Raw genomic sequence first — 57,671 nt, forward strand, 5'->3', positions numbered from 1 at the left:
AACACAGCACGCATGGAAGATCTAGCCTACGTGATCTACACGTCGGGAACGACGGGACGCCCCAAGGGCGTCATGATCGAGCACCGCAGCCTCGTCAACACGGCAGCGGCTTATCGCCGCGAGTACCGCCTGGACCGGTTCCCGGTCCGGCTGCTGCAGCTGGCGAGCTTCTCCTTCGACGTCTTCGTCGGGGACATCGCGCGCACGCTGTATAACGGCGGAACGATGGTGATCTGTCCGAAGGACGACCGTATCGACCCGGCCCGTCTGCACGGCTGGATTCGCGACTGCGGGATTACCGTGTTCGAATCGACCCCGGCGCTCATTGTGCCGTTCATGGACTATGTCGCCGAACACGGACTGGATATGAGCTCCATGGAGCTGCTGATCACGAGCTCCGACAGCTGCAGCGTGGGAGATTACCGGCTGCTGCAGGAGCGTTACGGCTCGCAGTTTAGAATCATCAACAGCTACGGCGTAACCGAAGCGGCGATTGATTCGAGCTACTACGATGAGCCGCTTGCACTCCTGCCGGAGAAAGGCAGCGTGCCGGTCGGCAAAGCGCGGCTGAACGCCCGCTTCTACATCGTGGATACGCATTTGAACCCGGTACCGGTCGGTGTGCTCGGTGAGCTGTGCATCGGCGGACCGGGCGTGGCCCGGGGGTACTTGAACCGTCCCGAGCTGAATGCGGAGAAGTTCGCAGACAGCCCGTTCGTCGCCGGAGAACGGCTGTATCGCACAGGCGATTTGGCGCGCTGGATGCCAGACGGCAACGTCGATTTCATCGGCCGGATCGACCACCAGGCCAAAATCCGGGGGTATAGGATCGAGATCGGCGAAGTGGAGTCGCAGATTCTGAAGATAGAAGCGGTTCGCGAAGCCGTTGTGACCATCCGGGAAGATGAGAGCGGTCAGAAAGCGCTGTGCGCTTATTTCACCGCTGCCAGAGGTGGGGAGCTTCCCGCGAGCGAACTGAGAAGCCTACTTGCCCGGGAACTGCCGGGTTACATGATTCCGTCGTACTTCGTGCAGCTGGAGCAGCTGCCGCTGACGCCCAACGGGAAGATTGACCGTAAGGCGCTGCCTGCGCCGGAAGGAAGTGCGAGCGGCGGATCGGACTACCTCGCCCCGCGGACACCGCTGGAAGCGAAGCTTACCGAAATCTGGCAGGCCGTGCTTGGACCTGTCACCATCGGCGTGAAGGATAATTTCTTCGATCTGGGCGGTCATTCCCTGCGCGCTACGATGCTGGTGAGCAAGATTCACAAAGAGCTGAACGTCGACTTCCCGCTGCGGGACGTGTTCCGCTGCTCGACCGTGGAAGAGATGGCGCAAGCGATTGCCCGGATGGAGAAAGGTTCCTACGCGGCCATTCCGGTTGCGGAGACCAGAGAGTACTATCCGCTTTCTTCGGCGCAGAAGCGTCTGTTCATTCAGCATCAGCTGGAAGGGGCGCAGCAGCTCTACAACATGCCGGAAATAATGAGGCTTGAAGGCCCGGTGGAACCGGATCGACTGGAAGCGGCCTTACAGCAATTGATAGCACGGCATGAAGCACTGCGCACGAGCTTTGAAATGGTCCACGGAGAGGTGGTCCAGCGGGTCCATCCGCAAGTAAAGTTTGAGATGGAATACTGTTCGGCGGTCGAAGAAGAAACCGCAGAACTCGTTCAAGGTTTTGTCCGTCCGTTCGATCTGGAGACAGCGCCGCTCCTGCGTACAGGTCTAGCCCGGCTGCAACCGGATGTTCACATCCTGCTGTTTGACATGCATCACATCATCTCTGACGGAGTATCCATGTCGATTCTGGTGGATGAGTTTGCCCGGTTGTATGCCGGTGAAGAGCTGGCGCCTCTGCGTATCCAGTACAAAGACTATGCAGCATGGCAGCAGTCCGATGTATACAAGGAGCGGAAGAGAGAGCAAGAAGCGTACTGGCTCCAATCTCTGTCTGGAGATCTTCCTGTGGTCGATTTACCTACGGATTTCGAGCGGCCTGCGACCAGAAGTTTTGACGGGGCGCATCATGAATTTGAGATTGATGCCGTTCTCGCGAAGCGGCTGCATGAACTGGCCGCTGCGAGTCATAGCACGCTATATATGGTGCTGATGTCTGCGTATAACGTGCTGCTATCCAAATATAGCGGCCAGGAAGATATCATTGTCGGCACACCGGTTGCGGGAAGAACACACGCGGATTTAGAGCCGGTTCTCGGCATGTTCGTCAATACACTGGCCATTCGCAGTTATCCGGCGGGAAGCAAAACCTTCTGGTCTTATTTGGAGGAAGTGAAAGAAACGACACTCGCAGCATTCGAGCATCAGGATTATCCTTTCGAAGAGCTGGTAGAACGATTGAAGATCAAGCGGGATGTAAGCCGCAATCCGGTCTTCGATACGATTTTTGACATGCAGAATATTGAGGAGAAAGAAGCACGTTTCGATCGTTTGAGTATGACTCCTTATATGCTTGACGACTTGGAAGAAGCGAAATTCGATCTGACCTTGTTCATGTCCGAAGTTGAAGGCGGCCTCACGGGCGGTTTCCATTACAGCTCCAAATTGTTCAAACCCGCGATGATTCAAACCATGGCTCAAGATTTAATGAGGGTTCTGTCTCAGATTAGTGAAGATCCGCAGATCCAGTTGAGCCGAATTGAGTGCACCAGGCAATCAGCGGCAAGTCAAAAAAATTCGATAGACAGCATTGAATTTGCATTCTAAAAGCCCGGGGTTGCTTAGAAGCGAGCCTGCGGTCTTATGCAGGACGGCAGGCTCACTTCTCTTCCGGATTTCAAGTCCCGTAGAAGCATAAAGAGTTTTTACAGCATGTATAGGAGCGAAATGTTGACCCGCTTGGTAAGGAAGCAGCTTGGCCGCATCTGAAAGTGTGGCGGACATTGAATTTTAACTTTTGAGGGGAGGGGTACGAATGAAATCATGGTTTGAAAAGGAAGAAATGTATTGGAACGCTAAGTTTAGTGCCGATGACAGTATGAGCTTCCTGCCCTACAGTAAATCCTCGACGAGAATGAAAAGCACGGATGAGGCGCCCCCGGGTGTTCTTGAACGTACCCTGCCAAAGGAGCTTTCTGACAGCATTATTCGTCTTGCCAACGGGTCGGACATGGCCGTATTTATGATCCTGCTGGCAGGGGTGAACGGCCTGCTCTACACGTACACGAAGCGGGAGAATGTCCTGGTCGGAATTCCTGTCTCCGCTATGGGCAACGAAGGGGCACCGGCTCATGATTTTCTGATTATCAAAAACACACTTTCCCGCGAAAGTACGCTTAGAACGCTATTGGGTGGAATCAAAACGTCGCTCAGTGAAGCTTTGGAACATCAGCAGCTTCCGTTCAGGAAAATGATCCATTCACTGGATTTTCACTATGACTCCGATGGCTTGCCGGTCGTTAACACCATGGTTGCTTATACAAAAATTCATCCTGTGGATTGCGGGGCTAAGATATCCTCAGACACCGTCTTTCAGTTTGACTTCGCAGATGATTCTATCCGGCTGTGTGTAAGGTATAACAATAATCGATATGAATCGGGTTTTATGGCCGGGGTAACCGATCACCTCTTACGTTTGTTGTCGGCCCAGTTAGTAAAGCCGGAACTTAAGCTCGGTGATGCGGATTTGTTATCGGAGGATGAAAAGCATCAGCAGCTCAAACTGTTCAATAATACCGCAGTGGAATATGCACACGAACTCACGATTCATCAGCTGATCGAAGAGCAGGCCCGAAGGGTTCCAGATGCGGTAGCGGTAGTTTATGAGCAGCAGCAGCTGACGTACCGGGAGCTTAATGAACAGGCGAACCGGCTGGCAAGGACGCTGAGGGATGCAGGAGTTAAGCCGGATCAACTGGTTGGACTGATGCTCAGCCGCTCCCTGGAGATGGCAGTCGGCATCCTCGGCATCCTCAAAGCAGGGGGCGCTTACGTGCCCATTGATCCGGAATACCCGGAGGAGCGAATCCGCTATTTGCTGGAAGATTCGGGGGCGAGCCTGCTGCTGACTCAGGAACATTTGCGGGAGCGTGTGTCTTTTGAGGGGACCATGATCGCCTTGGACCGGGAAGATTCTTACAGCGAGAATCGTTCGGATCTGGAGCCGGCCAGCGGACCGGATCATCTGGCCTATGTCATTTATACGTCAGGAACAACCGGCAAGCCCAAAGGTGTACTGGTGGAACATCGCGGGCTGAGCAGCCTGAAGACGATGTTCGGAAGAACCTTGCAGATCAGCGGACGGGACAGAGTCGTCCAGTTTGCCAGCTTGTCTTTCGACGCATCCTGCTGGGAAATCTTCAAAGCGTTATTTTTCGGGGCTGCCTTATATATTCCATCGAAGGAGACCATTCTCGATTACCGGTTGTTCGAAACCTACATGAACGAGAACGGGATTACAGCTGCAATACTGCCGCCGACCTATGCAACCTATTTGAACCCGGAGAATATGCCGGCCCTCCAAAAGCTGATCACCGGAGGCTCTGCGGTATCTGCTGAATTCGTGCAGCAGTGGAAAGACAACGTCCAGTTTTTTAACGCATACGGCCCGACCGAAGCTTCGATTGTAACAGCGGTTTGGTCAGCATCAGCGGAAGACAAGGATTGGAAGTCGGTGCCCATCGGGCGTCCTATTCAGAATCACCGGATCTACATTGTTGATTCTTCGGATCAATTACTGCCGTTAGGGGTAGCCGGTGAGTTATGCATTGCAGGGGTCGGACTCGCCAGAGGATATTTGAACCGTCCTGACCTGACCGCGGAGAAGTTCGTGGACAACCCGTTCGAGCCGGGTGAGCGGATGTACCGGACGGGCGATCTCGCCAGATGGCTGCCGGACGGCAATATCGAATACATGGGCAGAATTGACCATCAAGTGAAGATCCGGGGCTACCGGATCGAGGTGGGCGAGATCGAAGAGCAGCTACTGAAGACCGGACGCGTCCAGGAAACGATCGTAGTCGCGCGTGAAACGGCGGACAGCCAAAGTCAGCTGTGCGCTTATTTCGTAGCGGAAGTGAAGCTTAGAGGCAGCGAACTGAAAGAAGCCTTGGCCAGGGAGCTGCCCGGGTATATGATTCCATCGCACTTCGTACAGCTGCCGCGGATGCCGCTGACGCCTAACGGCAAGATCGACCGCAAAGCGCTGCCGGCTCCGGAAGCGGGCGCAAGCAGCGGCACGGAATACGTCGCGCCGCGATCGCTGCTCGAAATAAAGCTGGTGGGAATCTGGCAGGAAATACTCGGTCTGGAGCATATCGGCGTGAAGGACAACTTCTTCGAACTCGGCGGAAGCTCTTTGAGCCTGATGCGGCTGATTCAAACGATTTATGACGAGACAGGCGTTGAAATTCCTCTGCAACAAGGCTTTCAGCAGTTAACCGTCGAGGCGATCGCCTTAGAGAATTGGGAGTCCGGATTTGAACGGGACGATCACCATTTTACAAGGCTGAACAAGCAAGGCGCAATGAATGTGTTCTGTTTCCCGCCAGGCGGCGGATTCGGGATCAGCTACCGGCTGTTAGCGGACAAGCTGGAGAACCGGTTTGCGCTGTATGGGATTGATTTTATTGAGAATACCCCGAGCTACGAGGACATGCTGAATCGTTATGTGGATGCCGTTATCCGGATACAGGAGCGGGGGCCTTATGTCTTTATCGGATACTGTTTCGGCGGGAATTTAATGTTTGAAGTGGCCCAGACGATGGAGAAGAGAGGGTATGCCGTCTCGGATCTTATTATGATCGATTCCTGGATTAAGCAGAGCGTTACCCCTCTGGAAACCACGCAGAACGAACTGGAAGAAATACTCGGAGATTTGTCAGTTACGGAAAAAGAAATGATGGAGCACCCTCTGATCCGCAGACGCGTCGAGCAAAAGGTACAGGCTACCTTGACCTATGAAGCTCAACTAATCAACAAGGGCTCCGTGACGGCGAACATTCATGAGTTAATAGCCGCGGACAGCGATGCTTTCCGGCTTGAGAATCAACTTCCTTCCTGGAGGGAAGCCGCCTTGCAAGCGTATGCGGAATACAAGCTTGCGGGAATTCATGAGAAGCTGCTGGAAACCGAAAGCATTGATGAAACGGCGCCAGTCGTTGAGAGCATACTTAACCAGATCGCGGAGCGCTGCGACCGTTCGCAGAAGGTGCTGCATGGAAACTGACGGACACCCGCATGTCTTGAAAGGGGATCACAAAGCTTTGCAAAAACGTGAACGGGTACTCGCTCTATGGAAAGCCGTCCGCTGGCTATTATCCTTCGTGAAATTCCATAAAGGCTGGATGATTGTCGGGATTGCCTCTGCTGTTGCGGCAGCGGTGATCGAAGTGTGGACAGGCAGTCTGATCGAGCGGTTAACCACCCAGGCAGAGAACGGGGCGGGCCCTGTCGTCACCCAACTCGTTTATACGGTTTTTGTCGTTATTCTGATTGGGGTGCCGGCCAAATATTTCATGGCTTACGGGGTGGAGAAAAGCAGTGCGCGGGCTGTGAGGGATATTCGCAACCATGTGATGAACCATGTCGGCAAACTGCCGGTACACTCACTTGAAAAACAGCACACCGGTGACGTTTTATCCCGGATGAACAACGACTTGCAGCTCATTCATCAATTTATGATCCGCGATCTCGCCCAGTGGTTCTATCACCCGCTGCTGTTCGCAGGCTGCTTTATTTATCTGATTTGGATTCAATGGGAGCTGATGGTGTACAGTCTGCTGCTGTTTCCGGTTTCCTTGTTTGTATCGCAGTGGATCGGGAAGCAGCTTCAGCAGCTGACGGAAGAAGCTCAAGCCAACATGGGACGGATGAATGCCAATTTACAAGATACCCTGGGTGGTATGCCGGTTGTAAAAAGTTATTTGTTGTCGGGGATGATGTTCCGTTCGTATCAGTCCCTGCTTCAACTGACGGCACAGAAGAAACTGGCAGTGAAGAAAAGAGAGGCTTGGGTAAATCCGCTCCTGTCCACGCTGATGCTCAGCCCGATTATTTTTGCGGTGAGCTACGGCAGCTATCTGATTTCTCAAGGGCTGCTGGGTACGGGAGAATTAATCGCTTTTCTCTATTTGTTGAATCTAGCTTTGGAACCGCTGGAGCACATCCCGGAGCTTATCACGCATACGTTTGAAATGAGCGGAGCTTTAAAAAGAATCTCGGCAATCGTGGAAGAGCCTGCCGAGAATCAAGAAGGACATGCGATTGAGCGGAGGAGCGCTCCGCCCGTTTCATTCCAGGCTGTTTCTTTTGCTTACGAGGGCAACTCCCTCATCTTGAAGAATCTGAGTTTTACCGTGCCGGAAGGGGCAACCATAGCATTAGTGGGGGCCAGCGGCGGAGGGAAGAGCACCGTAATTAAACTGTTATGCGGATTTCATCCTTTAGCAGCCGGACAGGGGACGATTCAAGTGTTCGGCCAGCCGATTAACGGCTGTAATCTGGACGCGCTTCGGTCCCATTTCTCCGTCGTGACTCAAGATTCGTTCCTGTTCAGCGGCACGGTAGCGGAGAACATCGGGTATGGCAGGGAGGGGGCTTCGATGGACGAGGTGATTGGAGCCGCCAAATCGGCTCATGCGCATTCGTTTATTATGGAGCTGCCCGAGGGCTATCAGACGCATGTGGGGGAACGCGGTGGATTTCTGTCAGGCGGGCAGCGCCAGCGAATTGCCATTGCGCGCGCTTTTCTCAAGGATGCTCCCATCCTGCTGCTGGACGAGCCCACCTCCGCGCTGGATCCGCAGTCTGAAATCTCGATCCAGGAAGCGCTGAATGTCCTCATGAAAGAAAGGACGACCATCGTTATCGCCCACCGGCTCTCGACCGTCCAGAACGCGGATGCCATCTGGGTAATGGAGAACGGGGAGATTGCGGAAGCGGGCACTCACGCCGAATTGCTGGATAAGAAGGGGCTGTACGCCAAGTCTTACTATCAAGAATTTGCCGGAACTGAGAAGCGTAAGGAGGTGATGTATACGTGAAGACGGATGGATGGATCTCTTATGTCAAAGAGCTGGGGTCCTTGATGCGCTATATGAACCCGCGTCGCAATAAGCAGTATTTTCTCGGGATGGGTGTTGCTGCGGTTAATCAAACCTTGTTTCTGATTTCTTTCAGCTTGGTCGTCCAAAGTCTGGTCAATTATGCGGAGTCTCGGGATACATCGCTGATATACCAAGCCTTTTACATCCTGGCAGGAGCCCTGCTGCTTGAGAATATCATTTCCCCGGCATTCAGTTATCTCTATCAGCGCAGCGTCGAATATACGATCTTAGACATCCGGGAACGTCTTTACTACAAAATTTGCCGTCTCCGCGCCAAATATCTGGAGCAGACGCATCATGGCGACTTGCTCTCGCGTGTGAACAATGACGTCAACGCGCTTGAACTCACATACTCCAGTATTTATTTTATGATGCTGCTGCAAATCGTGTTCAGTATAGGCTCGATCGTGGCGATGTTCATCCTTCACTGGCAGTTTGCCGCCGTATCGCTGGCTACTTTGCTCATTTCCTTAGCGGTCAGCGTCCGGTTCGCCCGGCAAATTCGGGTTTTGTACGGGCATTCGCTTCAATTGCTCGGCAAAATGACCGAGAAATTCATGGATTTTATCGGCGGCATTCAACTGGTCAAATTGTTTCATATTCGCCCGATTTATGCCCAGTATCAAAGCCTGAACGAGCAGGCGACCAAGATTGCGGAGCAAACGGCCCATAAGAACGGGATGCAGACCGCCATTAACCATTTTGTCAGCTATGTGACATTCTGCGGAATTATCGTCATCGGTAGTTTGCTGTATGCGTATGGCCTCATAGGAATGGGCACCGTGGCTGCATTCGCCGTCCTGCAAATCAATCTGACCCATGCGATCATGACCTTTGGAACCGTACTTTCTCTTGCGCAGAATTCGTTAGCCGGCGCACAGCGTATTCAAGAAATTTTGAACGAGGAAGAAGAACCAGTAAGAATCGGTGCTTGGGACAGCAAACAGGTGTCGGAGGCCATGGTGGAATTCCGCAACGTCGAATTTTCCTATCAGTCGGATAAAAAAGTGCTGTGCGAGTTGTCCATGAAGGTGCTGCCCGGCCAGGTTGCCGCCATTGTAGGAGCCAGCGGAAGCGGCAAAAGCACGCTGATCAAGCTGCTGCTTGGTTTCTATCCCGTAGACCGCGGGGAAATCCTGCTGCAAGGCAAGTCGTTCGGACACTACACGCTCGAAGAAATTCGCGGGCAAATCGCTTATGTGCCGCAAGATGCTTTCTTGTTCAGCGGAACCATCGAAGACAACATCCGCTACGGCAATCCGGAAGCGTCGGCAGAGGAAGTACGGGAGGCGGCCGGGGCTGCATACGCCGATGCTTTTATCCAGGAGCTGCCCGAGAAGTACCAGACCCAAGTGGGGGAGCGCGGCGCCTCTCTGTCCGGCGGTCAAAGGCAGCGTATCGCGATCGCCAGGGCCATCTTGAAGAATGCTCCTATTCTGCTGCTCGATGAGGCGACCTCCGCCCTCGATAACGAGTCGGAATACTGGGTGCAGAAGGCCTTGAACGAGTTGATGAAAGGACGCACGACCATTCTGATCGCCCATCGCCTCAGCACCGTGGAGAAAGCCGATTCCATCACCGTCATGAACCAGGGAAGCATAGTGGAGCAGGGGACGCATCAGGATTTGCTGGCACGGGGCGGGTATTATGCGCAGTTGTATGGGTAGATCGATTAGGGAATTATATGATGAGCATAGGAATGAAACAGACCGAAAACAGGGAGTCCTGGGGACTTTCTGTTTTTCTGTTTGGGAACTTTATCTTGGTAAAAAGATTCGAAGAATTTCTGGTCGAGATATAACCCGATGGAAGTGAAGTAAGATAGCAGAGTTGATTAAAGCTCGAGAATATGGGAAAATCAGGGATGATCCTTGAGAAGCTTTCTTTTAGTTCGAGAACATGGGCTAGCTTCATATTATAGTAGTGCGAATGCCAAGCGAACATGATTTCCCTAGGGGATTCGCACCGAATCTTTTACTTTTTGAGATTTATTTTACAAATATAGTAATTTTATATTTTGTTTATTTCGGATAATTTAAACATATTTTTAGTAAAAGGTTCGATTTTTAAGTTTCTTTGCTTGAAAATCGGCGTCGCACCTTACATGGGTGCGTGGATTGAAATTCTTTTAAAGGCACAATCTCCTCAAAGCCGAGGTAGTCGCACCTTACATGGGTGCGTGGATTGAAATAGCACTCGGAGCTTCCCAACTCCTCAGTGTCCTTAGTCGCACCTTACATGGGTGCGTGGATTGAAATTTCCAGCTCAAAGCCTTCAAATGGACGTAATTCATGTCGCACCTTACATGGGTGCGTGGATTGAAATAAAAAATGAAGAACGGTGAGAAAATCACCTTCAATGTCGCACCTTACATGGGTGCGTGGATTGAAATATTTCACTTGCTGCGATTGGTACGGTTTGTCCGCGTCGCACCTTACATGGGTGCGTGGATTGAAATGTGGTGGCCGGAAAGCGATGTGACTATGCAGGGAGTCGCACCTTACATGGGTGCGTGGATTGAAATTGCTCCTCACTAAGCCCCCTTGCTGCCTGCTTAAGTCGCACCTTACATGGGTGCGTGGATTGAAATCGCCAACTCATGCTTGATTACATTAAAAAAGGTACAGTCGCACCTTACATGGGTGCTTGGATTGAAATACTTGCTCTGAGCTTATCTGTGTATGATTTTTGGTCGCACCTTACATGGGTGCGTGGATTGAAATACAAAAAAAGCCTTGGAAACCGAATTCGGTTCCCAGGGTCGCACCTTACATAGGTGCGTGGATTGAAATCTACCAGAAGGATACAGTGTCAAAGAGCAGTACGTCGCACCTTATGTAGGTGCGTGGATTGAAATTTGATATACTCTCTCAATGGACATTAACAGTCCTTCGTAGCATCTTACATAATAGGTACGTGGATTGAAATGTTTTGGTATGGAGCAGAAAGTTATTGAGGGTAAAGTCGCACCTTGCATAGATGCGTGATTGGAATGGGCGCCGTGGATGCATTCGCCGTTCTGCAAATCAATTTGACCCATGCGATCATGACCTTCGGAACCGTACTATCCCTTGCGCAGAATTTGTTAGCCGGCGCACAGCGGATTCAAGAAATTTTGGACGAAGAAGAGCCGGTAAGGATCGGTACTTGGGAAAGCCAACAGGTGTCGGAAGCCATGGTGGAATTCCGCAACGTCGAATTTTCCTACCAGTCGGAAGAGATTTCGCGTATGGAGGATTTTGTCCAGCGCAACATCGTGCGGGCTACCACGACCAAGCGTGCGCAGAGCCGCCGCAAAGCGTTAGGCCAGGTTACCGCCATTGTAGGAGCCAGCGGAAGCGGCAAGAGCACGCTGATCAAACTGCTCCTTGGTTTCTATCCCCTAGACCGCGGGGAAATTCTGCTGCAAGGCAAGTTGTTCGGGAAGAAATTCGCGGAAAAATTGCTTATGTGCCGCAAGATGCCTTCTTGTTCAGCGGAACCATCGAAGACAACATCTGCTACGGCAATCCGGAAGCGTCGGCAGAGGAAGTAAGGGTGACTTTCTGTTTTTTCTGTTTGGGGACTTCTTCTTGGGAAATTAGATTGGAAGAATTTCTTGTCGGGATACAACCCGATGGATGAGAAGTAGGATAGCAGAGTTGATTAAACCGTTAGAATATGGGAAAATCAGGAATGATTCTGCGTAACTTTCTTTACAAATTCGAGATCATGGACAGCTTCTTATTATTGTAGTGCGAATGCCAAGCGAACATGATTTTCCTGGGGGATTCGCACCAATTCTTTTTCTTTTTGAGGATAATTTCACAAATATAGTAATTCTTTATTTTGTTTATTTGAGTGAGTTTGTAGTTGTTTTTAGTAGAAGGTTCGATTTTTAAGTTTTTTTGCTTGAAAATCGGTGTCGCACCTTACGTAGGTGCGTGGATTGAAATTACAATCGAATCTGTTTCTATGCCTACCGGAAGAGTCGCACCTTACGTAGGTGCGTGGATTGAAATCCTGGGAGCAGATCGCGGCGGCCTATCTCGCCAAGTCGCACCTTACGTAGGTGCGTGGATTGAAATATTGCAACTGTCTTACTAAAAAAATGTTATTTTTGCGTCGCACCTTACGTAGGTGCGTGGATTGAAATGTTGCTACACTGAGCTCTGAGAAGTGTATCTCCGGTCGCACCTTACGTAGGTGCGTGGATTGAAATAGCCATTCGGACAGCCGAGCAATTAGGCTTTACGTCGCACCTTACGTAGGTGCGTGGATTGAAATATCCGATTGCTGATTGCAATCGCCCATGGCCCGTCGCACCTTACGTAGGTGCGTGGATTGAAATTGTGTTAGGCGGTCCCATTGGAGCCAAGGTGCTTGGGTCGCACCTTACGTAGGTGCGTGGATTGAAATTTAAGCACGAATCCAAGTATCCAACAGACCGCCAAGTCGCACCTTACGTAGGTGCGTGGATTGAAATCGCGAATGTTCGCAATCCTTGCGTGATTAAAATCGGTCGCACCTTACGTAGGTGCGTGGATTGAAATATCAATGTAAATAAACGATCCTACTGATGGTTTGGTCGCACCTTACGTAGGTGCGTGGATTGAAATTGGACATTATCGAGGGTCCGCTTTACCTTATTCAGTCGCACCTTACGTAGGTGCGTGGATTGAAATAAAAGGCTCCTTATCGACCGGTCGAATTGTTTCGAGTCGCACCTTACGTAGGTGCGTGGATTGAAATGGCAAGATTTAAATCTTGTTGCTCCAAGTCTAAGTCGCACCTTACGTAGGTGCGTGGATTGAAATACGTAACTTCGCGGCTTCTTTCATTGATTTAAAGGTCGCACCTTACGTAGGTGCGTGGATTGAAATACTATCGCACCTCTCTTTCAATAGGCTGCATGTCGTCGCACCTTACGTAGGCGCGTGGATTGAAATAGCTATCTTCTTGGAAATGACTAGGGGGTTGAGTCGCACCTTACGTAGGTACGTGGATTGAAATAATCAAAGGTATGTGGGATAAAGTGACTGGGTTCGTCACACCTTACATAAGTGCGTGGCTTGAGAAATGCCATTTAATAAGCACGTCTCAAGACCGATCTATTTCCACAACAAAATCTTCTTCGCAACTTCGCGAAGAGGTTTTTTTGCGTTAAAAACAGCTGCAAGCTGATAATAAAACATTCTCAATTCACATAACCCAAAAAAATATCGAAATATGTATATTTTAGGAAGGAACTATAATGAGTCTGTAGAATTACTTTATGGAAGGTTTAGTAAATTATATAGGTATATGGAACTACTTCTTAGGTTACATTGATTTTTTTGATGAGGAGGTGACAACTTGAATTATATTGCCCATATTCGTGAAAGCGATGAGGAGCAACAGAGCGTAGAAGAGCATCTACTCGGCGTACAATCTCTTGCTGAAGGTTACGGTGCTGGTATAGGTCTCAAACACATTTGTGGATTGGCTGGTTTGCTGCATGATATGGGGAAATACACGAATGCTTTTCGTAATTACATTCTGGAAGCGGTATACAATCCGGAAGCCCCGCCAAAGCGGGGGAGTGTGGATCACTCAACCGCCGGAGGCAAACTGTTATATGAATCCTTTCATACCGGAAAAATCAATCGGATTAAAGGAATTCTGGCAGAGATCATAGGGAACGCTATTATTTCTCATCATTCCTATCTGCAGGATTTTCTGAATCCTGAGTTAGAATCGAATTATTTACAGCGTGTGCGTGATAAAGAATTGACGGAATTTGACCGGAGTGTGGCGCTTTTTTTCCAAATGGTGATGAGCAAGGAAGATTTTCATCTCTATGTGGACCGTGCTTCAGAAGAATTAGAGAGCTATCTGGCTAAAACCTCTCCTATGGGCATGGAAGCGAGGTGTATGTTCTTAACCAAGTTTGTATTCAGTACACTGATTGATGCGGATCGGACCAATACGAGAAGGTTTGAAGAGAACGCAGCAGAAGAACCTGTACAGCCGGTCGAAGAGCTCTTTGATACTTATTACAAAAGACTTCTTGATAAAATCGGGCGATTTGGCGATCCGAATAAGACGCTGTCCTCAATCAACCGGCTAAGAAGCGAGATGTCTGAGCAGTGTGACCGTTTTGCAGAGAAGCCCTCAGGAATTTATACATTATCGATTCCGACGGGGGGCGGCAAGACATTGGCGAGTCTGCGATATGCCCTTAAGCACGCCAGAGAATATGGCAAGCGGCATATTATTTATGTTCTGCCTTATACGACCATTATCGAGCAGAACGCAGCAGAAGTGCGCCGGATACTTCAGGATGAAGCGAACATTCTGGAGCATCATTCTAATGTGATCGACGATATAGATGGTGATGATGAGCATATGGACGGCATGATCAATGTTCGGCAAAAGCTGAAATTAGCCCGGGATAACTGGGATGTTCCCATTATTTTTACTACGATGGTGCAATTCCTGAACGTGTTCTATGCCAAGGGAAGCCGGAATATCCGCAGGCTGCATAATCTGAGCAGCTCGGTCCTAGTGTTTGATGAAGTGCAGAAGGTTCCCGTCTCCTGTGTGTCCTTATTTAATGAAGCTTTAAATTTCCTGAGAATATATGGAAACGCCAGTCTTGTCTTGTGTACGGCTACACAGCCTGCACTGGATTTTGTTGAGCATAAGCTGAATCTCAGCCCGGATGCTGAAATGATCGATAACCTGCAAGACGTGATTACGGAGTTTACACGGGTAGAGATTTTGGATAGAGCGACCACTGAAATTTTCAATAATGACAAGCTTACGGAGTTTATTACGCAGATTATTGAAGAGAAACGAAGTGTTCTGGCCATTTTAAATACGAAGTCTGTAGTGAAAAAGCTGTACCAGCAGCTGCTCACGACGGTCAGTGATGTCCCGGTCTATCATCTGAGTACATCTATGTGCGCGGTACACCGCAAAGAGATTCTGGATGAAGTGCGGAAGCTTTTGGATAAAGGAGACAAAGTTATCTGCGTCAGCACGCCGTTAATCGAAGCGGGAGTCGATGTGAGTTTCGGATGTGTCATCCGTTCACTGGCAGGGCTTGATTCCATCGCACAAGCTGCAGGCAGATGCAATCGGCATGGAGAACATGAATTGCAGCAAGTATATGTGATTGACCATGAGGAAGAGAATCTGGATCGTTTGAAAGAAGTGAAAACAGGCAAGCAAATTTCCAAACAGATTTTGATCGACTTGGAAAGAAACTCATCCGAGCACGGCGGTCATATACTTTCCGTTCAAGCGATGGAGAGGTATTTTCAACAATTTTATAAAAAATACGAATTAGAGTTGAATTACCAGATCCCCAAATTAGGGCAAGGAATGACCCGATTGTTGTTCGGCAGTAAAGAAGAGAATACTTATTGTCACGACTATTACAGCAATACGAAAGAGAGAATTCCTTTATTCCTGGCCAATAGCTATCTGACAGCGGCGGAGCATTTTCACGTCATTGATTCGGCAACCAAAGCAGTGATCGTTCCTTATCAAGAGGAAGGCAAAGCAATTATTGCGGAGTTGAACGGTGCCAGGCGGATTGAAGAACTCTCCAGATTATTACGGAAAGCACAGCAGTATACGATAAATCTGTTTGATTATGAGTTGCAGCAACTGGACAAGAACGGTGGCTTGGAACGCTGTCTGGATGGTCAGATACTGGTATTAAAAGAAGGAGCTTACAGCGAGGAATTTGGTGTGGATACTACAAATGATAGCAGTCTGGGTATGAATTTATATTAACATACACGACATAGAGCCTCTCGGGTAGAAGATGGGCTCTTACATTAAACAAGATGAGGAAGGAGGTCAACTAATGAGAAATTCAATCGAATTTGTCGTCTACGGCGACTATGCTTTATTCACAGATCCTTTAACGAAGCTGGGTGGGGAGAAGCTCTCGTATCAAGTGCCGACATATCAAGCTTTGAAGGGAATTGTCGAGAGTGTTTACTGGAAACCTACTATCTATTTCATTATAGATGAAGTGCGCATCATGAATCCCATCCGGATGGAGTCAAAAGGTATACGTCCGATGGATTACAGCGGAGGCAATACTCTTGCAAATTACACGTATTTGAAGGAACCGCGCTATCAAGTGCGCTGCCACTTTGAATTCAATATGAATCGCGCGGATCTGGAACACGACCGTAACGAGCATAAGCATCATAATGTTCTCAAACGGTGTCTTCAGGCCGGTGGGCGCCGGGATATTTTCCTCGGTACCAGGGAATGTCAAGGATACGTGGAGCCTTGCTCTTTTGGCGAAGGTGAAAGTTTTTATGATGATTACGGTGATATTCATCTGGGAAATATGGTGCACGGTATTAACTATCCGGATGAAACCGGCCGGAATCAAATGGAAGTACGTTTATGGAGCCCCGTAATGAAGAACGGCATTATTTCATTCCCCAGACCGGATCAGTGTACGCAGGTTCGTAAAGTTTCGGACATGAAAGCCAAGCATTTTGATGCGAGCAATATGGAATTGGTAGACGAGCTGTCAGCAAGGTGGGGAGAGGAGGGAAGTCTATGAGCTGGCTGCTCAATTTGTATGAAACCTATGAATCGAATTTAGACCGTGTAGGTGAGATTGAGAAGACGTACAATGATCGTGAATTTACGCTGCTGCCCGTCTCTCACACCACTCAGAATGCACACATTCAAGTGGAAATTACGGAAGATGGAGAATTTCATTCGGCTTTCGTGATTGACAAAAGCGATGCAAGCACGTTAATTCCGTGCACGGAGAAGTCGGCCAGCCGCGCCGGGGCGGTCATTTCGCCATATCCGCTTCACGACAAATTAAGCTATGTGGCCGGAGATTTCAAAGCTTACGGCGGTAAAGTGAAGGATGAGGAGCCATTTGCAGTCTACATTCAGGAGTTGAAGAATTGGGCGGAATCGCCCTCGGCAGATTCCAAGGTGCAGAGCATCTATCGTTACTTAAGCAAGGGACAGCTCATACAAGATCTGGTCGGGCATAAAATTTTGTGTGTCGATGAGAATAACATGCTCCTGACTAAATGGGATAAGAAATACGAATCGCTCTATCCACAGAAGCCGGAGATATTTGGAGTGTTAGCCGGCGAGCAGGACAGCGCTTTTGTCCGTTTCAATGTGTATTCGCCCCGGAGCATCTTAACGGATGTTTGGAAGGACCCCGCGATGTACGAATCTTTTATCCGCTATTACAGGGGACGCCTGGGTGATGAAGATATTTGCTATGTGACGGGGAAGATGCTGCCCAGTACGGACAAGCACGCGAATAAGATCCGGAATGCAGCGGATAAAGCCAAGTTAATCTCCGCCAATGATACGTCGGGTTTTACATTCCGCGGACGATTCAATCAGAGCAGGGATGCCGCAAGTATCAGCTACGAAGTATCGCAAAAAGCTCATAACGCACTGAAGTGGCTGGTTAACCGTCAAGGAAAATTCGTGGAACAGCGCGTATTTCTGGTATGGGGGAACGATGCCTTGGATATTCCCGATCCAGCGGAGGATACTTTCTCCATCGATCCGGATCGGATTGTGGCAGCCACTATAAAGTCCAATACGAATCAGGCGTTTGCCGGTGAAGTGGCTAAAGCGCTGGATGGCTATAAGAATCAAATTACCTCTGATCCAGGCAAATTTTCCAAATCCGATGTCAATATTATGATTCTCGATTCGGCGACGACAGGACGGATGGCCGTCTTGTACTACCGGAATATGAACAAAGAGCTTTATCTGGACAGGCTGGTTAAGTGGCATTCCACTTGTGTATGGCTTCATCTTTACCGCAAAAATGAGCACGGTGAATTCGTGAGATTCTACGGGGCTCCTGCAACGAAAGATATAGCCTTTGCCGCCTATGGGCCAAGAGCAAGCGACAAGATCGTCAAAGGGCTCATGGAGCGGATGCTGCCCTGTATTATAGACGGCAGCCCGATTCCCCGGGACATTGTAAACAGTGCATTCCATCGCGCCTCGAATCCGGTATCCATGGAGAAATGGGAATGGGAGAAGACGCTCAGCATTGCGTGTGCTTTGATTAACAAAAAGGAGGAATTGCAATTGGCATTAGATACGGAAACCAATAACCGTGATTATTTGTTCGGACGCTTGCTGGCGGTGGCGGATGTTCTGGAAAGACAGGCCCTGGGAAAGGAAGAAACGCGCTCGAGCAATGCCATCCGGTATATGAATTCATTCTCGAAGCATCCCGCCAGGACATGGATGACGATACAATCCAGTTTACAGCCTTACCAGACTAAGATGGGAACGAAAGCCACTTATTTGTCCAAGATTATTGACGAGGTCGCTTCCAGGTTTCAGATGGAAGATTTTAATAATAAGCCATTAAGCGGCAAATATTTATTAGGCTTTTATAGCCAGCGTCATGAGCTCTATCAAAAGAAAAATAAAAATGAGGATACACAAGATGTAACTCATGATGAGGAGAGATAAACGATGAGCAGCTTGGATCATAAGGTAGATTTTGCAGTGGTCGTATCGGTGACAGGGGCCAATCCGAACGGAGATCCTTTGAATGGCAATCGTCCAAGACAAAACTATGACGGGCACGGAGAAATATCGGATGTAGCCATTAAACGCAAGATTAGAAACCGGCTGCAAGACATGGGAGAGTCTATTTTTGTACAATCCAATGACCGGAAAGTGGATGCTTACGGCAGTTTAAGAGAGCGGGCAGACGGCAATGCGGAGCTGAATAAAATTCTGAAATCCAAAACCGGGTCGAGTGAAGAATTCGCCAGTGTGGCTTGCCAGAGCTGGATAGATGTCCGCAGCTTTGGTCAAGTGTTTGCTTTCAAAGGATCGGATAAAGGAGGAAGCGTCTCCGTTGGCGTACGAGGCCCGGTTTCGATCCACACGGCAAAGAGTGTGAATCCGATCGATATTACCAGTATGCAAATTACCAAAAGCGTCAACTCCGAACCGGGTAAGGATAGAGGATCGGATACGATGGGGATGAAACACCGCGTGGATTTTGGCCTGTATGTCTTCTATGGAAGTATCAATACACAGCTTGCTGATAAAACCGGGTTTACGAATGAGGATGCAGAGAAAATAAAAGAAGCGCTCGTTACTTTATTCGAGAATGATTTGTCCGCAGCCAGACCGGATGGAAGTATGGAGGTTCATAAAGTGTACTGGTGGGAGCATAATTCCAAACTAGGTCAATATTCATCTGCCAAAGTGCACCGCTCTTTGTCTGTTCGATCAAGGAATGAAGAGCCGAGAAACTTCGAAGATTATGACATTGAGTTAAGCGAATTAGAAGGTCTAAAGGCAGAAGTTGTGGATGGCCGCTAACGAAGATGAACCTTATTTAATGCTCTCGGGTATTCAGCATTTCGAATTTTGCAGACGGCAGTGGGCTCTTATCCATATTGAACAGCAGTGGGAAGAAAATGTGAAAACCGTGGAGGGTGAATATCTTCACCGCAAAGCAGATCAGCCATTCGTCAGAGAGAAGCGGGGCGACAAGCTTACGGTGCGCGCCATGCCTGTGAAATCGGAAGAGCTCCGAATTACAGGGATTTGCGATGTGGTGGAGTTTATTCAGGACGATGAAGGCGTTCAGATCCATGGTGCCGAAGGCCGCTATGCGGCTTTTCCTGTCGAATACAAGCGCGGCAAGCCTAAAACTAGCGATGCCGATGTCCTGCAGCTGGCTGCGCAAGCGTTATGCCTTGAAGAAATGCTGCTGTGCCGCATAGACAGGGGTTATCTGTTTTATAATGAAATTAAGCGCAGGGTCGAAGTGCCCCTAACCGTGGAAATCAAAAATAAAGTGAAATTAATTGTCTCTGAAATGAATGAGTATTACACACGGAGATATACACCGAAAGTAAAAACAGGTTCTTTTTGCCAAAGCTGTTCCCTGCAATCGATCTGTTTACCGGAGGTCATGAATAAGCGGACGGTCCGCAGTTATGTCGAGGGGAAAATCCAGGAATGAAGAAACTCATGAACACGCTTTTTATTACGCAACCGGATGTGTACCTATCACTGGATGGCGATAATATCGTTCTGTTGAAAGAACAGGAGAGACTGGGCAGACTGCCCCTTCATAATTTGGAGTCTGTGGTGGCATTCGGCTACACAGGCGCAAGTCCGGCCTTAATGGGTTATTGTGCGGAGCGGAATATTTCCATTGTATTCTTGACCATGAACGGCAGATTTCTGGCTAGGGTAATAGGTGCAAGCAAGGGAAACGTTGTTTTACGAAAAAAACAAAGTCTTGTATCCGAGAATGAGCTTCTATCGGCGAGAATTGCCCGTAACTTCATTACAGGTAAAATTTATAACCACAAGTGGATTCTGGAGCGGATGACCCGAGATTACCCTCTGCGTATAGATGTGGCGGAATATAAAGCGGCCTCCCGGCAGCTGACATCCATCATGCTGAGCATACGAGAGTGCGAGGATTTGGAGCGGATCAGAGGTTTGGAAGGACAAGCAGCCTTAATCTACAACCAACAGTTTGATTCGATGATTTTGCAGCAAAAGGAAGACTTCTATTATCGCACCCGTTCCCGCAGACCGCCGCTCGATCCTGTAAATGCTATGCTGTCGCTCGCTTACACGCTGCTGGCTAATGATACGGCGTCTGCTTTGGAGGGAGTCGGGCTGGATGCGTATATCGGATTCCTGCACCGGGATCGCCCCGGACGAGTCTCGCTGGCTCTTGATTTGATGGAGGAACTGCGTGGTGTTTATGCGGATAAGTTTGTCTTATCTTTAATTAACAAAAAGGTGATCAACGGTGAGGATTTTATGAGTAAGGAAAATGGCGCTGTGATCATGACCGACGAAGGCAGGAAGAAGTTCCTGACGGCTTGGCAAAGTAAAAAGCAAGAGAAAATCACCCACCCTTATTTGGGTGAGAAAATCTCTTGGGGATTGGTCCCTCATGTGCAGGCACTATTATTGGCGCGGTATTTGCGTAATGACCTGGATGAATATCCGCCTTTCCTATGGAAGTAGGTGCAGCTTATGCTTGTTCTAATTACGTATGATGTAAGCACGACCAGCGGAGGTTGCGCAAAGTATCAAAAATATGTCAAAATTATGGTCAGCGGGTACAGCATTCTGTATTCGAATGCATCGTTGATTCCACGCAGTTTGCCGTTCTCAAATTGAAATTGATCGAAGTTATTGATCCGGCACAAGATAGCTTGAGGTTTTATCAGCTGGGCAATAATTATAGAAATAAGGTAGAGCACGTCGGCATAAAAGAATCTCTGGACTTGGAAGGGCCTTTAATTATGTAGTGCGAATGTCTAGCAAACATGATTTCCCTGGGGGATTCGCACCATTAATAATACTTTTTGATGAAAAAGTTACAAATAAAGTAAGTGTGAATAAGCTTTATTAAAGTATTTAGTTATGATTACTAGCTGGAAAGCCGTTTTTTGAGGTGTTTTTGCTTGAAAAAACGCAGTCGCACCCTGTATGGGTGCGTGGATTGAAATTGGTGTCACCATTAATATAAATTACATAAACTAAGTCGCACCCTGTATGGGTGCGTGGATTGAAATCCTAGAGAAAAAGAAAACAGAGAGAGAGTATTCGTCGCACCCTGTATGGGTGCGTGGATTGAAATCGAACAAAGCGCGAATCAAGAAGACTGCTTTTGGTCGCACCCTGTATGGGTGCGTGGATTGAAATAGACGCGAACCCTTTTATCATGACGTTTGAAAAAGGTCGCACCCTGTATGGGTGCGTGGATTGAAATCCAAATGGTGCCGTTTGTATAGAGGTAGGCAGTAATGTCGCACCCTGTATGGGTGCGTGGATTGAAATTTTTACGTAAGCTGTTAAGCCATTAATGAGCTTGACGTCGCACCCTGTATGGGTGCGTGGATTGAAATATCAGATTCAACTCGCTCTCTTCGTTTGGAGTAGGAGTCGCACCCTGTATGGGTGCGTGGACTGAAATATCGCGTCGATCATGTCCTGTTTACTCATGCTGTTGTCGCACCCTGTATGGGTGCGTGGATTGAAATGTAAATGTGCGTTTTGTAAGGATACTCCCCGCCAGGTCGCACCCTGTATGGGTGCGTGGATTGAAATTGTAACCCTGGAAGCCTAACCCGCATGTCTGCCGTCGCACCCTGTATGGGTGCGTGGATTGAAATATAAGTAGTACCGTTTACCAAAGACGTATTGACCGTCGCACCCTGTATGGGTGCGTGGATTGAAATGCCGACGCAGTTGCTGGGTATGTGGCGAATAAGGTCGCACCCTGTATGGGTGCGTGGATTGAAATCGCTTATGGGGACGGTGAAAATCAATGCCTGATCCGGTCGCACCCTGTATGGGTGCGTGGATTGAAATAAATATGTCCGTCACTTAGTTGTTAAATGGTGATACTCGTCGCACCCTGTATGGGTGCGTGGATTGAAATTGATCGGTGCCTAGCAAAAGGGATCGCTGAATTAGTGTCGCACCCTGTATGGGTGCGTGGATTGAAATTCGATATCAACAAAACGTGCGCCCATAAGACGGTGTCGCACCCTGTATGGGTGCGTGGATTGAAATTTCCGTGGAGTTTGTTGGCGGGCGTGACAAGCTGGGTCGCACCCTGTAGGGGTGCGTGGATTGAAATTGACTGTGATTTGTTTCCCCATGTCGTTCCCCCTTGTCGCACCCTGTATGGGTGCGTGGATTGAAATTCTCTACCGTCACGGCTGATTATGTGGAGCGCAGTCGCACCCTGTATGGGTGCGTGGATTGAAATCAAAGAGGGGGTCGCGATCAAGGTTTCTGCCGATCAGGTCGCACCCTGTATGGGTGCGTGGATTGAAATTGTGGCAGGTTCTTTCGACACAATTTCACTCTTAGCCGGTGATTTGAACGAACTTGTCCCTGCGGTTAAGAGAGAGATTGTAGGTACGATTATCGTTCCGGGAAGTGCCGACCTTGTGCAGAGTCTACTAAACGCTGGTTTCATGGATGAAATCAATATGATTATCCACCCTGTCGTTCTCGGGAGCGGCAAGAGATACCTGGATTGTATTGCGGCAAATAAGGGCCTCAAGATCATTGGTACACAGCTCTACGAAACGAGTGGTTCTTTGAGACTCCGTTATGAGGTTGTTAAGTGACCAAGTAACGCCAATTATTTATACCGAAAAGTAGTTAAAAATAATAAAAGAGGAGCCGTAAACCGGCTCCTCTTTTCAGGTTAATAGACCACTATTAATTGTTAGTTAGTGATTGTTGATATTGATTCCATAGTGTGTTCACGTCGATTCCGGTAATTGATAAGAATCGGCTTTCTTTCCAAGCTTGAAATTGATTGGCATCCAGCCCGTAGGGACTGCTCGTCGCATTCAAGGCACGAATAAAACCGCGGTACTTCGTATCTTCAATCCAGCGGATGAAGTTCGCGGTGCCGGTATTATACCAAGCTCCACCAGGGCTTACGCCGTAACGATTGTGGTAACCGGCTGCAAAACGCAAGCTGTCCGCTACGGCTTCCACATCGAAGTTGCTGTATTGATAAGCGTGGCCCAATTCGTGATAAAGCATGCCGATAATTTCGTCGCGCAGAGCATTGGTATTAGCTGCGAAGTAGGCGAGATGCTGGGAGCTGATTCCCAGTGTTTTCACCTCATTGTCACCCGAAATCCACGCTGCACCAGGGACGTCTTCAATTTGTACCACAATTTTCTTTACTCGGACCGGCATATCCTCCGGACTCTTATACAGTATTTCATTTACTTTGCGCAAGATCGCCAGAATATCTTTCTGGGCATCAGGAAGCGCTTGATTGAAAGGAGCGTAACCCGCAAGATTTTGAATTTCAATAATCGGGTTCTCGGTATGCCACATATCATTCGTACGTGAGAATTCCACTTCACTCAATTGCGTAGTGTAGCCGCTATGATTTTGTATGTTGCTCAGTCTATAGTATTGATAAGCGGTTGTATTCGCATTCAATAAGTAATGTTTACGCTGATGCCGCAGGCTGAAGTTCTGATTACTTTGTGTGTCCAAATTGGTCCAGGATGTGCCATTATTGGAGCCCTGCAGAACCCAGTTCTTGGGATCGGCATCGGCAGTATTGTTATTCGATTTGGCCGATGTAAGGGCGTAACCGTCAATGGTTACCTGTTCGCCGAAGTCGAACTGCAGCCAGGCCGTATTACTGTAGGTCAGCCACTTGGTCGTACTTGTTCCGTCTACGAGATTCGCCTTCACATCCGTTGGTGCATTTTCTCCGCTGGCCGTAACCGTAGGTTTAATGGTTTTGAACGTCTGTACATCAGGGCCGTATAAACCAATCTCGGATAGCTGAAGAAGCTGATTGTTTCCTAGCTGGTTGGTGATATTCTCGAATTTGATAAATTTGTAAGCAGTCGTATTGGTGAATGAATACGTTTTTTTCAGGTGTCTGGTAGCACCCGCGAACTGATTCTGCTGAGTGTCCAGAACATCCCAATCGATTCCGTTAATAGACCCTTTGAGCACCCAGTTCTTCGGGTCTCTATCTGGCGCATCTTCAGCGGTTGTTATGGAGTAGGAGTTCACGATCTTGTCGGCAGTAAATTCATATTGCAGCCATGCCGGGGTACCGAATGTTAACCATTTGGAAAAAACATACTGGTCGAAAGCTTTATTCTTCCCTTCAGCTGCTCCGTTCTCTCCACTTGCCGTTACCGTGCCGCCTACAGCCAAATTGATCGGCTGAACCGTTGTAACCGTCTCTGCCGCTGATGCAGCCGGACTCCATACCGCACTGCTGAAGCCAAATGCCAATGCGGATGCTAAGGCAACATATCCGATTTTTTTCATTTGTCTTATTCCTCTCTTTTTTTGAGAATAGTATTGTTACGCCTAAACTAGATAACTCCTCACTAATTTTATAGTCACCCAAATATGTAAAATAATAACATGTATTACCGTGTGTGCATAGCTTATTCATTTATGGATTTAGTAAATTTGACGATCACACTTCTTTTGAAATAGAGCTTTTAACGGAAAATGAACTTTTTACTGCGATTTTTCCTCTTATAGAGGAGAGAGGTGAAGACATGAAGGTTGCTCAGTTGGTCAAAAAAGCTAAGAGGGGGAATAAAGAAGCGTTACTTCAGCTCATTCTGTCTGAAAAAGATGCTTACTATAAACTTACTTACACTTACATGGGAAATACCCACGATGCTATGGATGCCATGGAGGACATGATCGTAAGACTCTACGAAAAAATCGATCAGCTAAAGAACGAAGAAGCTTTTTACAGCTGGAGCAGGACGATCTTGGTGAATAGCTGCAAAAGCTTGCTTCAGAAGCGCAAAAAAGTTGTATTGCTTGACGATCTGCAAAGAACGGATGAAAGAGAAGCGGGACAGGCTATGACCAAGGACCCTTACATAAGCAGTGATCAGCAGATGGACATCCAGGCCTTATTCATCCACATTAATCAGCATCAAAAAGAAGCGATCCAGCTTAAATATCTGCACGATCTTGACTACCAAACCATCGCAGATATGACGAACGTATCGATTGGAACCGTGAAATCAAGAGTTTTTCAAGGATTGAAGAAACTAAGAGATTATTATAAGGGGGAGAGTTGATGGATAACGTCGAGAAACGACTAGCTGATGAGAAAAAACTCTTAGAATCCATTACAGCGCCAGAAGAGCTGGAAACAAGATTAAGAAGTTCTCTAGATAAGGCTGCTCCCGGAAGGGTGAAACGAATTCCAACATTCTGGAAAACCGCAGCCGTTGTACTATTGGTACTAGTTATAGCCGGCAACAATTACAATGCCTTTGCTTATTACGGCAAACAAATTTTTGGATTTGATAAATTCATTCATGGAGATCTGAAACAATTCAACGAGGAAGGCATGGGCCAAAGAGTTGACAAAAAAATGAGTTTAGCAGACGGTACAGAGATGACGATTAACGGAGTAATATCCGATGCCAATCAATTGAACCTGTATTATACATTTACCAATCCCAATGGGCTGAGCAACGATACAGTCAGCTTTTTTACTCCCAACAGATTAAGGGGGTATTTAACGAATTCAAGTTCAAGAGGCGGCGTGTCCGACATCAATGACAACCATACCGAGATTAAAGGTACCATGAATTTTGATAGCGTGAGCCCTTTTGCAAAAGAATTAACGCTGCACTTCTGGGAAACCCATCAGAACGGTGAAAGAAAAGAAAGATCCATTACATTCCCTTATAATCCCAATAGAGCTTTGCCGACTCATATCGAGCAGTCGATCAACAAGAAGATTGCAGTCGACAAGGGTACAGTTACATTCAACTCGATCACAGCTACACCAATTATGACGGAAATCACGGGAACCTTAGATGTCGACAATCTCTATAAAATTGGTAATGCGTTAGGAGGAATACAATTAATAGCTAATGGGAGTCCGGTAAAAGCAACGGAAACTCGGAGTGGACTTATCCATGGTACAAGTGAGCCTTTGACTGATATAAGAGAATTTCACATTCGCTTTGAGACCTTGCCCAGACAACTGGATTCACTCCAAATCGTCTTAGATGATTTTGTCGGCTATCAGTAGCTAGAAGAGAAAGTATCCCTGGCCTCAACGGGTGAAACATCATTTATTCTCATAGATAAGGAACTAAGGGTGAAACAAGTCTCAACAACTGCGCAGGGAGTTGAAATAAAAATAGCCACAGAAGTGGACATGAGGCTGGACGGACTATCTGTCGTAACACGAGCGGGAACAACACCTTTAAAAGCGTCAGAAAATAAAGGCTACGTTAATCAAGCAGATGGCAAAACCATGGAGGAACACACCTTGCTGTTTGACACAACCGCTGCTCCGGAATATCTTCTAATTGAAGGCATGCACTATTTGAAAAAATACAATGAGGTGATTGAGATTTCTCTTGATTAGTGGGATGAAAGTTTATGTTTAATAAACTGTATAGGATAGTTTGGAGCTGGCCGCCCTAGTATGGGACGGTCACTTTATTATTTGTTGTTTACAATCATTGAGTATGCAGTCATCCTATATTAGGAGATATTTAGCATGCTGCTAAGATTGGAGAGATTTACACTATATGGCATCAGTTGAAAATATATTAATAGGTGTTGAATATTTATATGTCGATAACAAAAGATTGATTATCAGCGAAGATGGTTACTTGTATGAATCGACATACGTTTTTAATAAACCAGCGTCTGAACAAGAAATAGCTATTCTTAGTTCAACACAAAATTGTAATCTTCCTGAAGCTTATATACAGTTTTACGTAAAACAAATGGCGCCAAATTATTCTACCACAAAGATTCTGGATCTTCATTGGAGTTCTTTACTATCAATCAAATTCTGTATGATCCATTTTGGGAATGCCCTGATTACATACTTCCTATAGCGTATTATCTAGGCGATTTTCTAGTAATGGATAAAAACAAAATAGAAGATGGGAATTACTTAATTTTTCAAGACCACGAAGAACCTTTTGAAAAACCATCACAGATTTTTAACTACGGTTTTGACGTTTGGCTTGAGAGAATGATAATGTGCCAAGGAAATAGATTTTGGGAATGGGCCTAGTTCATTCTAAGAAATTTATTGCAAGAAATGATCCATGTACCTGTTTTCCTTCGAGAATTCATTAAGGTATCTGAAGAAGCCGGAGCGGGAATTCATTCAAAATAACCTGAAATAGGACAAGCTGGTGCGCGGAATGGTCATGCGCTCTGGCTTGTTTTTATTTTATTAAGTTACCTGTTTGTCTTGTATAGAATGATGAACCTTGGGGAGATTTATGTCTTCTAGGCCTCGCTTGGGATAGTATGGTTCAATATCCGGGCCATGCTGAAATTGGACCTGTAGGCTATACGAAGAAGCAGCTACTGTGGAAAAGATCAAGGCCTGAAAGTAAATACAGAAGTCACTTCGGTATGTTGAATATCAGCTTTATGATGTAGTGTCATGGATATTGAGCGATTTATTGAGCCATTGGCGAAAAGTACCTGAACGGGACTAGGCTTGGTCATATTGCTATTTGTCTGAAAGATAAAAAGATACCTACTCCATATAATATTAAGCCGAATGGAAAAACAAGGGCGGGTCGAACATACGGTACAACGTATACTGGCTAGAGAATCCATATTGGTTACATCACTTATGGCAAAACTCGCTCTAAGCGTGGTTAGGTGGAGCTTGTACCCGAAGAAGAACGAATAAAGTCATGGGAACACATGAAAAGCTGAAAACCCGGAACATGAAGTTATTATGGAGCGTTTGCTTAAGAATCGCATCTTGAACACGAATTCTAAGAGGAGCATTGATTAGATGTTCGCTTGGATTAATTATTCATTGAAACTTCTGTTAGTACTTTGGCAGGAGTTTTTTTTTGTGGATATAGGTTTAGTATACGTAAAATTTTTTCACTCTACAGTATAATAGTACTTGAACTAAGGTATACTGGGAGCTATTTTAATTTTCTTAGATTCTATTATATTTTGTATTTCCATGGATAAAATACTATATGGACAAAGGGGACAGAAGATGAAAAGTGTGAAATATTATTCAAGTAATGACCTAATGTATGGGAATAATCTTGGGAAATGTATAGCTCTAATTGATGATTACGATACAGGGTTAAAAGAGGCAAAAGATATTAACGACTTTATTGAACTTTATAATGTTAAAAAGTACTTAGATAATAAAATTTATCTTGTAGAGTGGACACCGGAAATTATTGAGCGATTGCAAATGTCAGTGAATAAATACTTTGGAAATATTGCTAGGTTTGTTAAGTCAATTGATAGTACTAGTCTACTAAGTATTTATAGCGAAGTTAAATTTAATTATAAGAACGATTTTTGGGAACTGTTTGATAAATTGAAAGTGTATGTGGACATTACAGAAGAGTCCTTTCAAAAGTTTATGGATATGTCTAAAGTAACGCTGCATGAATTACTAAAGTGCAAAAATATAACAGAATACTTTGGAAAGATTATTAGAGAAAAGATGCTAACTGATACTTTATCTACTCAAATGCTTTTAGACAAATATGAAATAAAACATCACAGAGAGAAAGACTCAATATATTTTCCTAAAGAATTAAGCAATTTAGATAAAGAAACTATTATCAATAACTATATAGATAGTGAAGATCCTAATTTGAATTATCTTCGCCTTATTGCCAATATTCAAAGTAGTAAGGATAAACTTGAAATTTCACCGAAGACTATCTTGAGATCAAAAAGGAAGGCAGAAGAACAAGAAAAGGTTTTTTTTGAAGGGAACTCAGGTATACCTATGGAAACGAGTGTTGGTTTTTCCGGGGCTCAAGATGAAGAAGTTATAATGAGCCATAAAGAACATTCATTATCTATAACTTATAGTTCAAAATGGATTGAAAATAATTCTGATTATGTAACTCTATTAAATAATTTCATATATTTATTTGAATTTGTAGATTTACATATGCGGTGTACACTTGTTAATAAAACTAGTGAGATGGGTGTGTTTGAACGTTTTTTATTAACAACTTCCCAAAATGCTTATAATATGGGTTTTGCATTTGAACAGAAAAATATTCTATCACTACTCCAAATGGCTGGGTACTATAATCAGTTATTCAGCAATGGCATAAGATTAGAGGAAATTATCGAGTGGTTTTTTGAAGAATATCTTCCGAATGAATTTAATGCTCATAACTTCAAAGTGACATTGCCCTCAACAGATTCAACCTATCTTGAAAAATGCAATAGTATTATGCCAGGCTTGGAATCAGTTTTAAAGCAATTTGTTCTGTTTGTTGAAGAGGGAAATATTGATTTTGAATTACTTGAGATACGTTCTGAACATCTTATTTATAAAAACATTCCATCTTTAGTCGATAAAAAGTTTGTCTATGGTGTGGGGCAAGAGTTTGAAACAGTCATTTATTTGCTTTTTTCAGATCAGAGTAGTTTAGGCTTTTATGACAAGACAGAAGAATCTTATAGCAATCTTTATGAATTATTGTTAGAAGAAGAACTGAAAATAAACGAAGTTCCAGACTATAACCTTTCAAAAATTAAATGGCTCATTGAACGAAATTATCTTTTGATAGATGAAGAAGAGAATATTGTTTTTTATGATGGCCATCTTATTGTTATTCTTCATGATTTGTATATGAATGACGTGATAGTTTATTGGAAATATTCTAATCATGGTAGACACATAATAGAAGAACTAAAGAATAGAAGTTTAATTGAATTTGAGAGTACTCTTTTCTCTAGACCAGAACAGGACTATATAAATTATATTCTTAATAAGTCACAATTTAATAATGGATTAGATTTGAGGAACCGTTATAGTCATACACAACCTAGAAGCGGAGAGGAGGAAAGGTTACACAATCAAAATTATTTTATTTTCTTGAGATTCTTTATAATTGTACTTGTAAAAATAAATGATGATTTTTGCACATCTGTTGAAATAAAGAAATTTGTATGAGTATAATGCTTGTTTTATATCATATAGAAATACGATTCTTATTGGATGGCTGAGAGATATACCAGATGTAATATTTTTATACTGGTAGGAAGATGCATTTACATATTAACGTTCACGGAATATCGAGTACTCAAATATACTATGTTTTTGTGAGGGGCATAAAAATGGACGTATTTCAAATAAATCAGCAGGACGACAGACCAATAGAACTAACAGTGAAAAATTATGAATACAATACTAGAAAGACAGATCCTTTTTATGTCGAAGTAAATAAAGTAATGAAGTATTATGCAGTGTGTCCTGCTTGTAAAAACCCTATTATTATTGTTAATCTTTATGTTGATAAAACCTTAGATGAGAATAAGAATAAAATGCCAGTACATGCAAAGCATTGCAAGTATAGCGTCACTAATTTAGCTGAGTATAGTCAAGAATCATATGACGATTGCCCTCTGGGCAATCCGGCCAAATTTGGTGGAAGTTCGAAGCATAGAAGTAAGAATAGGAGTAATGAAATTGTTGGATTAATTAAGAATTATCCGGTGGTACTTTATAATGAAATTAGGAGAATTACATGTATTGATTTTACTGAAAAGACGTTCTCAACCATGATCAGTACGTTTATTAAAGCTGAAGGATATTATTATAAATATATTAACAAATACAATCTTCCTTATGGATTTCTCAATATGCAAAAAAGTATTAGAATTTATAAAAATAAGCTGTACTACTCTCCCTCTAAATCAGAAATGATTAACAGCATTAATAACAGTGAATTCTTTCAATATAAAGATTATATAATAACTCCAAAATTAAAAGATGGCTTTTATGAAATTGAATTATATTTAGCTAATCATAAGATTGATTCAGAATATGAGATTGAAACTATTGATTTAATAATTATTGAAAAGTCAAATGGAAAGACAAACGAAGTTTTTAATAAAACTGTAAAGATCGATATTGAGAGATACATAAATGCAGTTGATAAACACAGGAGAATTAATGGCATAACAGAAGCCATAAAACTAGTTGACTAATCCTGTCAAGCAAACTATGATGAAAAAATAGCTGATATCCAAAACCGAGGTTTCGTCGCATTAAAAGTAGACTAGAAGAACACCCGGATATAGATCACGTCTATATGGCGATATGCAATATAAGGCTATAACCGTTGTAATATAGAGCGGATCGTCAGTTCAAGGCGACTAGATTTTTCTTATCAACTGTGGCACTTTATACGAACCTAGTCTGCTTCAAGCAGAAGCTGAGCTAGGTTTTTTACTATGATTAGATGTCCTTGAAGAGGTTCACTTACATAACAGCAAAACGCTAATATATAGTAAATTTGCTTTCTCTTCTGAGATAAAACGTAACCAATCCCCTCTACAGCCTAGCTATAAATCCCCTTTACACTTCCACTACATTGGGTTACGATATAGTAAAACTTGCTATGTCGCATTACGATATAGCAAGAATGAACTCGAGGTGAGCAAGATGACATCAAAAACCGATCTGATCAAAGGAAGTACCGAAGTTATTCTTCTTTCTCTACTGGCTGACGAGAACATGTACGGCTATGAGATCGCGCAGCGGATCGAGAGGGAGTCGGAAGGCTATCTCCGTTTCCGGGAGGGAACGCTGTACCCTGCTCTGAAGAGGCTGGAAACTCAGGGGCTTGTGGAGAGTTACTGGGAAACGTCCAGCGAGGGTCCGAGGCGCAAATACTACAAGATTACCGTGACCGGACATAGGGCGCTGAAGGATTTGAGCGGGGAGTGGTCTGCTTTTCAAAAAGTCATGAACCGGTTAGTGGGGGATCGCCATGGGTAAAACGAACAAATTTCCGCTTGAAAAGTCCTCGTCACACGATATGACATCGCTTAAAACCAAAAGCAACGAAACTGCCTCAAAAGCATTGCAAACAAAGCCTGCTGGCTCTCATGAGCCCGATGAATCCAATATAGAGGCAGTATTCAACAATGAATGTATTCACTCAGACACCCACATCAAAGACACCCACATCAACCACTTCCGAATCCAACAACACTACACATACCCTGCAGTCGAAAACTATTTGAACGAACTGCTGATTCCTTATCCTGCATCAACTGAGGAAAAGGAAGAACTGAAAGAGGAGTGGCGCCAGCATCTATGCGAGAGCATACAAAGTCAAATATCGCAGGGAAATACGGAGGAGGAAGCGATCCGGTATGCTCTGCATCAATTCGGCAGTCCGGAGCTGATTCGCGGCCAAATGCAGCCGCCCGTGCATAAAGCCCTCAAGGAAGCATTTGTATGGCTTCTGGTTCTGATCGGATGTGTGACGGGGCCTTATCTGCTAATCGGAGCCCGTTTCAGTTTCCTGTTTATTGGAGCGCCGCTCCTTGTGCTGTCTCTTTGTACGCTGCTGTATCATTTCGTTATTCTCAGGTTTCACCATCCGCGTATCCAACTGATCGCTACCGCCGTTTGCTATGCCGGATTCCTGCTGTTTGTAATGATAAGGTTCTCGCCCGGCTATTCCGCCGATCAATTATTTACACTGGATGTTACTAAATGGGCGGGTTCAGAAGGGCTTTATACCATGTTTGTCATTCATTTGATGTCGGTTAGTATCATCTTGCAGCGTCTTAGAGGAATAAGAATAGGGACCCGTACGATTTCAAGTTCTCTCTTTGTTTTCTGGACTTTGCTTGTCTTCGGTTTGGGATTGTCGTGGGTGGTCGACAGCGGTGAACTAAGTGTCCTTATACGCAATGTGATGCTGCTGTATGGTTTCCTTCAGGTGACGGTGAATCCGGGTAAACTTGTCAGCTGGGCGAATAAAGGGAGATACTGGCTGAGACGGGCGGGGGGTTAAGCGCGGTCTTAATCGGGGACCTGAAACAGAGGCTGTGCATCATCATAATGCTTATCCTTACATAAAAAAGGTGACGATTCCAGCAATCAGAATCGTCACCTTTCACTTACACGACAGGGCGGCCCGAGGGGCCCCTGTCTATCCTACGATGCTGCTACTTCTCCTGCAGCATCATGTTCCACAGCTCGGGAGTATCGTACCCGAGCCTCCAGGCTGCGACACCGGCGAGGTCATACTTGTGCGCGATCCCAAGTCTCTGTTTGACGGTGTCATGGTCTTCCAGCCAGAATACGTGCTTCTGGCCATTCTCGGTGTACTCAACGCGGTACTGCTTAAATTCGTTGTCCCATGTTTTGACGGCTTTTTTCTCCGTCATCAGTTTGGGAATATCTTTAAGCAGGACGGTTTTGTTCGCCACGAGCTTGCCTGCGGCATCGAGCGTCCAATCCCGGACGTAGTACGGGATTCCCATGATGAGCTTATCTCTTGGTATTCCATAGCTCAAGAATTCTATGACGCCCTGTTCGGCCCAAGGAAGTCCGGATACGGAACCGGGTTCTGTGCTGCCTTTATAGTATTGGTCGTAGGCCATAATAACGACGTAGTCTACGTAAGAAGCGAGCTTCTCGTGGTCAAAAGCCGTTTTGGCATTCCATTTGATGCTGCCGCGGGGCAGATCAATGGAGACGTTCAATTTCTTCTGACGGGCAGCATCTGCGAACTTTTTGACAAAAGCGCTGAAGCGTTCCCTGTCCTTGCCGTCCAGACTTTCAAAATCCAGGTTAAGACCGTCCACTTTGAGCTGTGCCGCCTTGTCGACAATCTGCTTGATGAATCGGTCTACGGCACCTTGATCGGCCAGAAATGCGGTTGTAAGCTGTGCATTAAACTGGTTGTTGATGAGGGGATAGACGGTGAAACCCTGCTTCTTCAATAATTCCACGGTTGCCGCATCGGATTTGTCGTCGACTTTGCCTGTCGCATCCATTAGCTGGAAGTAGGTTGGAGATACGACATCGAGTCCTGTAGTCGCCGCAGCCTGGGCCTGCACAGTGGCGGCAGCGGAGGAGCCTGTCCAACCCCAATATTGAAGCTTGCGCAGGTTATCCCAGATCACTTTACGGTCCAGGGTACGAATCGTTGTATTGGAGTAATTTTTGGCATATTCCAGCGCTTTAGGAATGGTATTAAAATCCCCGATAAGAGAATTATTCTGCAATACCTGATAATAAGGATAATTGCTCCAGATGATTTTGCCATCGAGTGAGATTTCGCTATGAGCCCAGCGTGCGGCATAAGCTTGCGCATCGGCGAGAGAGACGAACTCGCTCAGAAACACATCATTCTGGTAGACTTTATAACGAATTTCGCTCTGGTAAATGACTTTGTTATCGGAGGCGCGGATAATAGAAGAGCCTTTAAGCTGTACGGCTTTGGCAACAGCGTCTTCCAGGTAAGCGAAATTCCAGGAATTATCGGTCGTTGTCCCTTGATAGACTTGATAGATTCCTTTACCGGCGCGCATCTGTTTCTTATCGGCGTCACTGATGTTGTCCCAGATCCAAGTATTCGAATTGAGATCCAGGATATGAGAATGGCGCCATTTGCGGGCTTCGTTCTTAGCCTCGTCGAGAGTAAGGAACTCCCATCCACTCAGAGTGTTATCTCCTTGATAGACCCGGTATTTGGGGTAGTTATTCCAAGCCCAGCCGCCGCTTTGCAAATCCCGGACACTGGCATGGCCCCAGCGCCTCGCTTCGGTAATTGCAGCCTCCAGCGTAGAGAATGTCCATTCGGGCAGGGTCGCATCATACTGAAAAACCTGATAGCGGGGGAAGTTGTTCCATAGCCAGTTGCGGGAAGAAATATCTTCGACATATGAATTTTTAAATTGCTGGGCATAAGCCTTGGCTTGTTCATAGTCGGACATTTCAACCAGGATTTTGTTGTTCTGGTATACGCGGTATTTGGTAGTTTTGTCTGCTGCTTGTGCTCCAAGCGGGGTAACAAGACTGACGACGATGGCTCCTGTTAGTATCCAACGCATTGCTTTCATCTATCACGCCTCTTTCTATCAATCTTCCTACTATTGGACGCAAAGAACCCCTGTTTAGTTGCGCTTTACAGGCAAAAAGAAGCAAAACAGCTGTTTGCCTGCGGTTTGGCAATACCAAATCGACCTTACCGCTGTCAATCCAGGGATCGTGCAGCTAGCTGTTACAGGACAAGTGATTGAACTATGCCACAATAATCAAGTTCTAGGGACGCTGCTTGCCACGCAAAAAAACCTCCCCGGGAATAATCCCGAGGAGGCTTCTGTCATTAAATAATTATTCCGAAATGTAAGCCACGATTTCATCTTCAAGCTCTAAGCGGATCTGTTCGCGGAAAACGCGGATTTGCTGCTGGGCCAGGAACTGCATGAGCGCTTCATGGATATTCGCTTCAATCAGGATCTGGTTGCGTCCTTCAGCAAACACTTCGGCGGAAAAGCCGAGATCTTCGTCCCACATGAGAACTACTTCTACCTGTGAGGGATTTAACTGTTTGCGCTGCGCCATATTCAGGCATAACGCGTTCGTGATTTCCTGTTCGTTTAGCTTCATGTCAGGTTATGCTTCTCTTTGAGCTTGTTGGCTTTGCGCTTGTCCATGAAGTAAACAACGATACGGCGGATTACCATAACGAGTACAAGAATAGCAAGCAGGTTAACCATCAATCCAAGGATGTTACCCAGCATGCCCATGCCGCCGAACAGACCGCCGAACAACATGCCGGCGATACCGCCGATCAGTAGACCTTTCATCAAACCGCCGCTGAAAAAGCCGGGTTTCTTCGTTGCTGCTGTAGTGTTCGCTTTGTTAGTCGAAGATGTATTGGCATCCGATTTATTTACGGAGTTATTCGTAGAATTGCTTTTCGGTGCCGAAGGTGTATAAGATTTTTTAGTCGAGCTGTAGGATTTCTTAGCTTCAACTGTACCCGGCAGTGTCATCGTGAAGGTGAGCATGCAGGCCATAACTAGCAGTAACAATTTCTTCAATGTAAGCTTCCCCCTTTAATGTGTGTGCGACAAAGTTATTGTCTGCGTATATGCTATACGTATAGGAAGCAGCATGGTTTCAATTTTTTTTCGAAACTTGTTAAAATAAATAAAACGCTGTCGGGGAGGACCAGAATTGGAGCAGTATCCGCAAGCTTATGTCGATTTTTTGGTTCATTTTCACGGGGACCGGGATTTTTTTGAATGCCACGAAGTCTTGGAAGAATATTGGAAAGAAGCAGGCGCACACCCGCTGGCCGATGCCTATGTAGGTTTGATTCAGCTTGCTGTGGGTCTGTATCATCAGCGGAGAGGGAACCTGGCAGGCGCAGTGAAGATGCTGAGCGGCTCTCTAAGTTATTTGGAACAAATGCCGAAAGACAAGCTTGGATTGGATCCGGAATTAGTACGGGCTATGATTGAACAAAGATTGCATGAAGTAGAAAGCAGCGTAGCCAGCTATCAAGATCTGGATCTTCCGATTAATGACCTCGATCTTCTGGAGGAATGCCGGGCGGAATGTCAGGCAAGGGGACTGGAGTGGGGCAAATCAAGCGACCTGTCTGACAAGCATCTGCTGGATAAGCATAAGCTTAGAGATCGAAGCAATGTTATTCGTGAACGTGCACGACAGCTTGAGTGCAGGAAGTTGTGCAGAGGGGAAGATGGTTATGGAGAAGCCAAACGGTAAGAATGAAATTCATTCAAAGACAGGCTGTGAATGACTAGGTTTATTTCTCCCAAATCAGCTGACATTGCCCGGCTTATTGTGCGGCAAGCAGTTCCTCAGGTTATTACAGGGGTGAGGGTTTGCGGCTTGATTATACATGAATAATATTTGGAGATTTGAATTGTGAAGAAATGATTATAAATGGTAAAAAAATCCATTCAATTAATAATTGTATTCTCGCGCATTCTCTACTAGCATAGGAGGTGCACCTATAACCTGATACCAGGAGTGAGTCCTCTTTTGAAACGTTTTGCTCAAGCATCTTATGTCATGTATTTTCTGGCAGGCCTTGTTATTACGACAATCGGCTCTGTTCTCCCGCAAATTCTGACGCACTACGGCGTCTCCTACACAATGGGGGGACAATTAGTTTTTTGGGGGGCGATCGGATTCCTGATCGGAGTGCCCGTCTCATCCTTCTTGCTCAGCCGCTTTAGCGAAAAACGGATATTAGCACTTGCCTGTGTGGTAATCGCACTGGCACAAGTAGGCATGTGGTCCTTGCCGCCTTTTCCCGCTCTAGTCGTGCTGAACTTCCTGAACTCTCTGGGCGCCGCTTCCGTGGAGATTGTCGTCGCTACATTAATGATGGAAGTGTTTGTCGGCCGTAGGGCGGTTGTAATGAGCTACCTGGAAGTTTCTTTCGGCTTGGGTGCCCTAATCATGCCCCTGCTCTCGAGCTTGCTGATTTCGGCGGGCGAGTGGCGGTTTGTTTTTCTGCTCACCGGAGTAACGGCTCTCCTTATGGCTGTTGTATGGAGTGTGATTGCATACTCCTTGTCCGATGTGGATCATGCAGCGCCTCAAGATGCAGCTAATGTGGCTCCGCCGGAGAATATGACGCCTCGGATCAAAGTGCTGCTGCTTACGCTGTTCGGATTTATGATTTTCGTATACTGCGGCATTGAAGGTACGATGAATAATTTTCTATCGTCTATCTTCATCACCTACCTCGAAGCGGTTCCTGCGTATGCTTCACTCAGCATCGGTATTTTCTGGGCCGCCATGGTACTGGGCCGTCTTGTAACCGGATGGATTATCCGCAAAGTAACCTACAGCAAGTTCTTGTTCGTATCCTTGTCCGGAAGTTTTGTCGTGCTGGCTGCCTTCATTCTGCTGCGTAATATTTGGGCGGGGTATGCGCTGATTGTCCTGCTGGGTTTATTCCTGTCGGGTGTTTATTCCATCACGATGGTGTATGCGAATCATACTTTTCCTGGCATGGCGAGGCTCGTTACGAGTCTGATTACAGGGCTGGCCGGTTTAGGCGGAGCGGTATTGCCGGCCCTGATCGGGTATGTAATGGACGATTGGGGGACGCTTTCAGCGCTTTGGATGACATCGGGCTTTGCGGTTGTGTACTTATTAGGTTTAGTTATCGTAGGGGTCAGTTATAAGAAACTGGGAGGCGTAAAGACTTCAAATACCCCATAGAATAAGGCATGGGGATTTTATATCTTCATGTCTTTTTCTATGGGGTGCCTGGGGCTTATTTTGGATTTATATCCGGCGAGCATGAGGATTAGATGAAAGGAAATTCCTCAATTCCGATAGAACTTTTATTGGTCACATCATAGCCTTCTTCAAGAAGATCAAGTTTGCCTGTGTGCGGATTCATCACGAGTCCGTGTACAGGGAGGTTTTTGGGCAGCAAAGGGTGATTCCGGATAATATTGACGCTTCCGATCACCGCTTCATCCACATGATCGAACCCGGTCAGCCAATTATCCAGTTTGATGCCGGAATTTTTGAGTGTATCGAGCACTTCGGGCTTCACGCCTCTTTCTTGTGCTTTGCGAAGCACATTCGAGGAGTTCAGACCTGTCATACCGCAATCGCGGTGCCCGATAACCAGGATTTCATCGGCGTCCAGCTCGTACACGGCGACAATAATGCTGCGCATAATACTGCCGAACGGGTGGGAGACGAGTGCCCCGGCATTCTTAATGATTTTGGAGTCCCCATTGCGCAAATTCATCGCTTTCGGTAAAAGCTCTACAAGGCGGGTATCCATACAAGTTAGGATAACCATCCGTTTATCGGGAAATTTGGTGGTTACAAATTTCTCGTACTGCTTTTCTTGTACAAATGATTCATTATACGTCATGATTTCAGATACCAAACTCATTGTCCATCCTCCGATTCATCTCATCTTTAGTACATGGGTAATTCAGGCAGTTCTAGGCGCAGAAGCTGACCAGACGCATGGCTGCGTTATAGGTCTGCTGGCTGCTTTTCAGAATGAAGGAGCCGCGGCTGGGCTGATAGTCAACCGTCATTCTGTCTTCGAAAAACACTTCCTTGCGCGGGTCGTACTGAACCGTGAACGCGTTGCTTTCAGCATCCACATCGTCAGGCGTACGTGTATTCTGCGCATGAAGAGCGGCAACTCCACTTAAAGCGCAACCGCAGCCTTCTACATCCCACACAAGTCTGATAATGGCATTAGGCGGGATACGCCGGTTGATCTCTTGGATCGCTGACTCGCTAAAATGAAGATACATACGATGATCCCTCCTTTTCTGATTGTACCACAATCTGATGAATTTGATTATCCCGCGCCTAGAAAGTATGATTAAAAGAACTTATTAGTTACGAAAGGAGAATCCACCATGAGCCAAACCGATTATCAGGGCAAACTGGATGAATTCCGTAAATACATACGTAAAATCAAACATTATGAAGAGGCAGTCGGCCTTATATACTGGGATTTACGCACGGGGGCGCCTAAGAAAGGCATGAATGAGCGTTCCGAAGTGATTGGAGAACTCTCTACCGAGGCTTTCAAACTATCTGTTTCCGAAGAGATGGGCGAATATCTCGATTACTTTACTGAACCGGACCACCAACAGCAATTGGATGAAACGAACCAGCGCATCGTCGGCGAAGCCAAGAAAGAATACGACCGCAGCAAGAAAATCCCGCCTGCGATGTACCAGGAATACGTGGTCTTGACTTCTCAAGCCGAAAGCAAGTGGGAAGAAGCGAAGGAAACGTCTGATTTTGCTATGTTCCAGCCTTACCTGGAGAAAATCGTCGATACAAATTTAAAATTTGTGGAGCTTTGGGGTTACGAAGGACACAAATACAACACGCTTCTGGATATGTACGAACCCGGCATGACGGTTGAGAAATTGGATGAAGTTTTCGGTGCTCTCCGTCAAGAAGTGGTTCCGCTTCTGGCAGAGATTCAAAAGGCGGAGAAGCCGGATCGTTCTTTCCTGCGCCAAAAATTTGATGCTGCTAAGCAGAAGCAGTTCAGCCTACTTATATTGAAGGAACTCGGATATGATTTCGAAGCAGGACGTCTGGATGAGACGGTTCATCCTTTCGCAACCGGACTCAATCCCGGCGATGTACGCATCACGACCCGTTATCTTCCGGAGGATGCGACGAGCGCTCTGTTCGGGACGATCCATGAATGCGGTCACGCGCTGTATGAGCAGAATATTTCTCCGGATCTGATCGGGACGAATTTATGTACGGGAACTTCAATGGGGATTCACGAGTCGCAATCCCGTTTCTGGGAGAACATGGTGGGGCGCAGCCGTGAGTTCTGGTCCCGCTATTACGGCGACTTGCAGCGTACGTTCCCGGGGCAGCTGGACGATGTGCCGGAGGACGCTTTCTACAGGGCGGTCAACCACACTGAGCCGTCTCTGGTACGAATCGAAGCGGATGAATTGACCTATAACCTGCATATCATGATTCGGTATGAAATTGAAAAAGGCCTGTTCAGCGGAGAATTTAGTGTGGCTGATCTGCCGCAAGTCTGGAATGCCAAGTATCGTGAATACTTGGGAGTAGAGCCGGACAATGACGCAGAAGGCGTCCTGCAGGATGTTCACTGGGCCGGAGGTTCGTTCGGTTACTTCCCATCCTATGCTCTTGGCAATATGTATGCGGCGCAATTCGCACATACGCTTCGCCAAGAAATTCCTCAATTCGATGAGCTTCTGGCAAAAGGGGATTTCGCCCCCATCAAGGAGTTCTTATCCGAGCATATTTATAAATACGGCAAATCTCAGACACCAAACGAAATTATCCGCCGTGTGACCGGTGAGGATCTGAACCCGCAGTATTTGGTCGATTATTTGAAGGATAAGTACAAACCGTTATACGGTTTGAGCTGAACGGGTTGAAGCGTGCCCCTAGTGAGTCAGGCCATATGAATAGTGATGGATTCCAGATCGAATGAGTATCTTCCGAATCCCTGCTTAACCAGACCTTGTACGGTTCGGGTTAAGCAGGGATTTTTTTGTTTTCAGGTGGAGAGCGGCAGTCTAGGGTCCGATTTTTGAGAAACACTCCTGAGGGTGTTTTTTTATTGGAGGAGTCGTCGTTCTTTAACCAACTATTCCGCACTCGCATATGCTGACAATAAGTAGGAATGAAATGGAGGAGACGCCATGAAACGAAGATCTATCGTCTTCCTCCTGCTGTCGGTGTTGCTGTTGGCGGGATTGACTCTGCCGGGCTGCTCGAAACAGGAAGAAGTCAGCAAAATCCGGATCGGTGAAGTTACGCGTTCCATCTTCTATGCGCCACAGTATGTCGCGCTTTCTCAAGGTTTTTTTAAGGACGAGGGACTGGAAATCGAATTGATAACAACGGCCGGGGGAGACAAAACGATGACCGCGCTCCTGTCAGGCGGTATTGATGTAGGTCTTGTCGGTTCCGAAACATCCATTTACGTGTATCAGCAGGGAAGTGACGATCCCGTCGTTAATTTTGCGCAGATGACCCAGACAGACGGAACTTTCCTCGTATCGCGTGGGCCGAATCCTGATTTTAAATGGGAATTGCTGAAGGGCAGCACCTTCCTTGGTCAGCGAAAAGGCGGAATGCCGCAAATGGCAGGAGAGTTTACACTGCGTAAGAATGGAATCGACCCTCATCGAGATTTGAATCTGATCCAGAACATTGATTTCGCTAATATCGCTTCCGCCTTCTCATCCGGTACGGGTGAATATGTACAGCTCTTTGAACCGCAAGCATCTGTTTTTGAAAAAGAAGGCAGGGGCCGCGTATTGGCATCTTTCGGAGTGGAGAGCGGGAAACTGCCCTATACCGTGTTTATGGCAAAGCAAAGCTTCATAAAGCAGAACCCTAACGCGGTGCAGAAGTTCACGAACGCCGTTCAGCGTGCCCAGTCATGGGTGGATCAGAAAAGCGTCAACGAGATTGCCAGTGCAGTCCTTCCGTATTTTGAAGATACAGATATCGAGATTGTGAGAAGTGTGGTGAAGCGCTACAAAGAGCAGGGCTCATTCGCCACGGATCCTGTTATTGATGAGCAGGAATGGAACAATCTGCAGGATATCATGACCCAGGCGGGTGAATTGAAGCAGAAAGCGCAGTGGAGCAAGCTGGTGGATAATACGTTTGCCGAGAAAGCGAAAAGTACGGTGAAATAATGGCGGATACAGTCCTTCAGTTTGTACAGAGGACGAATAGGCCCAAGGACTGACAGGGTTTTCTGTAAAGGCAGGAAATCCCTGTTTCTGTTCTGCAGGATGCTTTGCCGCAAAGGAGGAACGAACATGGAGGCTACGGTACAGATCGGCGGAATGTCCCACGTGTATGTGTCCGATGATCAGGCGAATATGGCGCTCGAGGATGTTCAATTGACGGTTCATCCAGGTGAATTCGTGAGTCTGCTCGGTCCGAGCGGCTGCGGCAAAACCACCTTGCTGTCCATTATCGCCGGCCTTATTCAACCGACTCAAGGAGAGGTGCGGATCAACGGAAAATCCATTACTTCTCCGACACCGGAGGTCGGCTATATGCTGCAGCAGGACTACTTGTTCCCGTGGCGGACCATTTATGATAACAGCATCATCGGTCTTCAGCTTCTGGGCCGCCTTAACATGGAGACGGAGGCGTATGTGGCTCATCTGCTGGAAGAGATGGGGTTATCCCGGTACCGGACGTACCGGCCATCCCAGCTGTCTGGAGGAATGAGGCAGCGTGTCGCCTTGGTCCGCACGCTTGCTACAGAGCCGGAACTTCTGCTGCTGGACGAACCCTTCTCCGCTCTTGACTACCAGACCAAGCTGCAGCTGGAAGATCTCGTCATACAGACGCTCCGTGATCGCGACAAAACCGCGATTCTCGTAACCCACGATATTACGGAAGCTATCGCGATGAGTGACCGGATTATTCTGCTGGAGCCCAGGCCGGGGCGTATCCGGCGGGAAATAGTAATTCCGGAAGAAATCCGGCGGACTCTGCCGCTCCAGGCGAGGGAAATGCCGGGATTCCACGAATTGTTCCACGATATCTGGCGTGAGTTCGAGCTAATGGGCGGCAAGGGGGAAGACGCATGAAGATGAGAGATGCGGGCTTGCAGGATCTGGCGGAGAATGCCGCGGGCGGGAATAACCTGCCGGAGAGGATTCATACGGCCTATTTGGTACGCAAGCGCAAAGTGGCGGCGAATGTCCGATTGACGCAGTTGATTATTTTGATTGCAAGCCTAGGACTATGGGAAGTTGCTGGACGAATGAAATGGATTGATGTTCTGCTGTTCAGTTATCCGAGTAAGGTGTTTTTGCTGCTTGGCACGAAAATCGCGGATGGTTCTATTTTTCCTCACACGGGATACACGGTAGTCGAAACGGTAGTCGGGTTTATTCTAGGCACCCTGTTCGGTACGGCTCTGGCCATGCTTCTCTGGTGGTCGCCTTTTCTGTCACGTGTCCTCGATCCCTACATTGTGGTGCTGAACTCAATGCCCAAAGTGGCTTTGGGACCCCTGTTTATCGTTGGCTTCGGTCCGGGCATCCTGTCCATTGTCGCTACAACGCTGTCTGTAACGGTCATCATTACGACCCTTGTCGTATATGGAAGTTTCCGTGAGGTTGATGATAACTATATTAAAGTTGTGCGGATCTTCGGAGGAACTCGGAGCGAGGTATTTCGTCATGTCATCTTGCCGGCATCTTTTCCTACAATAGTGGCTACTTTAAAAGCGAATGTCGGGCTTGCCTGGGTAGGCGTTATTGTCGGTGAGTTTCTTGTTTCCAAAATGGGGCTGGGATACTTGATTGTATACGGCTTCCAGGTGTTCAACTTCACGCTGGTGATTGCAAGCCTTGTAGTTATTGCTCTGGTGGCTACGGTAATGTACCAGGCTGTCGTTTATTTGGAGAACAAGCTGATTTCCCGGAGATAAAGTGCGGTTATGACATCCAGAAAGCGTGGCAGTGTGGATGTATTCCGGAAACTCAGATCTAATTAGATAAGGGCCTGCCTCCGGCAGGCCCTTATCCTGGGAATGGATAGTGAATCAGGGTTCGGATCAACCTAGGAGTGGAAATGCCGGAATACATAGCATCATTTTCTTCTTGGTAATTACAACCTTTATGCCAAGTGATTATTTCAGGAAGTCGGCCAGCTGGTTGTAGGACAAGTAAATCAGCCAGGCGGTTGCAAGTATGGCGAGCATATTCGTCACCAGACTGTTCTTATGTGAGCCGATGACCTTCCTGTTGTTCCCGAGAAGAAGCAGGACAATAGCGATTAACGGCGCACCCAGTACTGTGGTAGCTTGAGCAACCACGATTAGTTGGATCGGATTGGCTTTGAGGACAACGGCTACAACTGTACTGAGTATGAGCAGCAGGGAGCCGAGCACTTTCACGCTGCGGTCATTCAGCGTCCGGCCCCAGCCGAACCCGTCTGAGAGCATCATGCCGCCCAGGACGGCATTGGCTACGAAGGATGAGAATGAAGCGGCAAAGAGTCCGAGCAGGAACAGCCATTTGGCGAATGGTCCGAGAAGCGGCTCGAGCTGCACAGCCATATCGACCGCGCTGTCTACGGTGATGCCTTTGGGCGCAAGAACCGCGGCGGACGTGATCATGATAATGAGGCTCAGCAAGCAGAGAATGGTAATACCGATCAGTGCGCTTGCATTGCTCTTGCGCAGATCAGGCAGCTTCCAGCCTTTTCCTTGCACCATGTATGCTTGGCCTGCTGCTCCGGCGATACTGAAGCTGGTAGCAGAGATAGCGACGACCAGTCCCCATATCTTAGGTGTGGAAGGAACCAGACCGGACGCCAGGGCTCCCAGGTCGGGCGTGATTTTGAATAAATTGCCGACGAATGCAACGATCATAAGAATGACCATCAGCATCATAATTTTCTCAAGCATTTGATAAAAGTTATTTGAAGTCCATAAGAAAACCAGCGTAATGACAAGGAAAATGACGGCCCACAGCGCAATGCCTCCGCCAAACATGGCATCGAACGCTAACCCGACGCCTATATTGTTCCCTGTCTGAAAGCCGCCGGTGATGAGGAAGACGCATACGCCGATCAAGACCGCCAGCCAGCGTCCGTAATGCCGGGAAACCAGAGAAAGCAGGGATTCGGTGTTCAGTACTCCGATTTTGCCTGCTATGACAGTGTAGGCGGACATGAAAATAGCTGCCGCCACCAGCGCCCATACAATCGTGTACTCCATCAGTGCGCCAGATTTACTGCTGACGGTGATACTTCCTGGACCGATGACAGTAGCTGCTGTGATAAAGCCTGGGCCAAGCAGGGCCAGGAATTGTTTCCAACCGCTCGTTTTTTGTAAACTCGCATCATTTGTAAACGTTTTCAAGTTACTCATTGATGTTTACCTCCCTGTTCACAACTTATAAAGTCATCACGTGCTTGAAACGACTATATCAAAAAGAATTCGAGGTTAAAAGTCTTTAAGTTGTCACGAATTAGTCCGAAAGAGACTGAAATCGGCACCGGGTAACAGGATGGCGCCAAAAGGAGTACTTGAACCCAACAGTCAAAAATGGAATAATCAATAAAGGAAAAATCCACTATACGGAGTTAAAATTCATGAATATTCCTTTTATTGGCATACGTGTACTTAAAACGGCCTTAGCCGTAATTGTCTCCATTCTGATAGCCGGGTGGATTGGCCTAAGCAGCCCGAATTCCGCCGGGCTTCTTGCTATTCTGGGTGTGCAAGTCACCAAGCGGAGAGGGATCAAGAACGCTTTTCAGCGCATTGCCGCTTCGATTCTCGCTGTTTTATTTGCGTCCATTCTATTCTCCTTACTCGGTTTTAGCGTGTGGGTGCTCAGCTTGTTCGTACTTCTTGCCTTTCCGGTTCTGCACCGGATGAAACTGAGCGATGGCGCAGTCACTGCTTCCGTCACGATGTTTCATATTTACAATGCACAAATGGTCAGTGCGGATCTGATCTTGAATGAAGTGATGCTGCTCATAATCGGGTTAGGCAGCGCCACGCTGATCAATATCGCGTATATGCCGAAGCCGGATAAGATGATGATGGATCACCGCAGCAAGGTTGAGGGGCTTTTCTCTGTAATCTTCCTGCATATTGCGGAACATCTGAGGGACACCCATGCTATCTGGGACGGCAAAGAGCTGCTTGAATTGAACGGAGTCCTGAAGGCAGGGACAGAGACAGCCGAGCGGTCTCTTGAAAATGCACTGCTGTTCGGTACGGAGGCTTACGCCGATATGCAGCTTTACTTCTACATGCGGAGCGAACAGTTTGAATCCATAGAGCGTATGGTTGGGCTTGTCTCACAGGTCAGCCAGGAGCTGCCGATCGGCGAAAGTCTGGCGGGTATTTTCGAAGAACTCAGCATGGATTGTAAGGTGGACTATTATACGGGCCGCTGTGAGAAGAAACTGCATGTGCTTGAAAAAGAGTTCAAAACACAGCCGCTGCCGCGCACTCCTGCGGAGTTCGAGGTTAGGGCTGCGCTGCTGCATCTGACCCGGGAACTTCATCAATATCTTATTACGGCCAAAAAGCAAAAAAAACAGAAGCCTGCGGCCGCACGCTCCTAAAAAATTTGTCACTTGGAGACTTCTGCATATATCTGAAATGCAAGGAAAGTATTTAGAAGTAAGGGTTGGATTATTCTTTATGTTTAGTTTGATTTATCAAGCTAGGTACGCTACCTCATCCGTGAAGGCTTCGTGAGTCGACTCATAGCCAATACAATTGCGAGGCAAGTGAAGATTCGCATAATAATCTAGTTTTTCTTAACGATCAGTTGACACCGTATGAGATGTCATTTTAGGATACTGACGAAAGCGACTTCAACGAAATGAGCTGTCCGATCCGGCATGAAGCTATGTACTGATGCGATTTCCGTTTGATGAAGGTTCCTTCGCGGACGAGGCTTTCCCCGCGACTGGAGAGCATCATGTCGTGCTCCCAGTGACCAAAAGAAATACGCTTACGAACCTAATTTGGATAATGGCTGATGGGATACCGACCAGGAAGCGTCCCTGTTTCCATACATTTTTAACGCTTACCTTTATGTTATAAGTATGTTGCTGCAATATGCCTACTGTAAGAGCCATCTGTAGATGGACTTGAAACTAACAAACGTCTTCTCTCTCACTCTTCAATTTTCTGTATTGCCCAGTGGCCATGCACATAGTTCCATTTCTCTAAGATTATGATCGGTGGTCACTTTTCTTTTCACAAATAAAGAGCATATTAAAAGGCTTTCAGGATTGACCCGGAAAGCCTTTTAATAGTACGCCCAGTATGGACGTCATCTCTAGGGTGAAAGTCCCGAACGGGGGCTGGCGTACGCCGTTAGCCAAGAGCAAGGATGTCTGCCTCAAGGCAGAATTTGAAGGAAGTTGGAGTCAATGCACGAGTAGTTAGTAACGGGATGTCAGCAATAATTCCCAGCGCTAAAATGACAATTACAGCCTTTGATTCGATTTAAAAAAGTAGATTGTTCAAGGTACTTTAAATTAGTCGGTATAAATTATCAACCAAATTATAGAAGTTATAAAATATGAAAACAGTAGAGCTCCAATAACTGTGTTTAAGCGATATGGTCGATTCAGTCGAATAAGTTTTATAATTGTAATAAAATTGAAGAAAAACCAAAGAGCTAAGATCGGTGTACCATAAAGTAATAACGCAGCCATAAAATCACCCCCATAAAACTAGTGTGCATTTCTTGAGAAAAATTTACAATAAAAGAAGTTTAATTGAATATATGTATAATAATATATATTGATCCGAACATAGATTTCAAAGGATTTTTTTTGATGCGTAAATTTTTGTTTTTTTATTAGCAGTTGTTTATGTTTCCGACAGCGGTTTGTGCATCCGAGGTTTCAAATGATCAGAGTTCTTTTAATCAATTTATTAATCTTACACCTGAAGAGAGGGTTATCCTTAAAAAAGAAGTTGGTCTTACAGATGCAGAAATAGATATGACTGAAGTGGATATTTTAAAAAGATTAATTTCTGAAGGCGCAAAAAAAATTGGTGGAGGTATAAGAGGGTTTCAAATTACCGATAAAAAAGAAATGATTGAAACTCAAGATTTGACGAGAAGCGATATTATGATCGGCGCAGTAGGTTATACAGTTGGTTCAGATCGAACGGGATACAAAAAGTTGTACCTTTATGGAAATTTCGAGTGGCTTACTTTTCCAACCTGGTATTTAACAGATAAAATGACAATTGGTTACCCCTCGACTACGAAATTTTTCTTACCTACGAGCAGTGGCTATATAACAGGGCATGAAAACAGATTATGTGATAAGGTTAATTCATTTGATGCCTGGGTTTGCCAAACCAGCTATACCCCAGCTGATTACGCATACGGAAATGTTGGTATTTCTGCGACATATGACATAAGTATCGGAAGACCCTACATGAAAGGTATGATAGGTCAATATGTTTATGTAGATGAGAAAGAGTCAGGTACAGCTAATCTAATAATAAATTATGGACATAGGAAAGGAGGCGTTGGCGCTCCGTCTGTAGATGTTTACCCTACTATTGGATTAACAGTATCCCCGTCAGTAGTGACAGATGTACTTCCTTATTACACTCAAGTTAGTTGGTAAGGTAGCATTAAGCTGCTACTTTATTACAAATTAGACTTCTAGATGTATTCTGGATTAGGCCCTTTAGAATAAACATTGGAAAAACCTCTGGGTTTAACCTATGAATTCTAGGGGGATTTTTTATTTCAATTAGAGGACAAAAGTTCAATCGTATTCCGAAGAGACAGAGCATGGGGCGATTAAATTACACGTGAATAAGAAAAAGACAAATCTGCTTATTGCTTAAAATCTGGCCATCATGACAAATGAAGATGGAATTAAATGTCGGTATATGCAAAGAGTTTTTCAATAGTCTAATAAACGAGGTTGAACACCCTTCTAGAGAATGCGACCCCCTATCGTAAGATAAGGAGGGCTTAAACTTGGAAGGTACTTTGATCCCCCTGTTTCAAGAACGGGGCAGTCTCTTTAATCCATAATTGTTTTTCTATTTATCATTTCATTATGAATGTGAACGATGAAGTAATTCTTCTGCAACTGGATTGACCAAGCTTTAGCCACTTTTCATCTGAACTGATTTGTTTCCATTCATTAAATATAGAACCGGAATGCTTGGATTTATGCGGGTTTTACAAAATATATGGATTAGATTGCATTCGTTCAATCAACAAACGCCTATGTCCTGCATACACTTGTAATGAATGATTGCATGGAGGAGGTTGAAAGGATGTCAATAGATAGAAATTTGCAAAGCAGAGAGATCCTCGTTAAAGCTGTCTGCGGCAAAGGACGCAAATTTTCGCACGTAAGCCATACCGTGACTCCGCCTCATGCTCCAACCAGTATCTTAGGCGCTTGGATTATTAACAATCAATACGAAGCCGTCAAGTCTGGAGAGGGAGTCGAGGTCGTCGGTACTTACGATATCAACATCTGGTACTCGTATGATAAGAATACGAAAACCGATGTCGCGAAAGAAACGGTTTCTTATGCGGAGGTAGTTGGTCTATCGTATCTGGACAAAAGACACAAATCGTCGACGGCAGAGGTTTCCGCGGTTGCGACGCAGGAACCTAACTGTGTAGAGGCAAGTATCGCCGGAGGCGGGAACGTGCTGATTCGCGTAGAGCGCGAGTTTCATGTAGAGCTGACGGCCGAAACGAAGGTGCATGTCATTGTAGACCCTAACGGTGGGGACTACGAAGAGAAGCATGTGGACTTCGATCTTATCGGAGATGACAGTGACTTCGAAGATCTGAATCCCGACCTGCTCGACGACGACATAAACTAAAAGCTTACGTTATTGTATGCGGCAGATGGAGCTGCTGTAGAGGGCGATTGCCCTCTTTTTTGTTTCTCTGGCGCAAATGGGCATCGGGGAGGGGTGAAGGATGAAGGTATTCGTTCTATATGCGGTGGAAGATACGAAGACAGAATTGCTGCTCGGAAAAGAACTGGGTCATGCGGCCGGAACGACAATTCCCGGATACAATACGGCTTTGATTTTATGGGGAATGCCTGCCGGGTTGCATAAGAATGCGTTAAATTCTCCTTCTATAAAAAGAGTACTTCAGCCACCAGACGCGATACGACTAGCTCTGGACAATGAAGCGGCTTCAAAGCAATTAGCCGTTCACGGCATACGAACTTCCCACCGGTCCGGGTCCGGTGATCTGCCCAGGTCAGGATCTGCTGGGGCAAAGCATGGAACCGGTATTTCCCTTCACGGCTTAGGTGAGTCCGGTTCACGGACTGGTGTTATCTCGTCTACTGCCGGCCGAAGGGACTCCCGGAGATATAGTCATGAATTCCTGGTCCATCTATTTCATATGGAAGTTCTCACGGTTTTCCATCGGAAGAATTCCCTGTTGCTCCCGGGTCTTGCCGGAAGTGATTCCTTGAGCTACCAGGAAGTCGGAGCGGACCGGCACACGTTTCATTACCAGCGGGCGGTCCGGGAATCTGTTAAGGCCGTGTATGCGCTCGGCCTGGACTACGGGCTCGTACACGTGGCGATCGAGCCGTCCGGCCGCACGGTTGTGCTGCGCGTGCATCCCGTCCCTGCGCTGGATGCCAAGCTTGCGGCGCTTTATGCCCGCGCAATCGAGCGCTATGCGGCGAGTCTCGCGGAGGAGCTTGCCCGGACAGAGCCTGCGGTACTCGGCAGCGATCCCGAGTTCCTGCTGGTGAGTCCGGGCGGGAAGGTCGTCTCCGCCTCCAAATATTTGGGGCGGGAGGGTCAGGCGGGCTGCGATGCCATCGTGCTCAGCGGCCACCGCGTCATTATGCCGCTGGCTGAGCTTCGCCCGCAGCCGAGCAGCGATCCGGCTCAGCTCGCGGCTAACCTGCGTGCTGCGATGATCACCGCTGCCCGTCAGATCGGCAACGCAAGCCTCGCGTGGGTATCCGGGGGGATGCCGCTGCCCGGCTTTCCGCTCGGCGGGCACGTACATTTCAGCCGCTGCTGGCTGAATACCCATCTGCTGCGCGCACTCGACAACTACCTCGCGCTGCCGCTTATGCTGATCGAAGGGGAGTCAACCGCTCGCCGCAGACCGCGTTACGGCCTGCTGGGCGATTACCGCCGCCAGCGCAGTCACGGCGGCTTCGAGTACCGCACGCTGCCGAGCTGGCTCGTCTCCCCGCAAATTACGCTCGGAGTGTTTGCTCTAGCCCGGCTAATTGCGGACGGATACGAGGAGCTCCGCCAGCGTCCTTTAGACGATATAGCGCTTCAGCGGGCATATTACCAAGGGGAGAAGAAGCTCCTTGCCGAAGCGGTTGAAGGTCTCTGGCCCGATCTTGAGAAGGCCGCACTTTTCAGGGAGTTTGCACGCTATATCAAACCGCTTCAGAAGCAGATCTGGCAAATGGAAGGTTGGCGGGAGCTGGAGGATTTTAGGCCCGCCTGGAAAATCCGGCCCGTTAGCCGTAAAGAAGATGACAGGCAGGAAAACATGGTATAATGAAAACATTCTAGGGCAGCATTACTAGCTGGACGTTTGTCGGAGGTTAAGATGACTCAAACTCAATATACGCCAATGATTCAACAGTATCTGGCAATTAAGGCTCAAGTGCCGGATGCTTTTTTGTTTTTCCGCTTGGGGGACTTCTATGAATTATTTTTCGAAGACGCCATATCCGCATCCAGAGAACTGGAAATAACCTTGACGGGCCGCGGTGGCGGCGTGGATGAGCGCATCCCGATGTGCGGGGTTCCCTATCATTCTGCGGATAACTATATTTCCCGTTTGATAGAAAAAGGTTTTAAAGTCGCGATCTGTGAACAGGTTGAAGACCCGGCGGCAGCCAAGGGTGTCGTGCGGCGTGAAATCGTCCGCATTGTGACCCCGGGCACCGTTATGGACGGCAAAACGCTCGGAGAGACGAGCAATAATTACATAGCGGCCGTATCTATCGCTGACGGAAGCTATGGGTTTAGTGCGTGCGACGTATCTACGGGGGAGCTGTACGCAACTTCGCTCCACAGCTCTTTCCAGATGCTGATCGACGAACTGAACGCCTATGCGCCTACGGAGATTATCGGGAAGGAAGAACTGCTTGAAGAGGTTCGTAAACCGCTCCTCCAGACGGCCAAATCAGCTGTCTTTACTTCCTGGGATCGTCTGGGTGACGATCACCTGCATGCGCAGTTTGGTGTTCAAGCAGTCGAAGCTCTGGATGTCTCCTCCAGGCTTGCTGTATCGGCCCTGCTCGCTTATTTACTAGAGACTCAGAAGCAGAGTCTTACGCATATCAAAGAAATACGTGCTTATTCCCCGCAGCAGTTCATGACGATGGATCCTTTTACCCGCCGTAATCTTGAACTGGTCGAAACCGTTCGTGAGCGAAGCCGCAAAGGTTCTTTGCTCTGGCTTCTGGATGAGACGGTGACGGCAATGGGGGCGCGAATGCTCAAGCGGTGGATCGAGAAACCGCTGATGCAAGCGGAGGCGATCCGCAGCAGACATGATGCCGTAGACATACTCTATAACCAGATTATGCTGCGCGACGATCTGCAGAGCGTCCTGAAGGAAGTCTATGATCTGGAGAGATTGGTTGCCCGGATGGCTTACGGCAGCGCCAATGCCCGCGACATGGTAGCTCTCCGGGTTTCCCTGGAGCAGGTTCCGCGCCTCAAAGCCGTGTGCGCAGATGCCGGTGCCTCTGTACTGGAGAAGCTGGTGGAAGATATGGACCCTTGCTCCGATATTGCGGATTGGATACGCAGCACCATAGAAGACGAACCGCCTGTCTCTGTCCGGGATGGCGGAATGATCCGTGAAGGGTGCCATGATTATCTGGACCAGCTGCGTGAAGCCAGCACGAACGGCAAGCGCTGGATTGCCGAACTGGAAAGAAGCGAGAGGGAAGCGACCGGAATCCGCACACTCAAGGTCGGCTACAACCGGGTCTTCGGATATTATATTGAAGTTACCAAAGCTAATGTAGGCGCGCTGCCTGAGGGACGCTATGAGCGCAAGCAGACACTTGCCAATGCGGAGCGCTTCGTTACACCTGAGCTGAAGGAGAAGGAAGCCTTAATCCTGGAGGCGGAAGACAAACGGACCGATCTGGAGTACGAATTGTTCGTGCAGCTGCGCGAGCGTATTTCGGATCAGACCGGCCGCCTGCAGAAGCTGGCTGAAGCGATTGCGGAGCTGGATGTGTACCAGTCTCTGGCAACCGTCAGCGCATCTAACCGCTTCACACGTCCCGAGATTAGTGACGGCTATGACCTGCTGGTCGAAGAAGGCCGTCATCCGGTCGTTGAAGCCGTACTCGACAGCGGAGCTTTCATCGAGAACGAGACGAAGCTCACTGCCGATGACGGCAGCATGCTGCTCATTACCGGTCCTAATATGGCCGGTAAGAGCACCTATATGCGTCAGGTGGCCGTAATCTGCCTGATGGCGCAGATCGGCTGTTTCGTTCCCGCCCGCAGCGCGGTTGTGCCGATCATCGACCGCATCTTCACGCGCATCGGCGCAGCGGACGATCTGATCGGAGGGCAGAGCACGTTCATGGTCGAGATGATGGACATCCAGATCATGACGGAGAAAGCGACCGCCCGCAGCCTCGTTATTATCGACGAGCTGGGCCGGGGCACTTCTACGGGCGAAGGAATGGCGATCGCCCAGGCCGTGATCGAGTTCCTGCATCACAAGATTGGCTGCAAGACACTCGTCTCGACCCATTTCCACGAGCTGGCTCACTTGGAGGAGACGCTGCCTCAGCTGCGCAATTACTGCATGGCCGTTAAAGAAAGCGGGCAGCAGGTAACTTTCCTGCGCAAGCTGATCCGGGGCGCCGCCAGCACAAGCTACGGCATCTACTGCGCAGAAATTGCGGGACTGCCGGATACCATCATCACCCGCTCTTATGAACTGCTGCAAACTTTTGAGACGAGAGCGGCGCTTGGATCGGGAGAAGAAACAGCTGCGCCTGCCGATGAGAAGGCGCCCGTTCGATCAGGTATACGTTTAAGAAGTACTCCTGCAGATAAGCCGTATGCGGAGCCGGAAGCTGCACAGAGCGCTGAGAAACAGGTAATTGCAGACACTGGACTGGGAGCGGGGGGAAGTACACCTTCTGCAGCAGCTTTTGAACAGCTGAGTCTTTTTGGCGAACCGCAGCCTAAGCAAGTAAGCGCCAAGCCGGACCCCAAAGTCCAGTCGGTTATCGATCAGCTTAAATCGCTGGACCTGCTGAATATGACTCCTCTTCAAGCGATTAATGTGATGCATGAGCTTAGAAAGAAACTTCAATAGTTTCATTTATGGATCCAACTGTTCACAGCTGACACACCCTTGACTATACAACATGAGCATGCTGATGATGTTAACAGCTATTTTTCTTAATCTTATAAAAGGGTGATTTTCGATGGTTTTTACCGGATTCCGTAAATTCAAGACAGTCCTCCTCCTGGCAGCTGCAATTGGAGGTGTACTTCCTGCTTCGGCCGCATGGGCACAGGAAAGCGCACAGATCACCCAAGAGGTCAGAGAACTTCTTGGTCAATATCATGTCAGCGGCATCAAGGACAGCGAACTGAAGGGCAAGAACATTGAGGAAATGATTGATCTTCTTAAGAAGAAGGATCCTTATACGGTATATTTTACGAAAGAAGAATTGAATAAGTTTACGAATAATCTGGAAAGCAACTATTACGGGATCGGTGCTCAGATGGGCATGGATGAACAGGGGATTTACGTAGATAAAGTGTTTGAAGGATCACCTGCCGAGAAGAGCGGTTTAAAGAAAGAAGATTACATTATGAAGGTCGAAGGAGTTCCTGCCCAGGGCAAAAGTCTCGATGAGGTCGTCAATACGATCCTCGGACCGGATGGAACGAAGGTCAAACTGACGATTGACCGTGAGGGCAAGAAGATGGATATGACCATCACCCGTGGTATGATTCAGATGCCTAACGTAACGAGTTACCTGCTGACACCGTCAATCGGTTATATGGATATCGACAGTTTCTCGAGCGATTCGGACGAGCTGTTCAAAGCTCATCTGGATGCGCTTCAAGAGATGGGCATGACTTCACTCGTCATTGATCTTCGGGATAACCTTGGCGGACTGGTCGAGTCGGCTCAGAATATCGCTTCCAATTTTGTGGAGGAGGGCGTCTTTGCGCATACGAAAAACCGGGACGGACAGGACAACCCGATTCAGATTACTAAAGGCAGCAAACTGAATGTACCCGTCTTTGTGCTTATGAATGAAAATAGCGCGAGCGCATCTGAAATGCTGGCGGGTGCACTGCAGGATTACGGAGCCGCTAAAGTTGTCGGGATGAAAAGTTATGGCAAGGGAAGCATGCAGAGCGTCTACAGCTTAAGTGACGGCAGTGCGCTTAAAGTGACGATAGAGGAATATTTAACCCCTTCCATGAAGCCTGTTAACGGGGTGGGCATCCAGCCGAATGTAAAATCAGACGGCTACACGGCCCAAATGATTACGGTGCTCCGCAAAGCCGGTCTCACGGAATTCCGAGTTGAAGTGGGCAAGCATGATGTGACTGTCAATCAGATTGAAGTCACGGAACCTCATAGACCTATCCGTGAGAAGGGTCAAGTCTATGTGGCTTCGCGTACGCTGGCAGCGCTAATAGGCGCTGATATCGAGTGGAACCAGGGGATACAAGGTGTTGAAATTAATCTGTCACAGGGTCGTAAATCGACCTTTGCCTTATCCGCAGGAAGCCTGCTGCTCAAAGACGGGACGAGCTACATTAATCTTGATAAATTTGATGACAATTACCCTCAGCTGCAGTGGACGGATGCTAATAACCTGCTGCAGCTCGACATAGAATAGGAGTAGGTTAAGATGGGCAAAATTCGGCTTCTAGATGAGCATATCGCCAACCAAATCGCAGCCGGCGAAGTTGTGGAACGACCCGCATCGGTCGTGAAGGAACTGGTCGAGAACTCTATTGACGCCGGAAGCAGCCGTATCGATGTTGTTGTGGAAGAAGGCGGTCTTCAATTAATCCGGGTAACGGACAATGGCGCTGGAATTGAAGGCGAAGATTGTGAAATGGCTTTTTTCCGTCATGCGACGAGCAAAATCAATTCCGGCAAGGATCTGTTCTCGATTCGCACCTTGGGATTCAGGGGAGAGGCATTGCCCAGTATTGCCGCCGTATCCAAAACCGAAGTGATTACAGCGACGGATGGCAGCGGACTGGGCCGCAAACTGGCCGTAGAAGGCGGTCATGTTGCTGCACATGAAGAAGCAGCCGCCCGCAAAGGCACCGATATTTCGGTCAAAGAGCTGTTTTATAACACACCGGCACGTTTGAAATATATGAAGACGATCCAAACAGAGTTAGGACACATTTCGGATTATATGTACCGGCTTTCTCTGGCGCATCCCGATATCGCCTTTACTTTGAAGCATAACGGGAACACGCTTCTGCAAACTCTGGGCAAGGGAGATCTCCTACAGGTAATCGCCGGGGTATACGGTTCGGCAGTCGGGAAGCAAATGCTTCGAGTGGAGGAAGAAAGCCTGGATTATAAAATCACCGGTTATATTTCCCGTCCCGAGCTGAACCGGGCTAACCGGAGTGCCATTTCGACAATCATTAACGGCAGGTATGTGAGAAGTTTCGCCGTTCAGCATGCGATTATGAACGGGTATCATACATTGCTGCCGATTAACCGGTTCCCGGTGGTGATACTTCATATAGAGATGGACCCTTCGCTGGTGGATGTCAACGTGCACCCATCCAAGCTGGAAGTACGGTTCAGCAAAGAACCTGAGCTGATCCGTATGGTCGAGGACCTGATCAAGCAAGCGCTCGGCCAGCAGGTTCTTATTCCCAAAGGCGTACAGCAAACCGCGCGCATTAAAGAGAACTTCGTGCAGGAGACGATGACGCTTTACCGGCCCGAAGCCGAGCCGCTTCTTCAGGCAGAGACTACCCCTGCCAAATGGAGAGAGCAGTACAAGCCGGATACGGCAGCTTGGGATCATAAGCAGCTTCAGAATCAGCGGCCGGCATCGGCATCGCCGGGTATAGATCCGCAAGCGGATGTTGCTCCCGTCTCTCCGGGGAGAACGGAGGCGTCAGATGCGCCTCAGCCCGGACAATTCAAGCGGCCCCAAGCAGCTCGGGAGGAACGCGCCGCCGGGGGTACCAATCACTTGGGCGACGACAC

General features: G+C 47.2%; 39 protein-coding genes, 2 pseudogenes and 3 CRISPR repeat arrays (1 of these 44 running past the window's edge). Of the genes and pseudogenes, 34 read left to right on the plus strand and 7 right to left on the minus strand.

Features of this window, described 5'->3' with window-relative positions:
• The 13 genes and pseudogenes from AR333_RS24620 to AR333_RS11785 all read left to right on the plus strand — a co-directional run.
• Positions 1 to 2,727: condensation domain-containing protein (locus tag AR333_RS24620; protein ID WP_156430919.1), on the plus strand; the 2,727-nt coding region annotated here is incomplete at its 5' end.
• Positions 2,728 to 2,935: 208 nt separating this feature from the next.
• Positions 2,936 to 6,187 (plus strand): non-ribosomal peptide synthetase, encoded by a 3,252-nt coding sequence (locus AR333_RS11730; protein WP_068775549.1) that lies wholly within the window; start codon positions 2,936 to 2,938, stop codon positions 6,185 to 6,187.
• A complete protein-coding gene (locus AR333_RS11735; protein WP_068775550.1) occupies positions 6,177 to 8,003 on the plus strand; it encodes an ABC transporter ATP-binding protein in 1,827 nt (608 codons plus the stop codon). Before AR333_RS11730 ends, AR333_RS11735 begins: the two co-directional genes overlap by 11 nt.
• Positions 8,000 to 9,733 carry an ABC transporter ATP-binding protein gene (locus AR333_RS11740; RefSeq protein ID WP_068775551.1) on the plus strand — a complete coding sequence of 578 codons (1,734 nt, stop codon included), beginning with the start codon at positions 8,000 to 8,002 and terminating at the stop codon, positions 9,731 to 9,733. Before AR333_RS11735 ends, AR333_RS11740 begins: the two co-directional genes overlap by 4 nt.
• Positions 9,734 to 10,158: 425 nt before the next feature.
• Positions 10,159 to 10,994: direct repeats of the CRISPR family, unit length 32 nt; unit sequence GTCGCACCTTACATGGGTGCGTGGATTGAAAT.
• 55 nt (positions 10,995 to 11,049) lie between these two features.
• A pseudogene (locus AR333_RS11745) lies at positions 11,050 to 11,600 on the plus strand (ATP-binding cassette domain-containing protein); the annotation flags it as partial.
• A 369-nt stretch (positions 11,601 to 11,969) separates the two neighbouring features.
• Positions 11,970 to 13,124: direct repeats of the CRISPR family, unit length 32 nt; unit sequence GTCGCACCTTACGTAGGTGCGTGGATTGAAAT.
• 276 nt (positions 13,125 to 13,400) lie between these two features.
• The gene (locus tag AR333_RS11750; RefSeq protein WP_068775553.1) at positions 13,401 to 15,830 is read left to right on the plus strand and encodes a CRISPR-associated helicase/endonuclease Cas3; all 2,430 of its coding nucleotides are present in this window, start codon (positions 13,401 to 13,403) and stop codon (positions 15,828 to 15,830) included.
• A gap of 73 nt (positions 15,831 to 15,903) precedes the next feature.
• Entirely contained in the window at positions 15,904 to 16,623 is a 720-nt protein-coding gene (gene cas5c / locus AR333_RS11755; protein ID WP_068775554.1) for a type I-C CRISPR-associated protein Cas5c, read from the plus strand.
• Positions 16,620 to 18,539: a type I-C CRISPR-associated protein Cas8c/Csd1 gene (gene cas8c / locus AR333_RS11760; protein ID WP_068775555.1), complete on the plus strand. Its 1,920-nt coding sequence runs from the start codon at positions 16,620 to 16,622 to the stop codon at positions 18,537 to 18,539. The genes cas5c and cas8c overlap by 4 nt, the downstream gene beginning before the upstream one ends.
• Before the next feature lie 3 nt (positions 18,540 to 18,542).
• On the plus strand, positions 18,543 to 19,406 hold the full coding sequence (gene cas7c / locus AR333_RS11765) for a type I-C CRISPR-associated protein Cas7/Csd2 (protein ID WP_068775556.1): 864 nt from the start codon (positions 18,543 to 18,545) through the stop codon (positions 19,404 to 19,406).
• Positions 19,396 to 20,055, plus strand: a complete 660-nt coding sequence (cas4, locus tag AR333_RS11770; RefSeq protein ID WP_068775557.1) for a CRISPR-associated protein Cas4 — start codon at positions 19,396 to 19,398, stop codon at positions 20,053 to 20,055. The genes cas7c and cas4 overlap by 11 nt, the downstream gene beginning before the upstream one ends.
• A complete protein-coding gene (cas1c, locus tag AR333_RS11775; RefSeq protein WP_068775558.1) occupies positions 20,052 to 21,083 on the plus strand; it encodes a type I-C CRISPR-associated endonuclease Cas1c in 1,032 nt (343 codons plus the stop codon). The genes cas4 and cas1c overlap by 4 nt, the downstream gene beginning before the upstream one ends.
• 9 nt (positions 21,084 to 21,092) lie before the next feature.
• A pseudogene (cas2, locus tag AR333_RS11780) lies at positions 21,093 to 21,370 on the plus strand (CRISPR-associated endonuclease Cas2).
• A 169-nt stretch (positions 21,371 to 21,539) separates the two neighbouring features.
• Positions 21,540 to 22,908: a CRISPR direct-repeat array (repeat unit 32 nt; unit sequence GTCGCACCCTGTATGGGTGCGTGGATTGAAAT).
• 1 nt (position 22,909) lies between these two features.
• Entirely contained in the window at positions 22,910 to 23,206 is a 297-nt protein-coding gene (locus AR333_RS11785) for a dihydrofolate reductase family protein (protein ID WP_068775559.1), read from the plus strand.
• 94 nt (positions 23,207 to 23,300) lie between these two features.
• On the opposite strand, the gene AR333_RS11790 is transcribed toward AR333_RS11785, so the two are convergent.
• Positions 23,301 to 24,899 carry a basic secretory protein-like protein gene (locus tag AR333_RS11790; protein WP_068775560.1) on the minus strand — a complete coding sequence of 533 codons (1,599 nt, stop codon included), beginning with the start codon at positions 24,897 to 24,899 and terminating at the stop codon, positions 23,301 to 23,303.
• Between the two features lie 239 nt (positions 24,900 to 25,138).
• Between AR333_RS11790 and AR333_RS11795 the strand changes: the two genes are divergently transcribed.
• The 8 genes from AR333_RS11795 (at position 25,139) to AR333_RS11830 (ending at position 33,412) form a co-directional block, all read left to right on the plus strand.
• Positions 25,139 to 25,678, plus strand: coding sequence for a sigma-70 family RNA polymerase sigma factor (locus tag AR333_RS11795; protein ID WP_068775561.1), 540 nt, complete (start codon positions 25,139 to 25,141; stop codon positions 25,676 to 25,678).
• Positions 25,678 to 26,646, plus strand: coding sequence for a DUF4179 domain-containing protein (locus AR333_RS11800; RefSeq protein WP_068775562.1), 969 nt, complete (start codon positions 25,678 to 25,680; stop codon positions 26,644 to 26,646). The genes AR333_RS11795 and AR333_RS11800 overlap by 1 nt, the downstream gene beginning before the upstream one ends.
• A 69-nt stretch (positions 26,647 to 26,715) precedes the next feature.
• Positions 26,716 to 26,988, plus strand: coding sequence for a hypothetical protein (locus AR333_RS11805; protein ID WP_068775563.1), 273 nt, complete (start codon positions 26,716 to 26,718; stop codon positions 26,986 to 26,988).
• A 507-nt stretch (positions 26,989 to 27,495) separates the two neighbouring features.
• A complete protein-coding gene (locus AR333_RS24625; protein ID WP_156430890.1) occupies positions 27,496 to 27,651 on the plus strand; it encodes a hypothetical protein in 156 nt (51 codons plus the stop codon).
• A gap of 960 nt (positions 27,652 to 28,611) precedes the next feature.
• Entirely contained in the window at positions 28,612 to 30,552 is a 1,941-nt protein-coding gene (locus AR333_RS11815) for a hypothetical protein (protein ID WP_253735813.1), read from the plus strand.
• A 164-nt stretch (positions 30,553 to 30,716) separates the two neighbouring features.
• Positions 30,717 to 31,589, plus strand: coding sequence for a hypothetical protein (locus AR333_RS11820; RefSeq protein WP_068775565.1), 873 nt, complete (start codon positions 30,717 to 30,719; stop codon positions 31,587 to 31,589).
• A gap of 457 nt (positions 31,590 to 32,046) precedes the next feature.
• The gene (locus AR333_RS11825) at positions 32,047 to 32,382 is read left to right on the plus strand and encodes a PadR family transcriptional regulator (RefSeq protein WP_068775566.1); all 336 of its coding nucleotides are present in this window, start codon (positions 32,047 to 32,049) and stop codon (positions 32,380 to 32,382) included.
• Entirely contained in the window at positions 32,375 to 33,412 is a 1,038-nt protein-coding gene (locus AR333_RS11830) for a permease prefix domain 1-containing protein (RefSeq protein WP_068775567.1), read from the plus strand. Before AR333_RS11825 ends, AR333_RS11830 begins: the two co-directional genes overlap by 8 nt.
• Before the next feature lie 154 nt (positions 33,413 to 33,566).
• Here AR333_RS11830 and AR333_RS11835 read toward each other — a convergent pair whose 3' ends face one another.
• From AR333_RS11835 to AR333_RS11850, 3 genes are all read right to left on the minus strand, one after another.
• On the minus strand, positions 33,567 to 35,468 hold the full coding sequence (locus tag AR333_RS11835; protein ID WP_068775568.1) for a glycosyl hydrolase family 18 protein: 1,902 nt from the start codon (positions 35,466 to 35,468) through the stop codon (positions 33,567 to 33,569).
• 274 nt (positions 35,469 to 35,742) lie between these two features.
• Positions 35,743 to 36,018, minus strand: coding sequence for a DUF2653 family protein (locus tag AR333_RS11845; RefSeq protein ID WP_068775570.1), 276 nt, complete (start codon positions 36,016 to 36,018; stop codon positions 35,743 to 35,745).
• Positions 36,015 to 36,455 carry a hypothetical protein gene (locus tag AR333_RS11850; protein ID WP_172798844.1) on the minus strand — a complete coding sequence of 147 codons (441 nt, stop codon included), beginning with the start codon at positions 36,453 to 36,455 and terminating at the stop codon, positions 36,015 to 36,017. Before AR333_RS11850 ends, AR333_RS11845 begins: the two co-directional genes overlap by 4 nt.
• 136 nt (positions 36,456 to 36,591) lie before the next feature.
• Here AR333_RS11850 and AR333_RS11855 point away from each other — a divergent pair, with 136 nt between their 5' ends.
• Together AR333_RS11855 and AR333_RS11860 are read left to right on the plus strand one after the other, a co-directional pair.
• Positions 36,592 to 37,146 (plus strand): DUF309 domain-containing protein, encoded by a 555-nt coding sequence (locus tag AR333_RS11855; RefSeq protein WP_068775571.1) that lies wholly within the window; start codon positions 36,592 to 36,594, stop codon positions 37,144 to 37,146.
• A gap of 279 nt (positions 37,147 to 37,425) precedes the next feature.
• Positions 37,426 to 38,619: a sugar MFS transporter gene (locus tag AR333_RS11860; RefSeq protein WP_068775572.1), complete on the plus strand. Its 1,194-nt coding sequence runs from the start codon at positions 37,426 to 37,428 to the stop codon at positions 38,617 to 38,619.
• An 88-nt stretch (positions 38,620 to 38,707) separates the two neighbouring features.
• Here AR333_RS11860 and AR333_RS11865 read toward each other — a convergent pair whose 3' ends face one another.
• Both AR333_RS11865 and AR333_RS11870 read right to left on the minus strand, forming a co-directional pair.
• A complete protein-coding gene (locus AR333_RS11865) occupies positions 38,708 to 39,313 on the minus strand; it encodes a carbonic anhydrase (protein ID WP_068775573.1) in 606 nt (201 codons plus the stop codon).
• 52 nt (positions 39,314 to 39,365) lie between these two features.
• Positions 39,366 to 39,689, minus strand: coding sequence for an iron-sulfur cluster biosynthesis family protein (locus AR333_RS11870; protein WP_068775574.1), 324 nt, complete (start codon positions 39,687 to 39,689; stop codon positions 39,366 to 39,368).
• Positions 39,690 to 39,797: 108 nt separating this feature from the next.
• Here AR333_RS11870 and AR333_RS11875 point away from each other — a divergent pair, with 108 nt between their 5' ends.
• From AR333_RS11875 to AR333_RS11890, 4 genes are all read left to right on the plus strand, one after another.
• On the plus strand, positions 39,798 to 41,318 hold the full coding sequence (locus AR333_RS11875; protein WP_068775575.1) for a carboxypeptidase M32: 1,521 nt from the start codon (positions 39,798 to 39,800) through the stop codon (positions 41,316 to 41,318).
• A gap of 276 nt (positions 41,319 to 41,594) precedes the next feature.
• Positions 41,595 to 42,602, plus strand: a complete 1,008-nt coding sequence (locus AR333_RS11880; protein WP_068775576.1) for an ABC transporter substrate-binding protein — start codon at positions 41,595 to 41,597, stop codon at positions 42,600 to 42,602.
• Positions 42,603 to 42,728: 126 nt separating this feature from the next.
• Positions 42,729 to 43,514 carry an ABC transporter ATP-binding protein gene (locus AR333_RS11885; RefSeq protein WP_068775577.1) on the plus strand — a complete coding sequence of 262 codons (786 nt, stop codon included), beginning with the start codon at positions 42,729 to 42,731 and terminating at the stop codon, positions 43,512 to 43,514.
• A 2-nt stretch (positions 43,515 to 43,516) separates the two neighbouring features.
• Positions 43,517 to 44,362, plus strand: a complete 846-nt coding sequence (locus AR333_RS11890; RefSeq protein WP_068776081.1) for an ABC transporter permease — start codon at positions 43,517 to 43,519, stop codon at positions 44,360 to 44,362.
• 201 nt (positions 44,363 to 44,563) lie between these two features.
• Here AR333_RS11890 and AR333_RS11895 read toward each other — a convergent pair whose 3' ends face one another.
• Entirely contained in the window at positions 44,564 to 45,808 is a 1,245-nt protein-coding gene (locus tag AR333_RS11895) for an Nramp family divalent metal transporter (RefSeq protein WP_084783618.1), read from the minus strand.
• 224 nt (positions 45,809 to 46,032) lie between these two features.
• On the opposite strand from AR333_RS11895, the gene AR333_RS11900 reads away from it, so the two are divergent.
• From AR333_RS11900 to mutL, 7 genes are all read left to right on the plus strand, one after another.
• Complete coding sequence (locus tag AR333_RS11900; protein ID WP_068775578.1) at positions 46,033 to 47,019, plus strand: aromatic acid exporter family protein; 987 nt, start codon at positions 46,033 to 46,035, stop codon at positions 47,017 to 47,019.
• A 1,266-nt stretch (positions 47,020 to 48,285) separates the two neighbouring features.
• Complete coding sequence (locus AR333_RS11905) at positions 48,286 to 49,059, plus strand: hypothetical protein (protein WP_068775579.1); 774 nt, start codon at positions 48,286 to 48,288, stop codon at positions 49,057 to 49,059.
• Between the two features lie 667 nt (positions 49,060 to 49,726).
• Positions 49,727 to 50,290, plus strand: coding sequence for an outer spore coat protein CotE (cotE, locus tag AR333_RS11910; RefSeq protein WP_068775580.1), 564 nt, complete (start codon positions 49,727 to 49,729; stop codon positions 50,288 to 50,290).
• Between the two features lie 100 nt (positions 50,291 to 50,390).
• The gene (locus tag AR333_RS11915; protein WP_068775581.1) at positions 50,391 to 51,965 is read left to right on the plus strand and encodes a hypothetical protein; all 1,575 of its coding nucleotides are present in this window, start codon (positions 50,391 to 50,393) and stop codon (positions 51,963 to 51,965) included.
• Between the two features lie 51 nt (positions 51,966 to 52,016).
• Entirely contained in the window at positions 52,017 to 54,770 is a 2,754-nt protein-coding gene (gene mutS, locus AR333_RS11920) for a DNA mismatch repair protein MutS (protein WP_068775582.1), read from the plus strand.
• Between the two features lie 112 nt (positions 54,771 to 54,882).
• Positions 54,883 to 56,322 carry a S41 family peptidase gene (locus AR333_RS11925; protein ID WP_068775583.1) on the plus strand — a complete coding sequence of 480 codons (1,440 nt, stop codon included), beginning with the start codon at positions 54,883 to 54,885 and terminating at the stop codon, positions 56,320 to 56,322.
• A gap of 12 nt (positions 56,323 to 56,334) precedes the next feature.
• A protein-coding gene (mutL, locus tag AR333_RS11930; RefSeq protein ID WP_068775584.1) for a DNA mismatch repair endonuclease MutL crosses the window boundary here: on the plus strand, positions 56,335 to 57,671 show its 5' portion. The gene runs 1,096 nt beyond the window's last position; only the first 1,337 of its 2,433 coding nucleotides appear in the window; it begins with the start codon at positions 56,335 to 56,337; the stop codon falls past the right edge of the window.

It is taken from the genome of Paenibacillus sp. FJAT-26967 (assembly GCF_001541095.1).
In the GTDB taxonomy this organism is placed as follows: domain Bacteria; phylum Bacillota; class Bacilli; order Paenibacillales; family NBRC-103111; genus Paenibacillus_F.

What these genes read in the sequence shown, in the direction of transcription:
- AR333_RS11730 (WP_068775549.1), top strand. Translation starts at nt 2,936, where the DNA reads ATGAAATCATGGTTTGAAAAGGAAGAAATGTATTGGAACGCTAAGTTT.
- AR333_RS11735 (WP_068775550.1), top strand. Translation starts at nt 6,177, where the DNA reads ATGGAAACTGACGGACACCCGCATGTCTTGAAAGGGGATCACAAAGCT.
- cas5c (WP_068775554.1), top strand. Translation starts at nt 15,904, where the DNA reads ATGAGAAATTCAATCGAATTTGTCGTCTACGGCGACTATGCTTTATTC.
- cas8c (WP_068775555.1), top strand. Translation starts at nt 16,620, where the DNA reads ATGAGCTGGCTGCTCAATTTGTATGAAACCTATGAATCGAATTTAGAC.
- cas7c (WP_068775556.1), top strand. Translation starts at nt 18,543, where the DNA reads ATGAGCAGCTTGGATCATAAGGTAGATTTTGCAGTGGTCGTATCGGTG.
- cas4 (WP_068775557.1), top strand. Translation starts at nt 19,396, where the DNA reads ATGGCCGCTAACGAAGATGAACCTTATTTAATGCTCTCGGGTATTCAG.
- cas1c (WP_068775558.1), top strand. Translation starts at nt 20,052, where the DNA reads ATGAAGAAACTCATGAACACGCTTTTTATTACGCAACCGGATGTGTAC.
- AR333_RS11790 (WP_068775560.1), bottom strand. Translation starts at nt 24,899, where the DNA reads ATGAAAAAAATCGGATATGTTGCCTTAGCATCCGCATTGGCATTTGGC.
- AR333_RS11795 (WP_068775561.1), top strand. Translation starts at nt 25,139, where the DNA reads ATGAAGGTTGCTCAGTTGGTCAAAAAAGCTAAGAGGGGGAATAAAGAA.
- AR333_RS11800 (WP_068775562.1), top strand. Translation starts at nt 25,678, where the DNA reads ATGGATAACGTCGAGAAACGACTAGCTGATGAGAAAAAACTCTTAGAA.
- AR333_RS24625 (WP_156430890.1), top strand. Translation starts at nt 27,496, where the DNA reads ATGGATAAAAACAAAATAGAAGATGGGAATTACTTAATTTTTCAAGAC.
- AR333_RS11815 (WP_253735813.1), top strand. Translation starts at nt 28,612, where the DNA reads ATGAAAAGTGTGAAATATTATTCAAGTAATGACCTAATGTATGGGAAT.
- AR333_RS11820 (WP_068775565.1), top strand. Translation starts at nt 30,717, where the DNA reads ATGGACGTATTTCAAATAAATCAGCAGGACGACAGACCAATAGAACTA.
- AR333_RS11825 (WP_068775566.1), top strand. Translation starts at nt 32,047, where the DNA reads ATGACATCAAAAACCGATCTGATCAAAGGAAGTACCGAAGTTATTCTT.
- AR333_RS11830 (WP_068775567.1), top strand. Translation starts at nt 32,375, where the DNA reads ATGGGTAAAACGAACAAATTTCCGCTTGAAAAGTCCTCGTCACACGAT.
- AR333_RS11835 (WP_068775568.1), bottom strand. Translation starts at nt 35,468, where the DNA reads ATGAAAGCAATGCGTTGGATACTAACAGGAGCCATCGTCGTCAGTCTT.
- AR333_RS11845 (WP_068775570.1), bottom strand. Translation starts at nt 36,018, where the DNA reads ATGAAGCTAAACGAACAGGAAATCACGAACGCGTTATGCCTGAATATG.
- AR333_RS11865 (WP_068775573.1), bottom strand. Translation starts at nt 39,313, where the DNA reads ATGAGTTTGGTATCTGAAATCATGACGTATAATGAATCATTTGTACAA.
- AR333_RS11870 (WP_068775574.1), bottom strand. Translation starts at nt 39,689, where the DNA reads ATGTATCTTCATTTTAGCGAGTCAGCGATCCAAGAGATCAACCGGCGT.
- AR333_RS11875 (WP_068775575.1), top strand. Translation starts at nt 39,798, where the DNA reads ATGAGCCAAACCGATTATCAGGGCAAACTGGATGAATTCCGTAAATAC.
- AR333_RS11880 (WP_068775576.1), top strand. Translation starts at nt 41,595, where the DNA reads ATGAAACGAAGATCTATCGTCTTCCTCCTGCTGTCGGTGTTGCTGTTG.
- AR333_RS11885 (WP_068775577.1), top strand. Translation starts at nt 42,729, where the DNA reads ATGGAGGCTACGGTACAGATCGGCGGAATGTCCCACGTGTATGTGTCC.
- AR333_RS11890 (WP_068776081.1), top strand. Translation starts at nt 43,517, where the DNA reads ATGAGAGATGCGGGCTTGCAGGATCTGGCGGAGAATGCCGCGGGCGGG.
- AR333_RS11895 (WP_084783618.1), bottom strand. Translation starts at nt 45,808, where the DNA reads ATGAGTAACTTGAAAACGTTTACAAATGATGCGAGTTTACAAAAAACG.
- AR333_RS11900 (WP_068775578.1), top strand. Translation starts at nt 46,033, where the DNA reads ATGAATATTCCTTTTATTGGCATACGTGTACTTAAAACGGCCTTAGCC.
- AR333_RS11905 (WP_068775579.1), top strand. Translation starts at nt 48,286, where the DNA reads ATGTTTCCGACAGCGGTTTGTGCATCCGAGGTTTCAAATGATCAGAGT.
- cotE (WP_068775580.1), top strand. Translation starts at nt 49,727, where the DNA reads ATGTCAATAGATAGAAATTTGCAAAGCAGAGAGATCCTCGTTAAAGCT.
- AR333_RS11915 (WP_068775581.1), top strand. Translation starts at nt 50,391, where the DNA reads ATGAAGGTATTCGTTCTATATGCGGTGGAAGATACGAAGACAGAATTG.
- mutS (WP_068775582.1), top strand. Translation starts at nt 52,017, where the DNA reads ATGACTCAAACTCAATATACGCCAATGATTCAACAGTATCTGGCAATT.
- AR333_RS11925 (WP_068775583.1), top strand. Translation starts at nt 54,883, where the DNA reads ATGGTTTTTACCGGATTCCGTAAATTCAAGACAGTCCTCCTCCTGGCA.